Source organism: Pantoea sp. JZ29 (assembly GCF_035190385.1).
Classification (GTDB): Bacteria; Pseudomonadota; Gammaproteobacteria; order Enterobacterales; family Enterobacteriaceae; genus Pantoea; species Pantoea stewartii.
Genome location: NZ_CP045241.1, coordinates 2709108 through 2766778, shown reverse-complemented (window position 1 = coordinate 2766778; position 57671 = coordinate 2709108). Strand labels below are relative to the sequence as shown.

Here is a 57671-nt window from a genome sequence, read left to right as displayed (position 1 = left end):
CACTGTTGACCAGATTGACGGATTGCGCAATCTCGTTGGCATTGAAAATAATGCGGGTTTTATCAATGTTTACAACGGCAACTGCCTGCGTTGACAATAACGCCGTGAGTAAATACAGGCTGCTACTGAAAACTGACCACCACTTGTAACTGTGCATTAACGGTTCCTGAAGTGATAACTTGTCCGGGAATAGCCTCAAGGGAGGCAGTAAAATCGCCGCTGTAGATCTCACCGTTGTCTGATGACGTAAGTGTGGTTAAATCTTTATAGGCATACCATCCACGCGTATTGCCTGTGCCGGTACTGCTTATATCGGGCAACAGGTTGAGTGCGGCACCCGCACTGTTGTAAATTTTTATCCCTACACCAGAGGCCGAACCGCCGTTATTGTCGCCATAGTTTGTGTCGAGCAGCCAGGTTAATCCACCGCTGCTGGTGGTCAGGCCCAGCGTCTGAGCCATTGCCACGGCCCGAGGCTGATTTACCAGAAAACCCATTGCGACGTTGGCTGATGTCACAGTGGAATTCTTGATCCCGGACGTTGCCCCGGTCTCGCAGCGGAGGGTAATGGAAAAAGGTGCCTGGCTGCTGCCTCCAGCGGCTAAAACACCCACGCTGGTTAATGGCAGAGAGACGACCGCGGGGTAATCGTACACCTCGCAGGCTGCGCCGCGAACATAGGTGACTGTCTTCCACGAACTCCAGCCAACAGGCCAGTCATAGTGCCAGCCATTCCACACCGTGGAATGATCCGCACCGGGATAAAGATTATTACTTTCCAGTCCAGGACCTTTAAATGCAATATATCCGCGGGGTTGATTGTTTGTCTCAAAATAATAGTTGTCACTATTGACGTAATGTTTACCTTCATCGATTTTAAATATTTCGTAGAGCACACTGCTAAATATACTGGCCGGGATGTAGATTTTTTGCCCGTCGGTATACCAGTCGCTGGCACTAAGCTGCCGTGCTTTCCAGTAGCGGCTGTAATATTCACCCGTGGTAAGGTTGGTCAGTCTGACCGCCACATTTTTGAACTTATCAAAATAAGCGCCTTCAACCTCGCTGGTGGCATATTTACCGGCTTCTTCTCTGTCGCCATTCGTGGAATACATTTCAAAGAGTTTATCCGCATCACCCATGTCGCAGCGGTACAGAATCTGATTCGGCGTAAACGCATCCCTCATCGGGTTGTTGAGCGGATGGCCGACCGCACTGGCCAGCAACGTCCCCGAGGGCTGAAACAGCTTGCCCGAATTGATATTGATGATTGCAGGCAATGCCAGCCGCCCTGTGCACTCATCACAGGCACCTTCCCATCCCTTTGCGGTATAGCCGGCATCTTTAGCGGCCTGGGAAAGCTGGCCCTGACTCGTGACCTTTGTGCAATTCGCCAGAAGTGGAAGCGGTACCAGTAGGGTAGTGATTAACAAAAGCAGGATTCTTGTGAACACGCGCTACTCCTTATTACATAAGCCGGTAAGCTGGATCAGGTGATCGTCTTGCTTTCCGGTAATTTGATAATTCACCAGGCAGGTTTGTTGACCATCGTTATCCCAACTGACTTTAAGTGTGCCGGAGTCGTGGGGGACACGTGCATAAAGCTGACCACCCTGACCGACGACACCAATAACCGTGTTGTCGGCATCACGAACTTCAGCGCCCATAGGGGGCGTTTCCCCCGCATTACTGGTGAGCGAGATCAAGACAGCTTTGCCTTTGATGGTGGCGAAATTTATCCGTACAACAGCCCCCGCATAGGGGACCACACGTTGACTACCGCCGCTCAGTTCGGCATCGGCATTCATGTCCAGCGTGTCCAGACTGATGTTATTTTCGCGATAGGCACTGAGTGAGGGCAAAATGGCATAGCCAAAGCGATCGATGACAGCTCCCTGACCATTTCGTACCAGCGCGCCCTGTGCGCCATCGGCCTGAACCAGGGCGAATGTCTCACTGCTGTATGGGCCAAGTGTAATGCCGCCCCGGTGAAGCACCACGGTGCCGGATGCCCCCAGCCCAGCCTGACGATAGTTTTCGCCCTGACCATAGTTGGCGCGAACAGCGCCCAGACGCGTATTTTGCTGAACGTTTCCGCCGAAGTTCAGTGCCTGTCCACTATTGCCATTGCGATAATGTTCACTGCCGCCATAGACAGAATAAGAAATATCATTGTTGTCACCCGCCGATCCTGACAGGGACAGCGATGAGCTACGTGTTTGTTTTGACTGGTTATAGTAATAGGAAACAGAAGAGGTGTTGTTCCAGGCAAGAGGCATTGAGATATTAAAGGAAAAGGTGTTTTCGGTATAACGTTGCGCGCGAGTGTCGTCCTGGCGATTGAAGAGATCCAGATCGGATCGCGTTGTATTCCAGGTCGTGCGCTGACGTGCGACGTTGAAGCCGTAACTGATCTTTTTCCAGTTGTTGTTATAGCCAAGCTGCAACTGAGTGATGCGGGATTTATTGTTGTAGTAATCGGCTGTGCTGGCGCTCAGGGTAAACATACCGACGTCATCAAATGACTGCCCCAGGGTTGCGGATAACCGGTTACGCTGGTTCATCGAATCGGAGTAGTAGCTGATACCTGTGTCATTCTGCCTTCTGACGCCCAAAACGTCCTGCAGATCGCGAAAACCGCTGGTGGAATAACGGTAAGCGGCTAAAACCAGATTTGTCCCGGTTTCAAAGGTTTTGCTGTAGCTCAGTTCGGCACGCCAGCCGGTCGTTTTTTTGTTTTGCTCAACGCGTGCTTGTGAAAAAATGGTGTTCATACCTACAGCACCGACCGGTGAACCCCATACACCGCCTGCCAGCCATGCCTGATAATCTTTTGCGAGGCGTGAACCGGCCGTCGCCGTGAAGCGGTTACTGATGCCGCGCTGTAAGACACCTTCAAAAAACGTGTTTTCTACGCTGTAATACTGACGTACACGTCCCAGCGCCAGACCGTATGTCCAGTTTCCTGGACGAACAGAATCCGGTACAGAAGAGTAGGGCACCGTAAAGGTAGAACGCTTACCGTTAGCTTCGATGACCTCAACCTCAAGGTCTCCCTGACCGCTGGTGTTATACAGGTCGTCGATGACAAAAGGGCCGGGGGGAACGCTTGTCTCATAGATCACGTTATTAAGCTGACGCACGATAACGCGGGCATCGGAAGTGGCAACACCCTGAACTTCTGGTGCATAACCCCGTTTGCCCTGTGGCCACATGCGTTCATCAGAGGCGAGTTTGATACCGTTGAATGCAAGGCTACCGAAGAGGGAGTTACTGGTGTAGTTATCACCTAAAGCAAGCTGACTGTTTATCCCCTCTAAAGGCCGCTGGACCCAGCTTCTGACCTGGTTGTACTGGTAACGGCTTCCGGTTCTGCTGTTACGCAAATAGCGCATATTGCCCTGATGACGGAACTGCCATTTTTCCAGATTGGTGCCTGCCGTTATTCCGCTCCACAAATATTCATATCGGTAATTTGACGAGCGATTTTCTGACCAGGTGAAATTGGTGTTGTGGCGCAAAAATAATGCTGTAACGCCCTCATCCCATTCCGATACGGGGATGTAGCCACGCGGAGTCCGGTTCAGGCTTGCCATAGGTAATGTAAAGTGCAAACGAAGCGATGCCTGATCGAAACGCCAGCTGCCCGCTTCTGTCCAGCCGGATAAAGGCCGACAAGATGCTGTCGGTTGTCCGGTGCGCAGGGTTTTTATTTGCAATAGCGTTACGATTTCTTCAGACAGACAAGGCTCTACTCCGCCCTGGTCGTTAAATTTCCTGAAGTTTATTTTTACCCCAGATTTAATCATTTTACTATTGAGGTAAATATCAACCAGGTAATTTCCCTGCGCAATTTCATTTTGATTGAATTGTTCGAGGTTTTTCCCAAATGTCGCCCCTTGAAAAAGCGAGGAGTCAAAATAATATTCTTCGCTGCATACACCGTAAGAGAAACAGGCCGACACGGTAAAAGCTATGAGTTTCGGACTAATTAACTTCAACCGTAAAGTTTTCACTGATTTTAGCTCCCTGATCATTAACTGCCGAGACTGTAATCACCCCTGAGCCCTTAAGGCGTTTACTGTTATTGAACCAGTAAGTTTGCCGGGAAAAGGGTGAAACCATATCCGCATCTCGCTTTAAAGACTGATTACCCACTTTTAATACAACGTCTACTAATGAAGCGTGCCAGGGTTGGGGATTATCAATTTCAATACCCATACCCTTATTCGCCTGATAGAAGGATGTGACCTTTATACCTTTAAGGATATTTTTAGGCGCGCCAATGCTTTTAGGGCGATAAAACACCTTCATGCGGTTACGTAATACCACCAACATTGCATTTTGCGCGTTATCTTTGGCGATATTAGAAGGCGGAATCTGAAGTGTATTGAACCAGTAAACGGATTCACGATCCTGGGCTTGTGAGACGGCATTGTTTAATATTATCTTGGCAATTTGTCCGGCTTTAGGCTGAATGCGAAATACCGGCGGCGTTATGATAAAAGGCGTGTTTACCTGGCCATCCGGCTGGGAATCTTTATTGCCGTTATCAAACCAGCTCTGAATAACATAAGGAATAGCATCATTATTTTTAAACTGCACATCTACTGAGCGCGCCTGTTCAGGATAAATAATCCTACTGCCCATAATCGTCACGCTGGCATTAGCACAAATGGGAAGTAATAATGCCGGAACTAATGCCAGCGAAACTTTTAAAGCAAATAAGTGTTGGCGAATAAACATAGACAGGTTCTCAATTATTTATTGTGCACTCCGCTTTATGGGAGTGCACCGGGTAAGGATTACTGATAAGTCACGGCATACTGAAGTGAAGCGCTGATGGTACCCGCAGTGGCCACATCAGTAGCCAGATACTGGGCAGAATAGGTCGCTGATTTTTCGGTTTCGCCTGAGCTCAGGGTCAAATCACCGTCACCGGTATAGGTGCTGGTTAAATTAATTTCTTTACCTGCCGGATCCAGCAACTGGATTTCGACGTTTTCGGCATTGCCACTGTTTTTCAGGTTACCGGCAGCACTCACATTGTTACCCACAAACACGGTGGATACACGGGTGGAATTTGTGGACCCGGTACAGCCGCTGATGGACACGGAGAAGTCCGTCTTACCGGCAACTTTCCCGCTCGTATCTAATTCATTCACGGCCACGGTTGGCATGAGTACAAGCGGGGCGCTTTCATTACCATTCACACTTACTGAACAGGTTTCATCGCTCACTTCGCCCTGAAAGTTAATAGTGTTAGCAGAATTTGCCAGTGCCTGTCCTGATACCAGAGCCGTGCTGATTAACAGAGGTAAGATCATAGCCTTAGTATTTAACATGATTGTATTTTCCTTTTACATTATTAACTGGAGAACAACTGATTCAGGCTGGTTCCCGTCTTGCGGCGCACTGAATCTTTTATGCAATAAATCTTTTTTACGCCAAGGCGCATTTTTTCTGAAATTTCACCCAGAGATAATCCATGACTCACCAGTTCCAGAAAATTAACCTCATCGCTGGTTAACGGATTAACACCTTTTTTTTCACCTCCTTTTAAACCGTAATAACATGCGTTTATTGATTTTTTCATCTCGGTAATCCCCGTTCCCGGATAGATCACCGTATTGATGCTTTTGTCCTGTTTTTTCCAGAAGGCTGCGAGGGACGCCAGTCGGCGATCGCAAACCAGGATGATGATTAACCCCGGTGATTTTAAATAGTCCAGCCAGTTATGGTTGGTGAAAAAACGGATGTTATGTGATGAAAAATCAACAAACATGCAGCCTTTAATAAATAAACTTTCATATCGTCCCGCCACCAGGGATAAAACGCCATTCATTAAGAAGTAATTCTTTGCGGGCCAAATGGACACTTTCTGGATCGGGCAACGTTTAATTTCTTCTGTTAGCTCGCTGGCCAATTCACATCGGTATCGACAACTAAAGCAATAAATGCTTTCTCGCGTAATCCTTCGCATAAGCCGGTCCTGCTGCTCGTTTAGGAAGGTGTGATAACCATATCATCATTAAATCTTCTGATTCAATGTGTTGGCCAGATGACTCGCGTTTTATGCAGGGAATATTCCGAAGATGGGCTCTTTCATTTCTGTGTCTACAAAAACGCGATTCCTCCCACAGTTGTGCAATTTATTTTGAACTAAAGAAGCACGTGACTTGTAGCAAGTTAAGACGATTTTGTTTTCTCCAGGAATTTTCGGTTAATTCCACCGGCGCGATCAAAAAAACTATCGCACTTTAAGATAAAAATGTGGTGCGTATGACTTTTATCTCACTCTACACGTAGTTTGCTGTGATTTTAATTTTATAAAAAAGCAATATGGATATGATAAGGCTCTGTGTTTGTTGTTTTTAAAATGCTAGCTTTTTGTTGTTGTATTTAATATTTGCGCAATAATGCACGAATTAGTCAGGAATTTTTTGTCCTGTTGTGTCTACTTACAGACAGATGGCATTTATTTATTAAGCTTGACAATGTAATGATGTCTTGACTTTTTTATTATGAAGTTAAGGGTGGGATGTGAATGGAAAGTTGCATTTAGTGTATAGCTGCCTGTCAATCCAGTCCGTTAATCGGGAGAGCAACTGTTCTCCCTGTTTTGTGAAACGCAAGCGGTGTAAACACCGGAGTACCGTATCGTTTGCAGGCGCTGTTTCGATAACCTCTATCTATCACAATCAACAACGATAACAATTTGCGGGAAGGTGCGCTGGCGATGATGATGTCTGCATGACGACATATCGTATTAAAGTGGGTTACCACAATCCTAACGCGCTGACATTCAGACAACTGGATGCGCAGCTTGCCGACCACGCGTTCTATAGTGCGCGTGCCAATGATGACAGAGGCGGATTCCGTTACTTTCAGGAGTACGAATACTCTTCCGACTCGGCCGATTACTGTGCGGTCTGTTCGCTGGCTTACCATCATGCCTGTCAGGTCAAAAAATGCCCGCTGGTGCTGGTTGAGATAAAACAGTCAGAACCTGAAACCTGATCGGCCAGCGTATGCAGCTTTTTCCGACGGCGATCTGAATAGCCCCACATTCCTTCGGTACGAATATCGTCGATACTGGCTTAGACTCACCAGATACAGTATGAGGGAGTCACTATGTCATCTTCAAAACACGACAGCGCCGACTGTTGTATCATTGGCGGCGGTCCGGCAGGGTTAATGCTGGCTTATCTCCTGGCCCGCGCAGGGTTGCAGGTGGTAGTGCTGGAGAAGCACGCTGATTTTCTGCGCGACTTTCGTGGCGATACCATTCATCCCTCCACCCTTCAAATCATGCACCATCTGGGCTTACTTGATGCGCTGCTCACGCTGCCGCATCAGCGTGTCGAAAAACTGCAGGCAGAAATGGGCGGTGAAGAGGTCACGATGGCCGACTTCTCCCGCCTGCCGGTGCGTTGCCGCTTTATTGCCTTTATGCCGCAGTGGGACTTTCTGAATTTTCTGGCGGAGAAAAGCGCGCAGTTTTCAGGTTTTACACTGCTTAAATCGACCGTGTGTCGTGAGTTGATCACCGAGAATGGTCAGGTGTGCGGCGTACTGGCGGAGCAGGCAGGCCAGCCAATGGAAATTCGCGCCCGTCTGGTGGTGGGAGCGGACGGACGGGATTCCGTTATTCGTGCCCAGGCCGGGCTCAGCAGCCAGCATTTCGGGGCGCCGCGCGACGTTCTCTGGTTCCACCTCAATAAACAGCCCGACGATCCGCTGACCGGCATGGGCCATACCGGCCCGCGCAACAATTTTATCGTCATTGATCGGGGGGATTACTGGCAGTGTGGTCTTACCATTCCCAAAGGCCAGTTTGAGGCCTTACAGGCGCAGGGGCTGGATGCGCTTAAAGACACTATTGCGGCGGTTTCGCCCTTTGCCGCTTCACGTCTGGCGGAGGTCGACAGTTGGGAAAAACTCAAACTGTTGTCTATCCGGATAGACCGTCTGGATCAGTGGGCAAAACCGGGCGTGCTGTGCATTGGCGATGCGGCGCATGCTATGTCACCGATCGGCGGGGTTGGGGTTAACCTGGCGATTCAGGATGCGGTGGCGGCGGCGAACCTGTTAACACGACCACTGCGCAGGGGAACGCTGAAGTTAAGCGATCTCCATAAAGTCCAGAAACGCCGTCAGTTTCCTACCGTGGCGACCCAGTTCCTGCAAATTAAAATGAGCAGCAACAAGCCACGTGCCAGCGGGCAAAGTAAGATGCCCGCCATGATGCGTAAATTCCCGTTTCTGCGCTTCGTATTTGGCCGGCTTATTGGTTTAGGATTCAGAACGGAAAGGCCGAGGGAATGCCGTTGACAGCTCTCTGTCTGCCTGACGTGAACAGTCGGCGCTAAAGGCTGAGCCGTCGGGCCGCATGGCGGAAGATGCGCAACGTTATACCCGCGAGCCATAGCCCCAGGCTATAACAGACAGCAAGGCTGTGTCTGCTGTCTGGTGGGTTTTTGCATCCGGCGTTTTGCTGCCACGCGGTATCCGGTTTTTCCCCCTGACACGATTTGCTATGTAAAGCCCTGCGGCGCGTTTAGCGACTATTCCAGTGTACGTGCCTCAGCCGCGCGAATGCTCCCGTCCTGTCAGGCATTCATCGCTTTACGTACTGTGATGCGTAAAATATTCAACGGGTAAGAAACTTCATGCCCGGCTGGCCGAATGTCCTGATGACGCAGCAACTCTTTACGTACAGTGTCCAGCGGTATATTGCTGTCGGCACTGCGCGAAGGGCAGGGCGCCAGGGTGTGATGTGATTATTTTCGTCCGGGAGACAAAATCGTATCGGCTGAAATTCTATACTCTCACTGTCAACGCCGTACTGATTTTGCATAAATCCCGGAGGAACCCTGAATGGAAACGCCTCTTTCACCCGTAAAACACCCAAAACGCGCTCTGATCGCGGGTGCGGTAGGCAACTTTATCGAATGGTATGAATTTGCCATCTACGGTTTCCTCGCCACAATTATTGCGCACAATTTTTTTCAGCTTCAGGGCGAGTCAGCGCTGAGTGGTCTGATCCTGACCTGGGCGTCCTTTGCCATTGCGTTCTTTTTTCGCCCCCTTGGCGCCCTGGTGTTTGGCCGACTGGGCGACCGCCTGGGCCGCAAGCCTGTCCTGATTACCGTCCTGATATTGATGACGCTGGCGACCACCGCTATCGGGTTAATTCCCACCTATGCGACGGCGGGCATTCTCGCGCCCGTGCTGCTTACGGCACTGCGTATCCTGCAAGGGCTATTTGCCGGCGGCGAATATGGCGGGGCGGTGGCGCTGATGACCGAATTTGCGCCGCGCGGTCAACGTGGACGCTATGGTGCCTGGCAGTCGCTGACCGTGGCGTTTGGCCTGTTGGCCGGCGTGGGGCTGGTGGCGCTGCTGTCCTGGCTGCTCAGCCCGCAGGCGATGCTGGCATGGGGCTGGCGCATTCCGTTTTGGCTGGCGTTACCGCTGGGCCTGGTTGCGCTATGGTTGCGTCTGGCAATCACAGAAACGCCGGACTTTGTACGCCAGCAACAGCAGCGTGTCAGGGCTGCACCGCGCCAGACGATAAAAATTATTTTCCTGGCGATCGCGCGCGTCATGCTGTGGTCCTCCGCAGGCTATACCTGTCTGGTGATCATGCCCGGCTATTTGCAGTCGGCGCTACATACCGGTATGAATCAGGCGCTGCTGATTGCCGTGATCGCTAATGTGGGCTTCGCATTGACAATTATCCCGGCGGGCATCGTCAGTGATCGCGTTGGTCGGCGTCGTGTCATGGTTAGCGCCAGCGTACTCCTGCTGCTTATGGCGATGCCGCTATTGAAAATAGTGCAGGCGGATGGCGTGAGTTTGCTGCTAAAAGCGCTGGTGGTGCTGATAGCGGGGGGACTGGTTGGTTTGCTCGCCGGGCCGGGGCCTGCAATGCTGGCGGAAATGTTTCCAACAACGGTACGTTATACCGGGCTGGGCGTCGCCTATGCGTTATCCAATGCGGTGTTTTCCGGCTGTGCGGGTTTAATTATTACAGGGTTGATTAAGCAGACGGGCAATCTGGATATTCCGGCATGGTATATGATGGCAACGGCACTGGTTTCCATCCCGGCCCTGATGACACTCAATAAAGACGACCACACGCGGGAGCTGACATAAAGGAAAAACGGGAGCAAACGCCCCCGTTTTGAACTTACTTACGACCGAGCAGGAAGCCCAGTACGACGCCCACACCGGCCGCGACCGCCAGACCCGCAAACGGGTTAGATTGCATCTGATCTTTGATGCAGTCGGCGGCATCGCGTGCGGCATAGGATGCCTGGTTGGTGTAGCGGCGGGCTGCACCACGGGCGCGGTGACGCGGCGAATCGGTGACTTCACCCCATTGTTGCTCTGCGGCACCGGCGACTTCTTTTACGGCATCTTCAATTTTTCCTGACATGCTTCATCTCCTTGGTTATCACAGTCATTTAAAGCGTAGCAAACCTTCGCCACTGTGCTGCGTTTAGACGCATTAATCGTCTGTCAGGGAGGAATTGACCAGATGAAAACTCCGCCTGGTGATGGCCATCGGACTGGCGGAAGGCGCGGAGAGACGGGCATGAAGCGGACAGGGCGCGTTAACGCCACCACGCGGAGGGCCCGGCGAGGAAAATTATTACCAGCTGTTTCACCTGACGGGATGACGTGGATGGGATCGCGTGTTGGGATACCAGCTCACCAGAAAATGCCGCAGATGGTCAAAGCACCACTCGGCATCCTCGGCCTGCTGGCAGTAATACTGAATCGTAATTTTTTCATAATGGCGCTGGCGTTGCTGTAGCGGTGACCAGCCCCAGTCAAGTACACAACGGGCAAAGTTCACCAGCGTGTCGGCTGCCAGCGCGTGCTGCTGCTCTTGTTCCTTCAGATAGTCATAAAAGGCGGCTTCTAGCTGGAGTGCCTCCTTGTGAGAACAGTGAAGGAGTTCGGGCCGAAAGGCGATATCAATGAATCCGCATACCGCGTTTTCCTGCTGCTGCCAGTCGCAGGCCAGGGTCATAAACAGGCCTTCCTGCAAATTCACCTCTTCCAGTAAACGTTGCAGGTTAGGGGAGTGACGAATCACGGCGATCTCGTCCAGCCGTTCTGTCTCCAGGGTCAGGTCGATACCGCAGGGATTAACAGAGCCATCTGCATTGCGGGTAGCAGGGAACGGGAAATCAATATAACCGTTGTTATCCAGCCGTTTTTCCATGATGAGCCTGACCTGTCGCTTGACGTTTCCTGACACTATATCACGCAGTGTCAGGATTGCCCGCTTTACGGACAGGTCCAGGTAATCATGGTGTCCTGATAAGGGTTGATCAGACGAAACTGTTTATCGGACAGGCGCTGGGCGTAGTAACCTTCAGACGTCACCGCAGAGGGGACATACTGAAAGCGATCCAGCGACTGAAGCGGCCCGCTCTGCACGTTTACGCCAGCCCGACTGACGCTGAACGCGGTGACCAGATCGAATACCGTTCCCTGCGTTTGCCCCAGTGACTGACCGTAAATTGTGCTGACGTCGCCCGGACACTCCACGCCTTTCGGCGAAGAGGAACAGCCTGAGAGCAGTGCCATAAAAATGAAAAATCCTGGTCGCAACATAGCCTGCTCCTGCCCCGGTCCATAGAATGAATGATCGATTTTAGCCTGAAACGCGACAAATAACATGATCATAGCGTTTACGCGCGCCGGGTTGATTTGCCGTTTGTTCAATCGTTAAGCAGTGGGAATGTAAAAGATGACTTTCGGTGCAAATAAACGTTATTCTTGCCATCTTTGCGCGTCGCTTAAGCAAATTCAGGGATAAAAGATGAAAGAAGAAGAAGCCAGTCTAATGATTATTCGCCATGCCATCGATGCGCTGGACGCAGAGAAAAGGCAGCAGGTGATTGCCTGTGCGGCAGAAATCCGCGATGTCATGAGCAGTTTCGACAACGAACCTGCCGGTCTGGCCTTGATGCTGGTCGCGGCGGAGGTTGCGGCAGAGTAAGTTTCATCCGTCGCGCCTGGTATCCGCATGCGCGAGTGTCATCCCGCTGGCGGCAGCCAGTCACGCGTCTCTTACGGCCTGATGTGCCGTTTTTTATTGCGCGGTCGCGCTCACCGCGCGATGCTTTACCCCTGCTTACAGCGTCTTAGCGCCACCTGACATGTGGCCGCCCTTATTTTCAGTGGAGGAATCAGATGAAAGCAGCCCGTCTTGCCCTGTGCCTGATCGCCGGTTTCAGCGCATCCGCATGGAGCGAAAGTGAGTTTCAGATCCAGTGTCCCGGACGTCCCGTTATGACCGTCTCGCGGGCGCAATATGGGCTCAGCACGCTCTACTGGCCGAAACAGCATTTCCAGATTGCCGCAGGCCAGCTGCAAACCCGCACGGATAACGGCGACAAGGTCGCGATTACACGCTTTCGCAACGGCGATCAGTTGATTGTGAACAAAAGCAATCTCGACACCTTCTTTGTCTACCATGACAGCGACGATCTGATCCCGTGCCGCCGTACCACGACGCGTGAGGTCGATGCGCTGAGCCTTGAGCGCTACGATGATCGCCAGCGCAACGACTCCTGACCCGCAGCGATAAGGAAGATAAATGCAGATTACCCTGACTGACACGGTGAGCAGTAAGGATCTGGATGAAATCCGGCTGGGCCTGAATGCCTGGAACAGTCAGTTTTACGATGCTGACCTGATTAAACCCCTTGGGCTGTTCATCTGCGATGCGCAGGGCATGAAATTGGCCGGATTGACCGGCACGACCACCGGCAACTGGCTACGCATTGATTTACTCTGGGTCGCACAGGCGCTGCGTGGGCAAGGCACCGGTCGCCAGTTGGTCCTGGCGGCCGAGCAGGAAGCCCGCCAGCGCGGCTGCCGTTTTGCACAGGTGGATACCGGCAGCTTTCAGGCAAAGCCGTTTTACGAAAAGCTGGGTTACCGTGTCCGGCTGACGCTGGGCGAGTACATTATGCATCATCAGCGTCACTATCTGACGAAAACGCTATGCTGAGGGCAGCGCCTGCTGCCGCAAATCCAGCGGGTGCTGCTCAGCCTCATCAATCGCGGCCAGCCAGCAGGGCAGTGTAACCTTTTGCCAGGACAGATGACCACGCGTGGTGCTCATCAGTACCACATCGGGACGCAGGCTACGGTAAAGCTCCAGCGACGCCGCCAGTTCGGCAGGATTGCTGTCGGGTACCAACACCGTTACCCAGCGGTCATGATCACGCGTCAGCGTATCCCCGACAAATAAATAGGTCGGCCCCTGCGGCGAATGGTAGAGGTAGCTGCAGCTGCCGGGCGTATGGCCGGGCGTGGGCAACAGATGAAAATCACCGAAATGGGTTTCCTGCTGGGTAAAAGTATCGTCCGGCTCCACAAAGCGGCTGATTTGCCCGAGCGAGCGGCTGTGACAGTACAGCGCGCTGCTAAAACGCTTCTGGATTACCGCTGCGCCCGGTGCAGACTCATGCCAGTGAGTCAGATAATGGCGAATCACGCCGTTCTCATCGGCCAGCACTTCATGATCGAGCGGATTTTCCACCCGGCCAATCAGTAAATTACCGCGCGGATGGCGCAGTAAAAACCCATGCATCATGATATCGACGGCATCGTCTTCCGGAAACTCCGGCGTAGAGATCCACAAATCGTCATACAGCGGCTTCAATGTCGATCTCCTGCAACTCCAGTTATGTGCGCAATACGGGATGCCCGCTTGCCTGTAAACTGACCTGTCCCTGATGTACCGCTAAGGTCGCCCTGGCACCCAACGGCAGGGTCACGGTGTCAGGGCCGTGACCGAAATCCAGATCGCTGATAACGGGCAGACCGCTCAGATCGCGGAGGTACTGCCAGACCGTGGCGAAGTCAAACCCGTTATCGTAGTCGGACAAGGCGGTGCTGGTGAAACTGCCGGTGATAATCGCCCGTTGCTGCGCCAGAATCCCACACTGGTGGAGCTGCAGCAGCATACGTTCAATCCGGAACGGATGCTCATTCACATCCTCAATCACCAGAATGCCGTCTGTGATGGCCGGCATCCACGGCGTACCGATAAGCGAGCTGATCATCGCCAGGTTTCCTCCCCATAACGTACCGTGCCAGGTGCCGTTATCGGGCGTGTCACTTTTCCAGTTCACACTGACTGTAGGTGATGTCAGCGCCTGCCAAAAGTGCTGCAGGGTAAATTCGGATAAAACCGCAGCGCCAAAGTTGCCCGCCAGCATCGGCCCACTGAAGCTGATTACTCCGGCGTGTTGCAGTAAGGCCAGTTGAATCACGGTGAAGTCGCTGTGGCCACACAGTGCCAGCGGCTGGTCCGCTAAGCGGCGCTGTAACGCGGCATAGTTGATTGAGGGCAGCAGGCGCGTGGCACCGTAGCCGCCGCGCACTGCCAGCACAATATCAGGTAAGGTCGCCAGATCGGCCAGCGCATTGATATCGTCTAAGCGTTCCGAATCCGTACCGGCAAAACGTTGAAAACGCCGTGCGATTGCCCCCGTATTTTCAACCTGGTGCCCCGCTGCGCGCAGGCGTTCAACCCCCAGATGGGCTGCAGGCTGATTGTGGCAATAACCTGAAGGGGCGATAAGACGGATTGAACGTGACGTCATAGTAAATTCCTGAAATTAGTCAGTGACAGACGTCACGATAATGACGAAAAAGTGCCAATAAGTCATCCGACTACTGTAATTAGGATAAACGGTAATTTTGCAATTTACCCTGCCAGGTATGATAGCTTCCGCCACTTCTGCGACGAGATAAAAAATTGCTTAAAATTCGCTACTTTGTCATTTCAGCATTATTGCTGACAGGCTGTGCCAGTGAACCGCCGCATACGTATGTTAAAGAGAAGAATACACCGCTGACGCAGGCACCGCCGTCGCGTATTTCGGGCACATGGTCACTCTTTACCGAAAGCGCGGCCAGCCAGTACGGGGTGGATGAGAAACTGATTAGCGCGATTATTAATGTGGAATCCGGAGGAAATCCGGGCGTGGTCAGCCGTTCGAATGCTGTCGGGTTGATGCAAATCAAAGCGGCAACGGCCGGACGTGAAGTGTACCGTACCCAGGGGCGCCGGGGGCAACCGACCACCGCTGAGTTACGCGATCCCGCCAGGAATATTGAGATCGGCACCGCCTATATCAAAATCCTCCAGCAGTCTGCGCTGTCCGGCATCCGCGATCCACTCACGCTGCGTTATGCCACGATTGTTTCTTACGCTAACGGTGCCGGGGCATTGCTTCGCACGTTCTCGCGCGATCGTGACCGCGCGATTGCCATGATTAACGCCATGACGCCGGACGAATTCTACCAGCACGTGCAGAACAAGCATCCGGCGGCTCAGGCACCGCGTTACTTATGGAAAGTCACCACGGCCTACCGGGCTATCAGCTGAGTCGCGTTTTTTCTCCTCACCTGACAGAAGGTGAGGAGAAAACACTTAACCCACCAGCAGCCGGGCCGTCGGATAATCGACGATCAGCACATTGACATAACCGCCGCGCAGGGCTCCGCGAATCGCCTGGGCCTTCTCTTTGCCACCCGCCAGCGCCACCACCTGCGGACACTGTCTGACCTGTTCCAGCTCCATACCAATCACCGGATCTTCGTCGGCCTGCAGCACGGGCTGGCCTTGTTCGTCAAAATAATGCAGACAGATATCGCCGACCGCGCCGCGCGCTGCCAACGTGCGCAACATGGTTGCATCGTAATAGTTACCGGAGTTGCGCAACAGGGCGGACGGTTCCAGGTCGCCGATGCCGACAATCGCCAGGTCTACTTCGCCGAACTTATTCAGCACCTCGGCCACCTCCGGATTGGCCGCCAGCCGCTGACGGTCGCTCACCGAATGTTCAATCGACTGCGAAGGCAGCAGCCAGGCCGGACAGTTCAGCAGCGCGGCCAGGTTTTGCGTCAGGATAGTCGCCTGCACGTTGCCGTTCGCCCCCACGCCGCCCAGGAGCTGAATCACCCCTTTGCATGAGGCATTCAGCGGATGCAACGCATCGACCATACAGCGAATGGTGCCGCTCCAGGAAGAGATGCCGATCAGCTCATCGGGGCGCAGTCGCGTCTCCAGATAGTGAGCCGCCGCCGATCCAATCGCCTGTTTAATTTCGCTGACAGAAGCCTGTTCTGCCACATCCACTACGATGGCCTGAGGTAACTGATAGGTTTGCTCGATCGCTTTTTCCAGTTCAGGAAAAACGTTGGCGGGGGGAACCACGCTAATTTTCACCACGCCTTCTTTCACACTGCGGGTCAGGATGCGTGAAACAAACGACTGGGACAGCTTAAGTAACTGCGCAATATCGGATTGCTTCCTGCCTTCGACATAGTAGAGCGTGGCAATTTTCACCATGAGCCGCTGTTCGTCCTGCTTCGCCATCTGTTTTTCCTCTCGTGTTCTGCCCGCCATTGTTAACCACTGACGTGAAAAGCACAATCCAGGGCAATTTGTGATCGTTTTCGCTTTTTATCACTTCGTGCATAGACGCCGTCGTTCGTCGGGCGCATAGTACTTGTGAATATAAAATCATTATTGAATATATATTCATAACTGTTAAGGCTGTTGTGTTTCTGCGCGTAATAGCAGGCGATGAAAGGGTAGGTTATTGCTGTCATCACGGCGAAAGAAGGGAGAGCTGTACCCTCTCTGAATATATATTCAAGTTCGACTTAAAATTCAAAGGTGAAATATGAATCCATTTACGCTTTCTGTGGATGCGCTCGAAAAAAAGGCCCGGGCCGTACGCCGCCGCATCATCCAGCTTAACGCGGGCAGTCCGGCAGGCGGGCATACCGGTGCTGATCTGTCACAGGTTGAGATTCTGACCGCGCTCTATTTTCGCATTCTGAATTGTGCACCGGATCGAACGGAAGACGATCAACGTGATATCTATATCCAGTCAAAAGGTCATGCTGTGGGAGGATACTATTGCGTGCTGGCGGAAGCCGGCTATTTCCCGCTGGACTGGCTGCCTACCTATCAACATGCCGATTCTGCGTTGCCGGGCCATCCTGTACGGCAGAAAACCCCGGGCGTTGAACTCAACACCGGTGCGCTGGGTCACGGATTGCCCGTGGCGGTGGGCATTGCGCTGGCGGCGAAAAAGAGCCACAGCCCGCGCCGTGTGTTTGTGGTGACCGGCGACGGTGAGCTGGCAGAAGGCAGCAACTGGGAAGCCGCGCTGGTAGCCGCGCACTATGGCCTGGATAACCTCATCATCATAAACGACAAGAACAAGCTGCAACTGGCGGGTGCAACGCGTGACATTCTCAATACCGATCCACTGGCAGAAAAATGGCGCGCCTTTGGTCTGGAGGTCAGGGAATGCAACGGCAATGACATGGCCGCAGTGGTGAATACGCTGGAAAACCTGCCTGTGAACGGTAAGCCACAGGTCATTATCGCGCACACCGAAAAGGGCTTTGGCATCTCGTTTATTCAGGGACAAGCCGAATGGCACCATCGGGTGCCGAAAGGGGACGAGATTGCGCGGGCACTGGAGGAATTAAACGATGAGTAATGCACAACACCTGGCCAACGTCATGGTCGACGCGTTAACAGATGCCGTACATCGCGGCATCGATGTGGTGCCGGTCGTGGCGGATTCCACCTCCACCGCGAAGATTGCGCCCTTTATTGACGCCTTTCCCGGTCGTCTGGTTAACGTCGGTATTGCTGAACAGGCGCTGGTCAGCACAGCCGCTGGCCTGGCGCTGGGCGGCAAAATCGCCGTGACCTGTAACGCCGCGCCCTTTCTGATTTCGCGCGCCAATGAGCAGATCAAAATCGATGTCTGCTACAACAACACTAACGTGAAGCTGTTTGGACTGAATGCCGGTGCCAGCTATGGTCCGCTTGCCAGCACCCATCACAGCATCGATGACATCGCCGTCATGCGTGGATTCGGCAATATCGAAATTTATGCGCCCGCCTGTCCAGTCGAGTGCCGCCAAATTATCGATTATGCGCTTGACCACAGGGGGCCGGTTTATATCCGGCTGGACGGCAAAGCGCTGCCGTCGTTGCACGACGAAAATTACCGCTTCCGGCCCGGTCAGATTGACCGGCTGCGAGAAGGCCACGATATTGCGCTTGTTGCCATGGGCTCAACGGTACATGAAGCCGTGACCGCCGCAGAGCAACTGGAAAAGCAGGGCGTTTCTGCCGCCGTGATTTCGGTTCCGTCCATTCGCCCCTGTAATACGCAGCAGCTGCACAATCTGCTCAGCCACTTCCGCGCCGTGATTACGGTGGAAGAGCATAACATTAATGGTGGCGTAGGCAGCCTGGTGGCGGAGGTGCTGGCGGAATACGGCTTGCCGGTTAAGCTTCTGCGGCTGGGGATTGCCAACGGCGAATATGCCATAGCCGGCGATCGGGCCGCCACGCGCGCGCACCATGGCATTGATGCCAGCAGCATCGCCGCGCAGGCGTTACGCCTCTGTGCAGGAGGCTGACGATGCGGGAGTCGGTGATTCTGGCCATTGATGAAGGCACCACCAATGCCAAAGCGGTAGCCGTCGATCGAAAGGGACGCATGGTGGCGCGCGGCAGTCAGGGTTTAACGTTACAACATCCACAACCCGGCCTGGCAGAACAGGATCCCCAGGCCATATGGTCAGCCGTCAGGCAGGCCATCATCGACTGCCTGGCGCAGTGCGACGGAGCAAGCGTGGCAGGGGTGGCTATCAGTAACCAGCGCGAATCCGTACTGATCTGGCAGCGCCGCGATGGCGTGCCGTTAACGCCGCTGGTGAGCTGGCAGGATCGCCGGTCAGAATCGTTTTGCCGGGATTTACAGCAGTCGGGCAGCGCCGCGCGCATCAGCGCTCTGACGGGTCTGGCGGTCGATCCGATGTTCCCGGCCGCCAAACTGACCGGCATGCTGGCAGCCATACCGGACGGTTTCGCCCGGGCAGCGGCGGGGGAACTGTGCATCGGCACCGTGGACAGCTGGCTGACCTGGCAACTGACGGCGGGCACGACATTTGTGACCGATCATGCCAATGCCGCGCGCACGCAGCTTTACAGCCTGCACCGCAATGACTGGGACGATGAACTGCTGTCACTGTTCAGCCTGCCGCGTGCGGCGCTGCCACAGATTACCGCGTCGGCGAGCGTGGCAGGCATGATACGCGTGAGCGATATACCGGGACTCGCACCCGGCACACCGATTCTGGCGCGCATCGGCGATTCTCATGCCGCGCTTTATGCTCAGCGACGCGGCACGGCGGAAGTGGTCAAAGCCACTTACGGCACCGGATCATCGCTGATGATGTCGATGGCCACGCCGCTGCTGACCGATAACGGGCTCAGCACCACCGTTGCCTGGCACGACGGCCAGGCGCGCTTTGCCTTTGAAGGTAATATCACGCACACCGGGTCCGGGGCCGCCTGGCTGGGGACGATGCTGGGCATTCACGATCCCCGGCAACTTACGGCACTGGCTGAAGGCTGTGATGATAATCAGGGCTGCTATTTTGTTCCGGCGCTGTCGGGGCTGGGGGCACCGTGGTGGGATCTCAAGGCCAGAGGCCTGATCTGCGGCCTGACCGATGCGGCCACGCCCGCCGTACTGGCGCGGGTGGCGCTGGAATCCATCTGCTGGCAGATTGCTGACGTGTTTTTTGCCATGGAAGAGGCCTGCGGCACAGCGCTTCCGGCCTTGTGCGTTGACGGCAGCGCCACGCAAAACCCCTGGCTAATGCAGTTTCAGGCCGACGTATTGCAACGTCCGCTGCACTGCGCGCCGACCGCCGAAGCCTCTGCGCTGGGGGCGGCACTGCTGGCAGGAAAAGGGCTGGGATGGTGGCAGCAGGGCGACGATATGCTGGCCTTGCAGGGCGGGCCGATCATCATGCCGCGCACCCATCTGGCGCAGCACATGCAGGATAACTATCAGGGCTGGAAAAACGCGGTGACCCGCTGTCGCTATCAGCCACAATGAACGGAAAATGAGGGCCAGACTGTAACAGCCAGCCCTCAGTACAGCGAGGTTAACGACTGACGCGTTGCGGGACAGTCTCTTCATCGTCCGGCACCGGTTTAAGATCGACCGGCGGTAAACTTCCGCCGCTGAATTCGACCTGACGGATCGGAAAGGCAAAGCGAATATTGCGTTCTTCCAGCGCCGCCATCAGTTGCAGGTTAATCTCCTGCTGAATATCCATATAGACGTTGTAGTCGGCGCTCAGCACAAAGTAGACCACTTCAAAGGTCAGCTTCGAGTCATCGAAGGCCAGAAAATGGGCGCGGTCAAAGCGCGTCATTTCAATACCCTGAATGATGGTTTTCACCAGTTCGCTGATTTCTCGCACCTGCTCAGACGGCGTGGCGTAGCTGATACCGAATGTAAACACCAGACGACGTTGCTGCATCCGCTTGTAGTTATGAATCGTCTGCTGCAACAAAATGGTATTGGAACAGACGATCTGCTCACCGCTCAGGCTACGCAGCCGCGTGGTTTTCAGGCCTATATGCTCAATAGTGCCGGCAATATCGCCAAATACGATAAAATCGCCGTGCTCAAAAGGCTTATCAAAGCCAATCGCCAGGGAAGCAAACACATCACTCAGGACGGTCTGAATCGCCAGGGCGATGGCAATACCGCCCACGCCCAGGCTGGCTACCAGCGCCGTGATGTCGATGCCCATATTCGACAGAATCGCCAGCAGCATCATGACCCACACCACGACCCGCAACAGAATCCCCAGAATGACGGTGGTCACCGGATTGCGCACGTGAAGCGGATCGCGCAGCAGGCTTTTTAACCACAGGCGAATGCCGCAGTCGATCCACAACGCCAGTTGCACAATCAGCGCCAGGAACCAGCTGTGAGAAACCGTCGAGCGCCACGAGTCGGGCAAATCGATGAAACGCAGGGCAATCAGCAGCGAAAAAATCAGCAGCAGCAGGTGGCTGGTGCTGCGCAGTATTTCCACCAGGATGCCGGTAAAGCGAACGTGGCGGTCTTCGCTGAAGTGCGCAATGCGGTTGGACACGAAACTGATCAGGCTGCGCAGCAACCAGTAAATAACGAGGGTGGCAACGATGACGATGGCGCTGTTGATCCACAGAGTTTGATTAAAAAGAATGGACTGAAAATGACGCAAACTGAGCCAGTTTTCCATTGGGGAGTATCTCCTTGCTGGTTCCGGTTAAACGAGAAAGCAAGGAAAGCATAGCCTGGATGCGCCGCAGATGTGCGGCGCGGGAAAAGAGCGGAGGTTACTGGAAGCGTTGCGCTTTGTCGCGCGCCAGCCGCTCCAGGCTAAAAATCACCTGCTGCAACTGCCGTTCCTGATGGGGTTCGAGTGCCGTAAAACGGAAGCTCAGCCGCGGCGTAACTTTGGTTTCATTTTTACTGGTAATCATGCTGCGTTCACCAATATGCATCAACGTCGCATTGACGTTAAACTGGCCATATTCACCCAGTTCCACCTGCAGATTTTTAAAATCGTCGCCGCTTTTCAGGCCGTCCGGCATCGCGTCGTCTACCAGCACGCCGATACCGCCTAACGATAAATCCTGTAATCGCAGTCGGGCAGCCGAGCCGTCAGGCCATGTGCAGTGACACCAGAACTGCGGGTCCATCGGTGCGCTGATGCGGAAGAATTCACGCCGCTGAATTTGCCACAGCACCTCCGGTAACGTTGCCTGAAATGCAGGCAGGCCGTCGAATTCCGTTTTCTCCAGCCCAGGTAAGGCAAATTCAACCTTCGCGCCCTGGGTTTCGGCAAACACGGTAATATCGTTGCACTGCAGTGCGTAGTCGTTATCCAGATTATTACTGCCCAGATCAAAAACAATGCGGTTTTCATCCGCCGCCAGCATACGGCTGATAAACTGCCCGCGTGAGAAATTCACCAGCAAAGGTGTTTGCGCCTGAAGCAGGTCTTTCATGACGCCCAGAACCGCCAGCGTGCCACGTTTGAGATAATGTTCTTTATCGGCTTCTTTCACTTGCTGGCCCCCGATGAGCAACGCTTTATCATTTATATTTATCCTGTTACTACCCGTTCGTTATCGGCTGACAATAATAAAGCTTTAACACAATAACCACTATCATAACCTTCACGCGCAGCATTTTTAAAAATTGCGACTATACTAAGCGCGTGAACCGCTTGATTAATCAGGCGATCGCCATTGACTAACCAAAAGGAAGGAGTAACAGATGGGTATTATTTCATGGATCATCTTTGGTTTAATCGCTGGTATCCTGGCGAAGTGGATCATGCCAGGCAAAGATGGTGGTGGATTCATCATTACTATTATTCTGGGTATCGTGGGTGCCGTTGTCGGTGGGTGGATCAGTACCTTCTTCGGCTTTGGCCGTGTGGACGGGTTCAACTTCGGTAGCTTTGTCGTCGCGGTCATCGGCGCGCTGGTTGTGCTGTTTATCTACCGCAAAGTACGCAGTTAACGTACGCAGATAACCAAAAAAGGCCCGCTTCGCAGCGGGCCTTTTTTATGTTAACGCGATCTCTCGCCTGCTCGCTTTATTTCGCGCTGCTTTGCGCCTCGGGAATATCGTGGGCGCTGTTACAGGTTTTATCTTTCGGACAATATTTATCCAGCAATTTTAACGTGACCCCGTTCGTCCAGCCAAAACCGTCCTGAAGCGGATATTCACCACCGCCGCCGCCGCCAAGATTGTTGCCTTCGACCACGTATTTTTCGACCAGCTTATGCTCTTTATCGTACGTCAGCTGAACGTTACGCAGGAAACGCAGACCCACCTGCTGCGCCAGTTGCGGCTTTTTATAGTGCTCCAGCCCTTCAACGGCCACCCACTGCAGCGGTGCCCAGCCGTTGGGAGCGTCCCATTGCTGGCCGTTGTTCACTGTGGTGGTCACCAGACCGCCCGGTTTCAGCAGCTGTTTTTCCACCGCGCTGGCGGTGCTGTCAGCCTGCTTGTCACTGGCAATCTGCATATAGAGCGGAAACAGCGTAGCAGCCGTTAGCTGCGGATGAATCTTACGCGTTTTCCAGTCGTAGTCGGCGTACCAGCCCTGTTTGCTGTCCCACAGATAGCGGTTAATTGCCGCCTGACGTTTTTCAGCCCGATCGGCAAAGGCTTTAGCCTGCGCATCCTGTTTATTCAGGCGATACGCCGTCGAGAGCGTTTTTTCCAGATGGAACATCAGGCTGTTGAGATCGACCGGGGCCAGTTGCGTGGTGCGGATGGTCGAAAGGTTATGCGCATCGGTAAACCAGCGCGAGCTGAAATCCCAGCCCGATGCCGCACCGGCGCGCAGATCACGATACATCTCTGCTTTGTTGCGCTGTGGCGCTTTGTTCGCCGTTGCAATGTCGTCCATCCATGATTCGGTACGCGGCACGTCGCGTGCGTCCCAGTAGCGGTTCAGCACTGTCCCGTCGGCCAGTTTGACCACCCGCTTGCTGGCATTACCTGCGGCGACGCTGTCGCTGTCCGCCATCCAGTAATCGTACTCTTTTTGTAACTGCGGCAAATAACGCACATAGACGTTATCGCCTTCATGCGTCGCCAGCAGATCCACCATCAGGCTAAAGAATGGCGGCTGTGAGCGACTCAGATAGTAAGTGCGGTTGCCGTTGGGAATGTGGCCATAGCGATCCAGCAGCGAGGCGAAGTTGTCCACCATATCCTGCACTTTATCCCAGTGGCCGCTTTCCGCCAGGCCGAGCATGGTAAAGTAGCTGTCCCAGTAGTAAACCTCACGGAAACGCCCGCCTGGCACCACATAGGGTTTGGGCAACGGCAGCAACGAGTCATATTTTCCTGTGTTACTTGTCGTCCGCGTTAACACCGGCCACAGGCCGTTAATATGGTCACGAAGGTTCTGGCCCGCAGGCGGCACATATTTGTCACTGTCGGTGGGCAGGGTGAAATTCGCGGCGACGAAGCGCTTTAAATCAAAACCGCGCTGATTCTTCTGCATCTGCCAGTCGGCCAGAATGGAGGACGGATCATATTTAGGCACGGCATCTGCAAACGTTTTTTGGTCAGGGTAAAATTTTGCCTGTTGTACGGCATTGAACAACGGTCCTAAACGGACATCGGGCGGCTGGGGTTGACTGGTCAGTAATCGGGAATCCTCGGCTGCCCAGGTGCTGAAAACGGTCGCACTTAACAACACGCCAAGCAAAACGGGCGCATGACGTTGAGACCGTTTAGTCGTTGTTACCTCAGTGTTTCTCATCGGTGTTTCTCCTTGTCCGAAATGTGATCATGTGTCACGCATTGACCACTCTCCAACTTTAGACCTTAACCGCAATTTTCACCCTTTCGTCCGGCGGAAATGTGAAGCGGCGTAACTTATTGATGATCATAGCCTGCGAAATTTTGTGCTTTTTTTTCAGGCTGCGCTTGCCCTCAGACCACTTTTCCCCGAGGCTGAGAAAAAAAGAGGATCACTATGGACATCATCTGGTTTCATCCATCGCAACCTGCTGACGACTGGATCAGCGGATTACAGCAGCGCTTACCTCATGCACGTGTCCGTCACTGGACGACCGACGATACGTCCCCGGCAGATTATGCGCTGGTCCGTTCGCCGCCACCGGCCATGCTGCGGGGCCGCAATGACCTGAAAGGGGTATTTGCGCTGGGGGCGGGCGTAGACGAAATTTTGCGTCAGCTGCAGCAAAACCCGGACATGCTGGCAGACAGTGTTCCCCTTTATCGTCTGGAAGACACAGGCATGGCGCAACAGATGCAGGAGTACGCGGTCTGTCGGGTGCTGGGCTGGTTTCGGCGCTTTGATGATTACCAACAGCAGCAGCAGTCGGCCCAGTGGCAACCGCTGCCGTCGTATTCGCGTGACCAGTTTCATATCGGGATTTTAGGCGCGGGCGTGCTGGGGCAACAGGTGGCGAAAAGCCTGGCGGCCTGGGGATTCCCGGTGCGCGTCTGGAGCCGTTCAGCCAAGCAGATTGCCGGTGTGACCAGCTTCGCCGGGCGCGACGCGCTGGACGATTTCCTGCGTGACACTCAGGTACTGATCAATCTGCTGCCCAGCACCGCAGAAACGCGCAATCTGATTGATCAGAAACTGTTAGCCCGGTTGCCGCAGGGCGCGTTTTTCCTTAACCTCGCTCGTGGGGATCAGGTTGTGGAAGCCGATTTGCTCACCGCCCTGGATAGCGGGCAAATAAAGGGCGCCGCACTGGATGTTTTCCAGGTCGAGCCACTGCCTGCCGATCATCCGTTGTGGTTCCATCCGCGCGTCACAATTACTCCGCATAATGCGGCGGTCACCCTGAAAGAGGAAGCGATGGACTACATTGCCCGCGCGATTACTCAACTTGAAGCAGGTGAAAACCCACAGGGCTACGTCGATCGCCAACGTGGCTATTAACGATTCGGGCCGTAACCGGCCCCTACAGGAGCAGACAATGTATCCCGTCGATCTTCACATGCACACGGTTGCCAGCACCCACGCCTACAGCACGCTACATGATTATGTCGCGCAGGCTAAACTGAACGGCCTGAAACTGTTTGCCATCACCGATCACGGCCCGGATATGGCCGATGCACCGCACTACTGGCACTTTGTGAATATGCGCATCTGGCCCCGTATCATTGACGGCGTGGCGATCCTGCGCGGCATCGAGGCCAACATCAAAAACCAGCAGGGCGAAATCGACTGTTCCGGCCCGATGCTGGAATCGCTGGATCTGATTGTGGCGGGCTTCCACGAACCCGTCTATGCACCGCGCGACCTTACTCAGAATACCGAGGCGATGATTGCCGCCATGGCGGGAGGGTTAGTGCATATCATCAGCCATCCCGGTAACCCGAAATATCCCGTTGATATCCCGGCGATTACCGAAGCGGCCGCACACTACGATGTGGCGCTGGAGCTGAACAATTCCTCCTTTACCCATTCGCGTCCGGGCAGCGAACCGAACTGCCGGGCGATTGCCGAAGCCGTCGGCAAGGCGGGCGGACGCCTGGCCTTCGGCTCTGATTCCCATACGGCATTTACCTTGGGCAATTTTGAGCACTGCCTGCGTATCGCCAGAGAAGTGGATTTTCCGGAGGATCGCGTGTTAAATGTCACGCCGCGTCGCCTGCTCGATTTTCTGGCACTGCGCACGGGCAAGACGATCCCCGAGCTGGCGGACTTTTAATTTTTTTTCCTTCAAGGAATTCTGACTCATGAATGAGTTTTCCATTCTGTGCCGCATTATCGGCTCGCTGTTTAACCGCCATCCGCAGGATCCCCTGCTGGCACCGCTGTTTACGCTGATTCGCGAAGGCAAACTGGCGGCGCAGTGGCCGCTGGAGCAGGATGCGCTGTTGAAACGGTTGCAGCAGAGCAGCGATCCGCAGGCACTGACTGCCGACTATGAGGCGCTGTTTGTTGGCGAATCATGTAACGTTTCGCCCTTTGCCTCACACTGGCCGGAAGGAAAGCCGGAGTCCGAGATCCGCGCCTTTTTAACCTCGCGCGGTATGCCGCTGGGTGAAGCACCGACGGACCATTTTGGCGCGCTGTTGCTGGCGGCGTCATGGCTGGAAGATCAGTCTGCGGCAGACGAAAGCGCCGCTCAACTGGCGCTGTTTGATACGTTTCTGATGCCGTGGTGCGGCGCATTCCTGGGCAAAGTCGAGGCGCATGCCACTACCGCCTTTTACCGCACCCTGGCCGAGCTGAGCCGTGAAGCGATTCAGGCCATGTACGATGAGCTGGTGGAAAGCGCCAGCGAGCAGGGCGACGACGCCTGATTTACCACGTCGCCGGATGGCTGCCGGGTGGGCAACCGGGCGTGGCACACTTCAGGGCGGTGCCGGGCAGCCATGCGGCGGAGTGCAGACGCACGCCAATTCCCCACGGTGTAAGTTCCAGGCTGGGCTGATTGTCGCTGTGCTGCGGGATGATCCCCGAATGGGCCATGTCGCTGGCGTAACGGTGCTGCTCCAGCAGCCAGGCGGTGCGCGCCAGCGACAGGCGCATCTGGCTTCCGCTGCCTTCATGAAGGCGCTGACGCAGACCGGCCAGCACGGCCGCCGCTATCAGGTAACCCGTGGCATGATCCAGCGCCTGAACCGGCAGAGGCACCGGTGCAGTATGTTGCTTCCAGCGCATGCCCTGTTCGGCAATACCGCAACCCATCTGCACCAGACTGTCGAAACCGCGCCGGTTGCGCCAGGGGCCCTGCCAGCCCCAGGCATTCAGGCCCACGTCCACCAGGCCGGGACACAGGCTTTGCAGCGATTCCGCATCAAATCCCAGCTTTTCCAGCGCATCGGCACGGTAACCGTGCACAAGCACATCGGCCTGTTTCAGCAACCAGATAAACTGCGCACGGTCAGCGGGCTGTTTCAGGTCCAGCACGGCGCGGCGCTTGCCGCAGGCAAGCTCCTCATCCGCGCCCGGCTCCTGCCAGCCGGGTGGATCGATACGCAACACATTTGCCCCCAGGCTGGCGAGAAAGCGCGTGGCCACCGGGCCAGCGATGATGCGCGTCAGATCCAGCACCCTGATGCCCAGTAACGGACGCGCGTCGGGCAACGCCCAGTCGACCGCAGGGCCTTCGGTCATGGTCTGCCGGGCAAACAACGGTTCATGTATGACGGCCAGTCCCTGCGGATGCTGTCGCCAGGCTTCAGCACTGCGCATTTCGGCAGCGCAACCGCCAGCGTCAATCACGGCCTGCTCCAGCTCGGTAGCCTGCCACTGCGCCACTTCCCGCGCCAGCGCATCCCGATCCGGATGCTGACCCAGCACGCTCTCCATCGCCAGGCGATGGTGGGGCGCATTGGTATGCAGACGGATCCAGCCGTTGCGGCAGGCGTAATCGCCCGCGAAGGCATCCCACAGTGCGGGTGCAGGGCGGTTAAGCGGCATAAAACTGTGCTGGAACCAGCGTGAGGCAAGGCGGACATTGATCTGTGCACGGACAGGACGATTGAGTAATTCAGCGATGCCCTGCGTCGCTAATCCCAGACTGGTGGCCGCCAGTTCACTGACGGCATAGGCGGAGGAAAAGGTCGCGTGATCGGTGAAAACGGGCAGCGCGTGTGGCGCAGGGTTGCCATGCAATCCTTGCCACATCTGCTGCCAGAGTGCGTTGGCCAGATGATTCATGCTACAGGCTCCTGAAGCGGACGATTCCTGAAGCATAGCATGTGCCTTTAACGACGTCGTAAGCGCGGAAACCGGGCGTGCATGCGCAGATTACGCAGGTTGATTACCGCAATGGTAGTGCCGAGGATCACCAGCGAGGCACCAATAATTTTGAAACTGTTCAGGCTGTCGCCCAGCACCACAATGCCCATGATCACTGCCAGCACCGGTGTCAGCAGGGAGTAGGGCATAATCAGGTTAACGTTGTATTTCTTCAGTAGTGAATACCACAAGGTATAGGCGACTACCGAAGAGGCAATCGCACTGTAGAGAATGGCAAACCAGCCGCGCCAGCCCGCATGTTGCAGGGCATAAAGCTGATGTGATTCGGACATATAGCTGGCCGCGCCGACAATGGGCAACGCCAGAAACGCGATCCAGCCCGTCATGGTCAGCGGCTTAATCGGGGGCGATTTTTTCACAATCAGATTGCTCACCGCCCAGCCCGTGGCGCTGCACAGCAGGATACAGAGCACCCACCAGGCGGGGATCGTCGGGCTGCCGGACAGCACCACTACACCGCTCAGCGAAATCATAATGCCGATAAGCTGGATAAGCCGCAGCTTCTCTTTCAGGAATACCATCGCCAGCAGCATCGCAATCGGCGTGCCCAGTTGCACCACAATCGCTCCTGTTCCGGCATCGGTGTAACGCATGCCGAGAAACAGCAGCGAGAAGTGCATAAAGCCAAACGTAAAGGCCAGCAGTAACAGCCAGGGAAACTGTTGACGGTTAATCCGGCAAAACGGCACCAGGACAATCGCCACGACGAAAAACCGCATCCAGGTCAGGAACAGGGGCGGTAAATCCACTAAGCCCCATTTCACCGCCACGTTATTAAAGGCCCAGATGGACACAACCATCAGAACCGTAAAGAAATGCCGCACTGCCACAATGTCATCCTTTGAAAAAACACGTTACCCGATAATCATGGCATGAACCCGCGCGGTTAAGACAATGATTAACGTTTTTTTTATTTAGTTAACTCTAAAAATTCATAAGACTTTTACAACAGTTGCTGTCAGACTGATTTTCCGAAACGTTAACGCCTGTGAGGATCCGATTCGGTATGACTTATGCACCTGCCTTGCCGCTTGCCCTGATTCAGTTAGATGTTCCTCCTGCCAGTGTGGTCGAAAAAATCGGTGAACAACCGGTCTGGTTTATTGATGCTCTGAATTTACAGCCTGAAGATTACCTTATCGTCCGTCCGCATCTGGGTGAGCCGTTGCCGCAGTTTACGGAAATCTCCGGCGCGGTATTAAGCGGTTCGTGGGCAATGGTGACTGACCATGAGGAGTGGAGCGAACGCACCGCCGCCTGGGTTCGCGCGGGGATGGACGCGCAGTTGCCACTACTGGGCGTGTGTTACGGCCATCAGCTCATGGCGTATGCGCTGGGAGGTAAAGTCGCGGACAACCCTCATGGCTGGGAACGGGGATTACTGGCGCTGAACACGACAACCGCGGCGAAGCACGATCCCCTGCTTGCGACCCTGCCGGATCACTTCGAGGCCTGGCTTTCTCATCGTCAGTCGGTGGTGATACCGCCGCCGCAGTCGACGATTCTGGCACAGTCAGAAAAAGATCCTTGCCAGGTATTGCGCTATTCGCCGAATGCGCTGTCCATGCAGTTCCATCCCGAATTTGATCGCCAGATTATGGATGCCTGTCTGCCCGACGATGTAGACAGCGATGGCGCCGAACTGCAGGGGGCGGACTGGGCACGCAGCATTTTAACCCATTTCTGGCTGCAAACGCGCCCGGCGGTCGACAGCGCTCAGGGCGCATAGTGACGGGTGCAGCGGTAAACCCAGGCGGGCGGCACGTTTTTTAAAACCCGCTGACGTTCCCAGGTAAAGTAACGGGACAAATCGGGCTGGGTCAGGGATGTGTACTGAAACTGTACAAAGACGCCGTTGGGGCCCAGCGCGTGGAAAACCGCCTGCAAAATCGCCTCGCGCAGTTCCGGCGACAGCGACAGAAGCGGAAGGCCAGAAAAAATAGCGTCATAGCTGCCGTTCAGGTACTCCGCCGAACAGGTGCGTACCGTCATGCGTTCATCATCCAGCGCGTTAAGCTTTTGTGCCAGCGCGCTGCTGATTTCAAATACGTCCAGTGTGGCCTCAGGTGCCATCTTTGCCAGCAGGCGACGCGTCAGCACACCATCACCTGCGCCTAACTCAGCGATCCGGAATTGATGACGCCAGTCGACCGCTTCCACCATAGTGCGACACAGCACTTCGGAAGACGGCGTGATGCTGCCCATCTTGCGCGGATTGCGGATGAACTGGTGGACGAAATCTGCTTTTGCGCGCATTAACGTGAAAGCCGAAGCCAACATGCTGACCTACCTCCAGAGTGAACATATCCTCATATTGACCTCATTCGCGCCGAAAGTTTCCAGTTAACAGGCGAAGCGGTAAAAAGTCGGAATTATCTGTAGTGGCTCAGGCGGGTATTTCCTTTGCCGCGGTCACAGTTTAGGGACAACAAACCTGTCAGGCTGGCGCTGATCGAATATGTTAACAACAAGTTTCATAGTTGTTTCACATCACACAGCGTAAGGAGATCCAGCATGCGTTATGCCGCTCCAGGAGAACAGGGTTCTCTCATCACTTTGCAGAAGCACTACGGCAATTTCATCAACGGCGAGTTTGTCGCCCCGGTAAACGGTAACTATTTTACCAATACGTCCCCCGTTAACGGCTCAGCCGCGGGCGAGTTTCCCCGATCGGACAAGGCCGATGTCGATAAGGCCGTGGCGGCGGCGGCCGCCGCCGCTGACGCATGGGGCAAAACCTCACCTCAGCAACGTGCGCTGGTACTGTTAAAAATTGCTGACCGCCTGGAAGAAAATCTGGAATACATGGCGGTCAATGAAACCTGGGATAACGGTAAGCCGGTGCGGGAAACGCTGGCTGCGGATATGCCGCTGGCGGTGGATCATTTCCGTTATTTCGCCGGTTGCGTCAGGGCGCAGGAGGGCAGCGCAGCTGAAATCGACGAGTTTACCGCCGCCTATCACTTCCACGAGCCACTGGGCGTGGTGGCGCAGATTATTCCGTGGAACTTCCCGCTGCTGATGGCGGCCTGGAAGCTGGCACCGGCACTGGGTGCGGGCAACTGCGTGGTGCTTAAACCGGCAGAACAAACGCCGCTGTCGATCACGCTGTTTGTTGAACTGATTCAAGATCTGCTGCCGCCCGGTGTGGTGAACGTGGTTCACGGCTACGGAAAAGAAGCCGGTGAGGCGCTGGCCTCGCATCCCGGTATTGCCAAGGTGGCCTTTACCGGATCGACGGCGACGGGCGGACACATTCTGGAGCTGGCGGCGAAAAGCCTGATCCCGTCCACCGTTGAGCTGGGCGGTAAATCACCTAACATCTTCTTCGAAGACATTATGCAGGCCGAAGAGAGCTTCATTGAAAAAGCGGCAGAGGGCGTAGTGCTGGGCTTCCTGAATCAGGGCGAAGTCTGTACCTGCCCGTCGCGCGCGCTGGTGCAGGAATCCATCTATGAGCCCTTTATGGCGGCGGTGCTTAAACGTATCAAAACCATCAGACGCGGCGATCCGCTGGATACGGAGACCATGGTCGGTGCTCAGGCGTCACAGCAGCAGTTCGACAAAATACTCTCGTATCTGGAGATTGCCCGTCAGGAAGGGGCCGAAATCCTCACCGGCGGCGGCGTTGAAAAGCTCGACGATGCACTTGCCAGCGGCTACTACATCCAGCCGACGCTGCTGAAAGGCAACAACAGCATGCGCGTCTTCCAGGAAGAGATCTTTGGACCGGTCGTCGGCATCACTACCTTTAAAGACGAGGCAGAAGCCATCGCCATCGCCAATGATTCCATCTATGGGCTGGGCGCGGGCGTCTGGACGCGGGATATCAACCGCGCCTATCGGGTGGGCCGTGCGATCAAAGCCGGTCGCGTCTGGACTAACTGTTACCATCTCTATCCTGCCCATGCCGCCTTTGGCGGGTACAAAAAATCGGGCATTGGTCGTGAAACCCACAAGATGATGCTTGATCACTATCAGCAGACTAAAAACCTGCTGGTGAGTTACAGCATTCAGCCACTTGGCTTCTTCTGACCTGGTGCGGCGTGCCCTGTGCACGCCGCATTTTCCTCTGATTGTTGTCATATAAGCGTAATCTGCTTGTGACAGGGTGATTAGCGGCTATTATCGATCCTTCGCAGTGATCATTTCGTGCCTGTGTTGACTGGATTACCTGCTTCACTATGGATAACTGAACAGAGACGATTTATGCAAAATGCTTACGACTATCTGAACCTGATGGATGAGGTGCTCGACGGACCGGAAGAGAGCATCATCATCGTTAATCTGCCTGAACGGCACAGCGCTTTCGCGTCTTGTGCGCAACAACCTGATGCGCCTTTCTCCGCGCGCGCACCTCAACAGGCCGCCAGACCGCGTCGGGACGGCGTGTTCTGACAGGACGTTCACGTCGGGTCACGCAGGTTATGTCGGCCAGACGCCGCACTCATCCGACTTATCTGCGCCCTGATCAGGCGGTCAGGACACTATCGTCATGCTGACCGCATAACCGGATCGCCCGTTACACAGTCAATTTCCCTTATGCCTGCTCAGTCACCTGCCTGCGCCGGTGCACTCACTGGCCTGCACCTGTAACAAAGTGTGATCAAAAACGATACGAAGGTCGGACGCGAAACTTATCTTTTCGTGCCAGTTCTGGGGCAGTATCAATAAGAAAACTTAACCATTCCTAAACCAGCGGCAAAGAGTTCGCACGCGTTGATAACTTCTGCGCCATACCTGTCTTGTGGTTGTCATCAAAATTTACATATCACTTAAATAAAATTTAACTTTCCCCGCTATACATTCCTTAGGACAGTGCATGTCGGCGACTTTATCAGCAAGGAACGAGGTAGTGTATTTATGAGTAAATTAACCCGAAGAAGTTTTATGGCTTTTGCGGCGGGCGGCACCGTCGCGCTGGCGGCCGGACAGGTGCACGCGCATGACAGCATCCAGTCTTTTTCCGGCGGGGGCCGCGATCCCGGCCCGCACGATCCGATCCGCGAAGCCGAAAACCCGGATATCGTGAATCCACCGGCGACGGACAGCGGCACGTTACCGAATCTGCGCTTTTCCTTCAGTGACGCGCACGTTCGTAAAAGCAGCGGTGGATGGACCCGCCAGGTCACTCAACGTGAGCTCGGCGTCTCCACCACGATTGCGGGCGTGGATATGCGCCTCAATGCAGGGGGCATTCGTGAGCTGCACTGGCATAAAGAGGGCGAATGGGCCTACATGACCTATGGCAACGCCCGCGTCACTGCGTTTGATACCGACGGCACCTGGTTCGTGGACGATATTGGCGTGGGTGATTTGTGGTATTTCCCGCCGGGCATTCCGCACTCTATTCAGGGCCTGGGGCCGGACGGCTGTGAGTTCCTGCTGGCCTTTGACAACGGTGGATTCGATGAAGACAGCACCTTCCTGCTGTCCGACTGGTTTAAACATATTCCGCCCGAGATCCTGGCGAAAAACTTTAAGGTCCCTGTCTCAACCTTTGCGAAACTACCGTCGCCGCAGGACGAATATATCTTTGCCGCACCGGTGCCCGGCAGCCTGTCATCGGTGCAGGTGCAAGGGGCAACCAAAGCCAAACGCACCTTTACTCACCGTATGCTGGCGCAGGACCCGATCAAAGCGCCAGGCGGCACGGTCCGCATCACCGACTCTTCCACCTTTAAGGTCTCCAAAACCATTGCGGCGGCACTGGTCGAGATCGAACCCGGTGGCTTGCGTGAGCTGCACTGGCATCCAAACAACGATGAGTGGCAATACTATCTGGAAGGCGAAGGGCGCATGGGCGTGTTTGGTTCATCCGGCCAGGCCAGAACCTTTGATTACCGGGCCGGAGATGTCGGCTATGTGCCGTTCGCCATGGGGCACTATGTGGAAAACACCGGCAAGGGGCCGCTGCGGTTCCTGGAGCTGTTCAAAAGCGATTATTACGCTGACATTTCACTGAATCAATGGCTGGCCGGTACGCCGCGCGACCTGGTGAAACAACACCTGCAACTGGACGATGCGTTTATGGATGCGCTGTCGTTGCAGAAAAACCCGGTAGTGAAATAGCCAGGCGGGCGCATCCGTCTTCAGGATGCGCCGGTATCCGCACTAAAAATCCGGTTCTGCTGCGGGGCTGGCCTGATGAAAAATCATCTGCCAGCCTTGCGTTGCGTGGTACACCCAATGGGACGACCGCCATGCGGCATGGCGGCCATCGGGTCTTGCGGTACGGTAAAGCAACAGGGCGTGATGTGTACCTGTCTGTATCAGCTGAAAATCGCGGCTGACGATTGCCGGCGCATGCGCTTCAGCTTGTAAGGCCGCAATCGTCTGCACGCGATTCACCCGCACGCCCGAGCGGGTAATTTCCTGAAATTCAGGATGCAGTCGCTGCGCCAGCCAGGCTGCATCGTAACGTTTTTCCTGATGCAGACTGCATTCCAGCGCCGTCAATGCGGCAAGCAGTGTCTGATAGCGTCCTGTCTCCGTCTCACAGGGGGCGGAGTGATGTATCACTGCCACCTGAGAATCGAGCTGAATCGCGGGATAGTGCTCCTGCATGCCCGCCAGCAGTTCCGCATCGGGCCATTCCTCATCTTTGCCCAGATGCTGCGCGACGGATGACAGCGGCATCATGACAACCCGTTCAACAGTCACAATGACGCTGTCAGCAGGATCTTCGTGGTTGATATAACGCAGTGGGCCGGGCGTAATGGCCTGTTCCTGCCAGCGTATCGTATGGCGTTTGTTGCCCGCCCGCACCGCTGTCATCAGGCGAGGCACAATGTGCAGCATTTGCATCACTTCACTCCGTGAGCCCTGGATGGACATTAACCCTGGCCTGGCTGAGTATCAGGGCGCAAAGCGCGACAGCCAGATTTGGCGCAGTTCCCGGGCCTGCAACGATACTGCCGCCGTCTCACTGCCGTGGAAACCATGAAATGCGCCCGGCCAGACGTGCAACTCCACGGCAACCCCGGCGCGGATTAACCGCTGTGCATAGTCGAGGTTCTCATCCAGAAACAGATCCAGCGTACCCACGCCAATCCAGGCCGGGGGAAGCCCGCGCAGGTCTGTGGCGCGAGCGGGGGCCGCATAAGGCGAAACGGCTTCGCCACCGGGCGCTTCGCCCAGCAGCGCCGACCAGCCGATGCGGTTGTATTCCCGCGTCCAGACAAACTCGCCGGTCACGGGATTGGGGTGGGTTTCGGTGACCGTGCGGTCATCCAGCATCGGGAACATCAGATTCTGAAAGGCCAGCGTGGGGCCATTCCGATCGCGGGTGAACAGCGCCAGTGAGGCTGCCAGCCCGGCACCGGCGCTGTCGCCCATAACACCGATACGTGCCGGATCAATGCCCAGCATCGCGGCTTCATTCACCATCCAGTTCAGCACCTGATAGCTGTCTTCCAGCGATCCCGGAAATACGGTTTCCGGTGACAGCCGATAGTCCACCGAGACCACCACACAGTTATGTCGCCGTGCCGTCGCGCTGGTCAGCGACAGAGACTGCTCCGGGCTGCCAAACAGATGACCGCCGCCATGAAGATGTAATATGCCCATGCGTTTACCGGCGGCCGCAACGGGCGTGATCACACAGACTCTGACCGACGGATGGCCGGGAAACGCGATCAGGTGTTCATCAATGTTCAGCCCCTGGTCGCGGTACGACTGGACCTGCTTAAGCGCAGCATCCTGGCGCTGCTGGCGTAGCGTAATGATTGCGTCAGGCGTGAGTTCCAGCGGCGCGCTGTTAGCGAGCAGGGGACGTAGCTCGGGATCGACGAGATGCAGCGTGTTCAACTTAACCCTCTCTTCAGGTTGATGTGACAGCAACGTGTTTCTGCCAGATATGCATGGTAGCGGCTGAGATCAAAATGACCTGCTGACAGCGACTGCCAGCAGGTCACAGCAATGGCGTTCAACCGGCTTAATGACCTGTGTCTTCGCCATTAGAGGCTATCAGTTTTTTATACCAGTGATAGCTCTTTTTTAAGGTACGTTTCTGCGTGCCATTGCCCATATCGTCCTGATCCACGTAGATAAACCCATAACGTTTAGACATCTGCGCCGTACCTGCGCTCACCACGTCAATCGGTCCCCACCAGGTGTAGCCAAACAGGGGAACGCCATCTGCAATGGCCTCTTTCATTTGCGCGACGTGCTGGCGCAGGTAGTCAATGCGGTAATCGTCATCAATACTGCCATCGGCCTTGACGGTATCCACTGCGCCCAGGCCGTTTTCGGCAATAAAGAGCGGCTTTTGATAGCGATCATACAGCTGATTCAGTGCCAGTCGCAGGCCTTTGGGATCGATTTGCCAACCCCATTCACTGGTTTCCAGGTGTGGATTTCTGATGCCGCCGGTGATCAGATTGCCCTGCGCGCCGGTGAGTTTTTCAGGATGGGCGCTGACCGTGCTGGACATGTAATAGCTAAAGGAAACAAAGTCCACCGGATGTTGCCGCAGGATTTCATCGTCGCCCACGGCTTTAATCAGCTGTACGCCTTTTTCCGCCAGCATTCTTTCTGCATAAGCCGGATAGTAGCCGCGTGCCTGCACATCGCTAAAAAACAACGACACGCGCTGCATCTCTTCGCACGCCTGCACATCATCCGGATGGCAGGTGTGCGGATACAGGATTTGATAGCTGATCATACAGCCCACCTGCGCACCGGGAATAATGGCGTGGCAAGCCTTTGTCGCCAGCGCGCTGGCGACAAACTGATGATGGGCACCCTGGTATTTATCCTGTTCAATATGCGGGTGACCTTCTTCAATTACGCCAATGCTCACGTAAGGGTGATGCTTAACACAGTTGATCTCGTTGAACGTCATCCAGTATTTCACTTTCTTGCGATAGCGCATGAAAACTGTGGTGGCAAAACGCACATAGAAATCTACCAGTTGGCGATTGGGCCAGCCGCCGTAATCCGTCACCAGCGCAAGCGGCATTTCGTAATGTGACAATGACACAATCGGTTCGATCCCGTGAGCGAGCAGGGCATCCAGCACTGCATCATAAAACTTCAGGCCCGCCTCGTTGGGTTCTGCTTCATCGCCGCGTGGAAAGATGCGCGTCCAGGCAATCGACATCCTGAAGCACCTGAATCCCATCCCGGCGAACAGCGCGATATCCTCTTTAAAGTGGGTGTAAAACCCGTTGCCTTTACGTTTGGGATAATATTTTTTGCTCTCCGGATTCTGTGCTTCCGCTACCTGCGCATGGGTCATGCTTAACCACTGATCCAGCCACTGGTCTTGCGGTGTGGATGCGTCAAAGGTGTACACATCCGATACGGACAGCCCTTTACCGCCGACATGCCAGGCGCCCTCAAGCTGATTCGCGGCCGTGGCACCGCCCCACAGAAAATCTTCGGGAAAAGAGGGTGAATACGTCATGCTTTGCTCCTTAAACCGCCGCAGCGGTGAGTGTCAGAAAAGCGTCACGGCAGGCGATATGTCCCCCGGCTTTTACCGGGCGAACCTCGCCATAGCGTTCGCAGTTGGTCACGATTACAATCACGCTCGGATCGATGCCTTCGGCCTCAAGCGCGTTCAGATCGAATGTGATCAGCAGATCGCCGGTGCGGATAAACTGGCCCGGCTGAATATGGCTGGTGAAATGGCGGCCGCCGAGTTTCACGGTATCGATGCCAATGTGGATCAGGATTTCCGCGCCAGTGTCACTTTTCAGCCCCAGCGCGTGGTGGGTTTCAAAGAGCGACTCGACGCGGCCATCAATGGGGGAGCGCAACTTGCCGCCGGTCGGATAAATCGCCAGCCCTTTGCCAAAAATTTCATCGGCAAAAACCGGATCGGCTAAGGCGCTTAACGGAGTGATCTCACCGCTGACCGGCGCAAAAAGCCTTACGTGGTCCTGCGTATGATGACAGTGTGAGGAGGCTGTATTGTCCACGTTCTTCCGGGTCGCTTCCTCAAAACCCAGTATGACGGTCAGCAGGGCCGCACTGGAAAAGGCAATGACCAGACTCAGCAGTGCTGATAAGAAGGTGGGACCAACCAGGGCGGGAATGCCGGGCAGGCCGCTGAGTGCAAACGCATAGGTTTTTACGCCCATCGCCATCGCAAACGCGCCACCACAGGCACCGCCAAGCATAGCGGCGGCAAAGGGACGTTTGTAGCGAATGTTGATGCCATACATCGCAGGCTCGGTGATGCCCATGGCAGCACTGAAGCTGGTGGTAAGCGCCAGCGATTTAAGCTTTTTATCCCGGGCCCGCAGAAAGACGCCAAACGCCGCACCGGCCTGACCAAGGTTGGCCACATAGAAAAGAATTTTAAACGGGTCGAATCCCAGATGGCTGATGTTATGGATCATGACCGGCACCAGCACATAGTGCATGCCGGTAATAATAATCAGCGACAACGTCCCGCCGACCACCACGCCCGCGATAATGCCCATGTTTTCGACCAGCCAGATAATGCCCCCGGTCAGCGCGTTACCGGCAAAAATCCCTAATGGCCCGATAGCGATCAGCGTCACCGGCGTGACGATAAGCAGGCTTAAAAGCGGAACAAACATGGTTTTGAGGGCGGCAGGGATAACGCGGTCAATCAGGCGCTCCACGTAACTCAACAGCCAGATTGATAGCAGGACCGGAATGACTGTCGAAGCATAGTTCACCGTGGGAACGGGTAAACCCAGAAAACGTATCGGCTCACCTGCGGTAAAGAGGGTTTGCAGGGCAGGGTGAAAGAGTGATGCCGCCAGCGCAACAGCGACATAAGAATTGGCACCAAAGCGTTTTGCCGCACTGAACGCCAGCGCCAGCGGCAAAAAATAGAACACGCCATCACTGATCGCCAGCAGGATCTGGTAGCTCTGGTTTTGTGTCTCCAGCCAGTGAAACGCCACCATTAGCGCCAGAATGCCCTTGAGAATCCCTGCACCCGCTATGGCCGGAATAATCGGTGAGAAGATGCCGGACAACCCTTCAAGCACTGCGGAAACAGGGTTACAGCGCGAAGCAGGGCGGACAGAAGCTTCCTGAAGCGGAAGCTGACTGAGCAGCGCATCGCACAGTGGTTTGACATCATTACCGATGATGAGTTGAAACTGGTCGCCAGAAATATTAACCCCGATCACGCCATCCAGTGCTTCAAGCGCGTGACGGTCGGCTTTACTGTTATCTCTTAGTAAAAAACGCAGGCGGGTAATGCAGTGAAATAAAGACTGTACGTTATCTTTTCCGCCTATCAGGGGAATAATTTGCTGTGCGGTGTCCTGATAATTCATAAATCCCTCCAGACTGAAGTCGATATGACGTCATCCACAATGACCGGCATAAACCGGGTGGCATATTTTCTGGGGTTTGCCTGATTAAACAGTCACAAGCCGGTAAAGCAATTCAGTAATGCATTATGGAGTGTCAACATCATGCGCACTGCGCTGCACGATGTTTTCAATGTGTACCGTTAGATAGAGTTTTTCTGAGTGACTCATACTGTGGTGATAATGTTTTTTTACGAAGGTGCTGATGGCTTCTACGCACTCAAACGTTCGGGCATATCGCTGTTGTGCCAGCGTGAATAATTCCTCGTCGTCGTTATTTAATACTTCGCCATCAATGACCCGCTGCGCAAAGAATTTTAAATGGGTAATGAAGCGCTGGTAATTCAGACTGTGTTCATCGCGGGTCAGCGTAAAAAAGTATTTTACGATTTGTTGTAACTGACAGAGGAGTTGGGTGATTTTAGTGGTTTTGCCTAAGTTATCATTGAGCCCGGCATTCACGATATGCAGCGCAATACTGCAGGCTTCGCTGTCTGGTAGCACGGTGCCGGTGCGGGCCACTACCATGCCCAGTGCCTGGCGGCCAATCGCATATTCTGCGGTGTAAAAATGACGGACTTCCCATTCCAGTGGGTTGGCGAGCAGCGCGTTATTTTTATGCCGCTCCAGCGCAAAGTAGAGGTGATCGGCCAGCGTAACATACAGCCCTTCGCTTAGTTTATGCTTCAGCGTTTCATGCGCCAGGCTGACGATATCAGCGGTCAACTGGAGAATATCGATGGGAATTTCACTGACCAGATCTTTAAAGCGTGCAGAGATGCCTGAATCTTGCAGCCGAAATATCTTTTCTGCTTCGTGCAGATGAATACGGGCCCCGTTGCGTGTATTAAATCCCAGCCCCCGACCGGTTAAAATCACTTCAAGGCCGTTATCATCTACGGCACTGACCACATTATTATTCAGTATTTGTCTGACCAGCATCGCTCACTCCTGAAACACAATCGGGCAAAACATAAATACAGCGTTGAAGGGATTATCCCTCAGCCTGCATTCAGGTTTTGCCCGATAATCGGTAACAAGCGTGATGCCGGTTAATCCTGGCACCTGGAAAATTGATATTCAATATGAAATTGTGCAGTGAGTCATCTGGCGCGCTGATTTGTGATCCGCTTTACGAAAAGTAATAGATAAAGCCGTTACGTGATCGGGGGGAATGGGCGATGCCGGCGAGTTAGTGCGCTGGCAGGTGAGGGGCAGGGTATTAGGTAGCAGGCAGCTCGAGAATGAGAAGATACGTGATGGCTGTTAAAAAATGAACGTCTGCTTTGAGCGACAAGCGGACATTGATAATCGTACTGCAGCAGTTGAAAAATGCTAACGTAACCATGTGTTAGTCGTCAGGGTGCAGGTTAGCTCAGGTGACTAAGGGACACAGCCTAATGGCTGCGTCGATTTTTCATTTTCAGCTAATGTGGGTTTATGAAAATGATATGCAGGTCGAAGGAAATAAATACAGGTTCATTTGCAGGTATTGTGGGTTTAGGAGCGGCGCTGGTTGCAGTTAGCTTGGGATGAAAATGAGCGGTAAATGCAGGTTTGAGCATTTATAAACGCAGGTCACGGCAAGAAAATGGTCGCTACCTTTCGCTGGAGAAACGGATTTCCATTATCCATGCTCCATACCATTATGTAGAAGCAGGATTTCGGGCGATTAAGTGGCTCGGCAACACCGGCAGCCATAATCTGCAGACGATATGGAGGGGGCCTGCATCATACTTGACGACTACCTGCTGCGAATTTATCAGCGCCCGGTCGATCACAGCGCGAGGATCACGTAGCTTATCCAAAATCATGACCCTAAATTTAATAAGTATCCCTGAGAACCCTTGTCATCCCTTTTCCGCTCTCACCGGGTCCACAGCCTGGATTTTTTATGTCTTTTTGATCACATAGTGGATTGAGGGTATTCTCCACAACCATCTAAATTTAAAAACAGCTTTTCAGTCAATGCTTTTGGAATACTCATTCCATTAGACTCCATGATTGAATCTGACGTGATGCCCTGTGAATTTTCCTGAGCGAGCGATTACCACCTGCCTAAGCATCACCAACGAATAACCAGGACATCTCAAGTGAAGGACTCACCACGAGAATCAGACGTCTTAGAGCATTAACGGATGCAAAAGGTATACAGTAGCCAGCCTCTTGCGGGATTATATTAAGCTTTTAGTTCAACCTTAATGACAGTGGGTTTTTTTAATACGTTAAGTTTATAAATAAGGTAAAGTATCCCTATTGAACCCGCTATTACCTCCATGCTTATATTCTCATCAAAAAGGAAAAATGCAGCCAAAAGAGTTATGGGAAGGCGTAAGTAGTTGACTGAGCCTGCATGTAACTTATAAGTGGTTCTCATAGATAAAATAGAAAAAAAACTTCCAGCCAATGCAATTATTGCGTTTATTGATAAAGCAAGATAGTGTGAAAATAGCTCAGTGACATTCAATCCTGAAAGTAGTACATATGTTAAACAGATTGAAAACCCTAAGAAATTATATATTGCCATATAAGACAAAGGGTTGTTTTTGTTCTTTTGATTAAATGCTGAGAAAGTAAATGCTTGCATTGCTATAGTAATGATAAAAATAATGTTGGCTTTATTGGCAATTTCCGGGTTGTTTCCAAACAGTAAAAAACTTATTGCAAAAATCAAAGAAAATAAAATCCATTCACTGTAACTGTTTCTCTCCCTGAAGAAAATTGTTGCAAAGACAGCTATAAAAACAGGCCTTAACTGACTTGCAATAGCAAAGCCTGAAATTGTTCCCGTTACTATCGATATAACGCCTACTACAGAATTCAGAATATTAATCGTTGAGAAAATCAAAGTGCTTTTATTGATAGATTTTATTAATGGTATAAAGAAAATTAAAGGAGCACCATAAAAAAATCTTACCAAAGATATTATTGAAGCGTTAACATCCTTTAGGAATAGTTTAGTTATTATATCGGAAGTAATGTACAAAACCATCGATATGCCTGATAGAATTACTGCATTAGTTTTTGTATTAACCATTAATAAATAATCACTTTTTTCAGGGAGTTTTTATAACCTTCTGGCATGTTCAACTCGCCAATTTGAGAAGTTGAAAACAATCCAATCTCTTTATGCTCATGGCTAACTTTCATGATACCAACCTCGGGGTTTGAGATATGCATCAAATATGTAACGATCAAAACGTCAACTTCATTCACATGATAGACCCAGGTATCGACAATACGCTCAATAGACGAGTTGATCTGAGTTTCCTCCGCTATCTCCCGGATTACGCAGGCTTCCGGCGTTTCTCCGGCTTCAAGCTTGCCTCCTGGCAATTCCCATTCATCTCTTTCATTTTTTAATAGTAATACTTTGTTTTTTAGAAAGACTATTCCTTTTATAGAAACAGGAAAATGCGTCGCTAAGTGATCACTCATTGATTTATTCCTTCGCTAATTGAGAAACCTGGTTCATACCAATTACCGGTATTTACGAGCAAACGGAGCATACTGCGTTCTCCAACAAAACTCGTCCGTCCATGTAACCATCTTTCATTATCAATAACCAAGGCGTTTAACTCCGGTAAAATAAAGGAGTGTTCAATGTCGCGACAAGCCTCGATAACTTTTCTGACCTTCTCAAAGTTTTGATAAGAATAATATCCGTTTCCATCACAACGAAATCTTAACCCGTATTTACCATTATCTCTTTTATAAAGTAGAGAGCCTTTATAAGTTAGCTCAGCATCGCTATAGATAGCCTGCCCGGGCGATGTGAGAAAATCTAACGTACTGCGGTCATCGTGTTTATATAATAATTCGATTAAGTGTTTTCCATCAACCAGGCGACTATATCCTCCAAGAGGAGAATTTCGCTCAGCGAATAACATCATTAATGTGGGAGGCTTCTCTAAGCAACTCCTGTCCGTATGAAATTCTAAAGAACCATTGGTAAAGCCAGAAAACCCTCTGCCTGCATTTTTGGCGTCTGTATGCGCTATTTTAGTAATACCGCTTGATAAAGAATCGCGATGCCTATAAACGTCACCCAATGAATTGGAGGTTTTTTTGAAGTCATCTATAGTCTCTAGTTCGTTGATGATACATAGTCCATTCTTCTCGAGATTTTTTTTGATTTGATATTCATTTTTAGCCGATACAGGAGTGAAAATATTGTTCAAATTAACCTCCATTTAATTTTTCATTTAAGATAACCTATTTTTTCACAAATTTACGTTAATTTTTCATTACACTCCGTAATGCTTATAAATAACTCACGATATATAATTGACTTGCTAACATTAGGCTGTGTCTCTCAGTCACCTGAGCTATAGTAGCTACCTGTTTCCACAAAACATTGACCCATGGCTCGCTACGACCTTCCCGATGAAGCATGGGCTATCATCCAGCCCTTATTATCTGCTGAACCAGCAACGCCACGGGACGGACACCCATGGGCTAAAAACATCGTATGATCATCAACGGTATGTTCTGAAGGCTGTGTTCAGGCGTACTATGGCGCGATTTGCCTGAGCGATATGGCCCATGGAAGATCGTTTATAACCGTTTTAATCGATGGTCTAAAACAGGTGTGATTAACATGGTTTTCAATAGATTAGCATGTCCACTCCTTGCACAATTCAGCCCATCCGCACATAACCATAACCAATACCATTCCACTAAACTCTACTCCGCAAACCTCGCCCGCAGCCACCGAATAAACGTGGTCACAGCCTTAGGAACCTGCGCACTATGCGGACGTACTACCCATAAGCTTTCGGCAAATGCGTCTACCGTTCGCCATGCGGGCAGAACCTGCGTTAGTGTCCCTGCAGCCAGCGCGGCTCGCGCACTAAAATCAGGAAGCAGGGCGATACCGAGTCCCTGTAATGCCGCATCGCGGACGGATTCGCTGTTATTAGTCGCAAAGTTTCCCTGTCCCTTCACCATTACGGTTTCCTCTCCGCCCGTCACTTTATGGAAATGCCATCGCGGCGGTTCCTGTCCGCGCAGATAGTACAGACAGTTATGCCGCTCCAGGTCGTCGGGCTTTTGCGGGGTCCCGTATTGCGCCAGGTAAGCGGGGGAGGCAACCAGAACCGCATGCGTGTCGCACAACTTCAGCGCAATGTGGGTTTCCGGAAGTGTCTGGCTGTGACGGATGGCCAAATCAAAACCTTCACGAGTCAGTGATACCAGACGGTCGTTGACATCCAGTTGAATAGTGACCTGCGGGTACTCCCGGACAAAATCGCCAATGACCGGGACGAGCTGCTGGCGCGCAAAGGCTACCGGCGCACTGACACGCACCAGGCCTCTCACCGGGCCGGTTTCGTCACGAATGCGTAAAAAGGATTGCTCAATCTGCGCAAAAGGATCGCGCAAGTTATCCACCAGTTTTTCGCCCGCCGATGTCAGACGGACGCTGCGGGTAGTGCGCTGCACCAGTGCTGTGCCGGCCATATTCTCCAGCTCTTTGATTTTCTGACTCATGGCTGCCTTGCTGACCTCCAGCCGATCAGCCGCGCGGGTAAAACTTCCCGATTCAGCGAGTACCGTCAGCCAGTACAAATGCACCCACAGTTCATCCGTGCGGAATGCTTTCATCGGGATTGTTCAAAATAGCGAATAATCATTTCAGCCCTGTCTCTTTTTCTTTTCAACAGCAGTCGTCAACATAGCGCGACATCATACACTTACGATTTAGACCAACCGAGGGTTTATTTATGCCATTGCTGACATTCGACATCATTGAGGGACGTTCTGCTACGGAAATCAGAACAATGCTGGACGCTGCACATCGGGCTGTGCTCACCGCGTTTAACGTTCCCGAACGTGACCGTTATCAGGTTGTTCACGAAAATAAAAATTACCAGATGGTGTTCCAGGATACCGGGCTGGGGTTTGAACGCAGCGACCGTCTGGTGATGGTCCGGGTGTTTACCAGCCCGAGAAGTGAAGAGCAAAAAACGCGTTTCATGGCGGAACTGGCACGGGAGTTGGCAGAACACTGTGGGGTGGATGGGAAAGATCTGATGATCAGCTTTATTACCAATGCGCCGGGTGACTGGAGCTTTGCGGATGGTGAAGCACAGTATCTGACCGGAAAGCTGTAATTACCGCGTTTCCTCTCGGTTGTCAGTCACAGCGTTTTGAGAGGAAAGATAACATCCTCACCACGCCCCAAAGCGTGTTATCCGTGGTACCCGATACCACGCCGGGGCATTATGAAAGACAGCGTCGAAGTAAACGGCCTTGCTTCCCGTTGACTGACATTAAACGATATCTCTCCATGGATTCCCCGGCGGATATTAGTCTTTTCCTATGACTCGCCCCGGCACCGGGGCCGATTTCACCCGGATTCGTTGAAATAACGCGGTTGCCATTACTTTTTTATCTGACTATAGCCTGCCGTTATACCCCGCCACCAAACAAGCATTCGTCACCTTTCAACACGCATGAAATAGTGGTTTCAGAACCTTACCTTTGTCTGAAACGAGAACTCTCATGCTAATCCCACAACCCTATTTACTTTTTCTTGGTGATGTTACCGATCCCCTCGCGGCAAAAACGGCGCGCGGTATTCATATCTGGCGACCGGAACAGTGCGTTGGCGAAATTAAACTGCCGGGCTGTACGGTCAGCCTGGGGCTGAATGAACTTGATATCGCCAGCGCCAAAGCGCGCGGCGCGAAAACGCTGGTGCTGGGCACCGCCAACGCAGGGGGTTATCTGCCCGAACACTGGCTGGATACGGTGAAAAGTGCCATCAAAGCCGGCATGAACGTGGCCAGTGGATTACATCATCGTCTGGTGGATGAGCCCGAGCTTGTCACGCTGGCAGAGACGTTTGGTGTTGCGCTTTTCGATTTACGTCATATGCGTCCGAAGCTGAGTGTCGGTAGCGGTAAGAAGCGTTCAGGCAAGCGGATACTCACGGTGGGGACCGACTGCTCAGTGGGCAAGATGTACACCTCACTGGCGCTGGAAGCGGCAATGCGTGCGCGCGGAATGAAAGCGGATTTTCGTGCCACGGGACAGACCGGGATTCTGGTTGCAGGGGAAGGCATTGCTGTGGATGCGGTAATCGCGGACTTTATTGCCGGTGCGGCGGAAGCCCTGTCTCCTGCCAACGATGATGATCACTGGGATATCGTGGAAGGGCAGGGATCGTTGTTCCATCCCTCTTACGCGGGCGTCAGTATGGGGCTTATGCACGGTGCGCAACCGCACTGGCTGGTGATGTGCCATGAAATGGGCCGTCCGCATATGCGCCATTTGCCGCATCAACCGATGGTCAGCCTGAAAGACTGCGTGGAAGCCAATCTGCGCGCCGCCCACGTGACCAGTGAGTCCGTTCAACTGGCTGGCTTTGCGATTAACACCTCAAACTACACGGAAGAAGACGCGCGCGCCTATTGTGCTGAAATCCGTGCCGAATTCGGTTTACCGGCAACCGATCCGGTGCGTTTTGGTATCGATGACATCGCCGCGCTGCTTCAGGAGCGGGGCTGAGATGAGACAGGTGCAGATCAACGTGGTGGAACTACCGCTGGCGCGACCGTTTGCTATCTCGCGCGGTGTGCGTACCGCCGTGACGGTTATCCGTGTCACGCTTGAGCAAAACGGCTTTATTGGGCAGGGCGAATGTACACCAACGGCGCGCTACGATGAAACGCCAGACAGCGTTCAGGCCCAGCTTGAGGCGGTACGTGCTGACGTGGAAGCAGGCCTGAGCCGCGATGATCTGCAACACCGTTTGCCCGCCGGTTCCGCGCGCAATGTGCTGGACTGCGCACTGTGGCGACTTGACGCCGCACGGGCCAGTCAAACGCTCTGGCAACAGAGTGCATGCCCGCCGCCACGCTCGGTCGTGACGGCGGAAACCCTCAGCCTCGATACGCTGGAAAACATGGCGCTGGCGGCGGCAGATGCCGTCTCGCGGGGTGCCATCCTGCTCAAAATCAAGCTCGACCGCGATGAGGTTCTGGAAAAAGTGGCGGCGATTCGTGCCGCGGCCCCGCGTGCGACGCTCATTATCGATGCCAATGAAGCCTGGTCGGGAATGGATCTGGAAAGCCTGCTGGTGGCGCTTCAGGCCTTTAACATCGCGATGGTCGAGCAACCGCTTCCCGCTGGTCAGGATCATGACCTGCAACGCTTCCGTCATCCTGTTCCCGTCTGTGCGGACGAGAGTTGCCACACGCGAGAGGACATTGCCAGCCTGCGTCATCGCTACGAGATGATCAACATCAAGCTGGATAAGTGCGGAGGTCTGACGGAAGCGCTGGCGATGGTCGATGAAGCGCACAAGCAGAACATGCGCATCATGGTCGGCTGCATGCTGGGTACATCCCTGGCGATGGAAGCGGCATTGCCCGTGGCGGTGCACGCAGAGCACGTCGATTTAGATGGCCCGATCTGGCTGGCGGCCGACAGCTCTCCTTTTTTGAATTACTCCGATGGCCGTATCTGGCTGTAACGCGACGAGGCATTGATGACGGACACACGACTCACTTCTTCTGCCACACGTGCTGACGGTGCATCACCGGTGCTTGCTGTTCAGGACCTTAGCGTCTCATTTCGTGGACGCAGTGGTGAGAATCAGGCGCTGAAAGGCATCAGTTTCGCCATTTATCCAGGCGAAATTGTCGCCGTGGTGGGCGAGAGCGGCTCAGGTAAATCAGTCACGTCGCTGGCCGTGATGGGCTTGCTGGCGAGCAGCGGCCGTATCGATCGCGGCAGCATGCAGTTTCGCGATCGCCGCGGAGAAGTTCATGCGTTAGAAACGCTGGATGACAGTCAGCGCCGCACGTTGCGTGGCCGTGAAATGGCGATGATCTTTCAGGAGCCGATGACCTCACTGAATCCGGTGCTGCGTATCGATGATCAACTCACCGAAGCGTTACGCGACCATCATCAGTGCGACAAGAAACAGGCTCATGCGCGCGTACGTGAACTGCTGCGACAGGTACGTATTGCCGATGTCGATCGCGTCATGAAAAGCTATCCGCACGCGCTGTCCGGCGGGATGCGCCAGCGCGTGATGATTGCTCAGGCGCTGGCCTGTGATCCGCAACTCCTGATTGCCGACGAACCCACGACGGCGCTGGACGTCACCGTACAGGCGCGCATTTTACATATCCTGCGTGAGCTGCAACGCGAGAAGAACATGGCGGTGTTGTTTATCACCCATGATATGGGCGTTGTGGCGGAAATTGCGGATCGTGTTGTGGTCATGCTGCGTGGCGAAGTGGTCGAGCAGGGCACCGTGTCAGAGATTTTTGCCGCCCCGCAGCATGCATATACCAAAGCGTTGCTGGCAGCCGTGCCAAAACTGGGCGATATGCGCGAATACGCGTGGCCGCAACGCTTTCCCCTGTTGGGTGCACAACAGGCGGCGCAACACGAACAGCTGACGGCGCGCTACGACAGCGAACCGCTACTCGATGTACGTGGGCTAAAAGTGTATTACCCCATCCGCAGCGGCATCTTCTCGACCCATACGCATCATGTGCATGCGGTTGAGCAGATTGATTTCAGTCTGTGGCCGGGTGAAACCCTGGCCATCGTGGGTGAAAGCGGCTGCGGTAAATCGACCACCGGGCGTGCGCTGATGCGCCTGATCGCCAGTGAGGCGGAAAGCATCCACTTTGAAGGAAAGGAAATCTCTCATCTGAAAGAGACGGCATTCCAGCCGCTGCGCCGTGAAATTCAGATGGTGTTTCAGGACCCCTATGCGTCACTGAATCCACGTCTGACGGTGGGGTTTACCATTGCCGAGCCGTTGCTGTTGCATGGCATGGTGGACTCACTGGAACAGGCTTCTCCACACATCGATGCGCTGCTGACAAGCGTTGGGTTGTTGCCGGAGCACGCGCGCCGTTATCCGCACGAATTTTCGGGCGGTCAGCGCCAGCGTATTGCCATTGCCCGCGCGATGGCCCTGAAACCGAAAGTGATTATTGCTGATGAAGCCGTATCGGCCCTTGACGTTTCAATTCAGGCGCAGGTGGTGAATCTGATGATGGATCTCCAGCAGCAAACGGGCGTAGCCTGGATATTCATCTCTCATGATATGGCGGTCGTCGAGCGCATTGCCAACCGCGTGGCGGTGATGTACCTCGGCCAGATTGTCGAGCTCGGACCGCGCCAGTCGGTCTTTAATCAACCGCAACATCCTTATACCCAACGTCTGCTGGCCTCCGTGCCGGTGGCAGATCCCGAGAACCGTCAGCCTCGCCGTTTTGATGACAGCGAAATTTCTTCGCCGTTGCGAAAGGTGGGCGAAACGGTCACGAAACCCCGTTATCGGCAGGTTGCACCGCAACACTGGGTCGCTGACGGCATTGCATTGCGATAATCCTTAACGACCAGGAGATTTTATGAAAACGCTGTTCCGCCGTACTTCACTCGCCCTCGCCTTAACGACGACACTGGTCATGACCGCGCAGGCACAGGATCTGCGCATTTCAATGTATGCCGATATTACGGGGCTCGATCCGCACGATACCTCGGATAATGTCAGCTACTCGGTGCAGAGCGGTATCTTTGAGCGCCTGTTTCAGTTTGATCCCCAGATGAAGCTGGAGCCCTGGCTGGCGACCGGTTACACCTCCAACGACAGTGCGACGGAATTTACGCTGACGCTGCGTAAAGGCGTTACCTTTCAGGACGGTACGCCTTTTGATGCGGAAGCAGTCAAAGCGAACCTTGATCGTCTGGCAGACCAGAAAAAAGGGCTGAAGCGCAACAGCCTGTACAAAATGATCGATAAGGTGACGGTGCTGGCACCCGATCAGGTGAAAATCTCACTCAATCAGTCATTTGGTGCTTTTATTAATACGCTGGCGCACCCTTCGGCGGTGATGTGGAGCCCGTCGGTTCTGAAACAGTATCCGGACGAGGCCCAGTTGCGGCTGCATCCGGTGGGGACCGGGCCATTTAAATTCGTAAACTGGACTCCGGGCAAAGCGGTCACGCTGGCGAAGTATGACGGTTACTGGCGGCAGGGCTGGCCCAAAGTCGATCAGGTGATTTTCTCACCCAGCCCGGAAGATGAGACACGGGTTGCCGCGTTGAAATCGGGTCAGGTGGATGCCATTTGGCCTTTGCCTTCGGATCTGATCGCGGCGGTGAAGCAGGACAGCAACCTCGCGATTCAGCGCGATCCGAGCATCTATCTCTATTACATGGCGATCAATACGCAGCATAAACCTCTGGCCGATGTCCGCGTGCGCCAGGCAATCAACTATGCGATTGACCGTAATCTGTGGTTGAAGGTGGCCTTTGCCGGTTTGGGTAAACCGGCTACCTCCGCGATGCCGGAAGGGGTGCAGTTCTATGAGAAGCAGAGCGATCCCGATTACCACTATGCGCCGGATAAGGCCAAAGCGTTGCTGAAAGCGGCGGGCTACCCGAATGGGCTGGATCTCAAGCTCTGGGTCACCAATGCGACCGCCAGCGTGCGCGCCGCCCAGGTGCTGAAGGCGCAACTGGCCACGGTGGGTATTCGCGCCACGGTGACACCGATGGATTCCGGAACGCGCAACGCGAAGCTGTGGGGCGTTCAGGACCCGAAAAAAGCCGAATTTGACCTCTATTATGGCGGCTGGTCGACGTCTACAGGCGATGCCGACTGGGCTCTGCGTCCGCTGTTCGCCACCGAATCATGGGTACCTACCTCGTACAATGTCTCCTATTTCAGCAATCCTGACGTCGACAAGGCGATTGCTGCCGGGCTGGCGACGGCCGATCCGGCAAAACGTGGTATCGCCTATGCACAAGCGCAAAAGCTGTTGTGGAAAGAGGCCCCCGTGGCGTTCCTTGGCACGCCAGACAATCTGGTAGGCAAACGCAGCACCCTGAGCGGCGTTTCGATGCTGCCTGATGGCAATCTGTTGTTTACTCAGGCGTCGTTTAAATAAGTCGCGGATGTCCCTCACGTGTCCTTGCCGGTTGCGGCGGCACGTGAGGCTCCCCGTCTCACCTTTATTTCAGGGAATGGCATGTTTGCATACATCATTCGCCGATTGCTGGAGATGATCCCGGTTTTGCTGGTGGTCTCGCTGCTGGTTTTCGGTTTCATCAAGCTGCTGCCGGGCGATCCGGCGCGCATTTATGCCGGACCGGATGCACCGATTGAAGCGGTCGAAGCGGCACGTCAGCACCTCGGGCTCAACGACTCGTTGCCGCAGCAGTATGTTAACTGGATAGACAACCTGTTACATGGCGATCTTGGCACCACGTACCGCACCCAGCAACCGGTGCTGCAGGTGATTAAGCAGGGCTTCCTGCCCACACTGTGGCTCGCCTTAGCCGGTTTCGCCTGGTCTGTGCTTCTCGGCCTGATGCTTGGCGTACTCGCGGCCCTGAAACGAGGGAAATGGCAAGACTGGACACTAATGAGCGTGGCGGTGGGCGGTATCTCGATGCCAGCGTTCTGGCTGGGGCTGCTGCTAATCCAGTTCGTTGCGATGCCTTTTGGCCTGTTCTCGGTCAGCGGCTTTAACAAGGCCAGCGATATTGTCCTGCCCGCCATCACACTGGGATCGTCCGTTGCGGCGGTCATGGCACGCTTTACCCGCTCGGCCTTCCTTGAGGTGGCACAGGAAGATTACGTGCGCACCGCGAAAGCGAAAGGGCTGCGTAACCGTCTGGTGACGTGGAAACACGTGATGCGTAATGCGCTCATCCCGGTGATCACCATGCTGGGGTTGCAGTTTGGTTTTCTGCTGGGCGGTTCGATTGTCGTGGAAAGCGTCTTCAACTGGCCAGGGTTAGGCTGGCTGTTAATTGAGTCGATCAAAGCGCAGGATCAGCCGGTCATTCAGGCGCTGGTGATGCTGTTTGTATTTGAGTTTATCGTCATTAATCTGCTGGTGGATCTGCTTTACGCGGTCGTCAATCCGGCAATTCGTCTGCGACAGGAGCCGAGATGAGTCATCAATCGCTGACTGACAACCCGCCTCAGGTCATTCGCTCGCCGTGGCGCGATTTCCTGCATGCTTTTGTGCGCAATCCTCTGGCGCTGGTTTCAGGCGGATTTGTCCTGCTGTTGATTCTGGTGGCGATCTTTGCGCCCTGGCTGGCTCCCTGGGATCCGATGGCACCCGACTGGATGGCGTTATCCTCGCCCCCTTGGGCAGCACACTGGATGGGCACCGATGAACTGGGGCGCGACCTGCTCAGTCGTATTATCTATGGGGCGCGTATTTCGCTGTATGTCGGCGTGCTGTCCGTGACGCTCGGCATGATTGTCGGCGTCGTGCTGGGGTTGCTGGCGGGCTATTACGGTGGCTGGGTCGATATGCTGATCATGCGCGGTGCTGATGTGTTATTCGCGTTTCCCGGCATGCTGCTGGCCATTGCGGTGGTGGCGCTTCTGGGAACGGGCCTGAACAATGTCATCATCGCCGTCGCGGTGTTCAGCGTGCCCGTCTTTGCCCGGATTGTGCGCGCCTCCACGCTGTCATTGAGACAGGCTGCCTATGTGGAAGCCGTGCGCTGTGCCGGTGCACCCGACCAAACCATTATCCTGCGCCATATTCTGCCGGGCACGCTTTCCAGCGTCATTGTTTATTTTACGATGCGCATTGGCACCAGTATTCTCACAGCGGCAGGCTTAAGCTTTATTGGCCTCGGACCGGAGCCGGATGTGCCTGAATGGGGCAATATTCTGGCCATGAGCCGGAGCATGATGATGGCGGGCGCGTGGCACATGAGCGTGTTTCCGGGGCTGGCGATTTTTATCACGGTGCTGGCGTTTAACCTGCTCGGCGACGCGCTGCGTGACACGCTCGACCCGAAACTCAAGGGCTGACGATGGACTTTCAACAATGGCAGTGCGAACTGCTGCTGGATCGCTGGCGTAACGAACGTCAGTTGGGGCAGCCGCGTAGCGCATGCGGCCCCACTAATCGCATCAGCGATGTGGCTGGTGTGCGCGTCGGCCACGTCACGCTGGCTGAGGGAGGGCGGCAGACTGGCGTCACCGCTATCGTTCCGCCGGGTGATAACCTGTTTCTCACGCCGCTGCCGTGCGGAGCTGAAGTTCTGAATGGCTTTGCGAAACCGGTCGGACTGACACAGGTCGAGGAGCTGGGTGTGTTACACACGCCGATTCTGCTCAGTAACACGCTGGCGGTGGGCACGCTGTTTACCGCGCTGGTACGGGACGCCATCCGTCGTAACCCGGAACTCGGGCGGACGCTACCGACGGTGAACCCGCTGGCCCTAGAGTGCAACGACGGCTGGCTCAATGATATTCAGGCGCTGGCCATCAGTGAGGCGATGGCGCAGGAAGCATTGCATACAGCCGCAGCGGACTTTTCCCGCGGCAGCGTTGGCGCAGGACGCGGGATGAGTTGTTTTAATCTGAAGGGCGGGATCGGCACGGCCTCGCGTGTTATTCCGTCGCTCAATGCCACGCTGGGAGTATTGGTGCTGGCGAATTTTGGCACGCTCAGCGCGCTCACGCTTGACGGTGTGCGACTCGGTGAAGTGATTGCACCACTGCTGGCAGGAGAGGCACCGCAGCGTGATGCCGGTTCTGTCATCATCGTGATGGCGACGGATGCGCCGCTGGATGCGCGTCAGTTGAAGCGTATCGCGAAGCGTGCCGGTGCCGGCCTCGGGCGGCTGGGCAGCTACTGGGGCCACGGCTCGGGCGATATCGCCGTAGCGTTTTCAACGCAACCGCTGCCGCAACCGCCGCAGGACGCCATGCTGGAGCCGCTGCTTGCCGCCGCGGCAGATGCCACCGAACAGGCTGTACTCGATGCCTTGTTGAACGCAGAGCCTGTTACCGGCTTTCGGGGTCACCATCGCCCCTCACTGACTCAGATTCTGGACAGGTTAACCACATGAAAATTTTTATTTCTGCCGATATTGAAGGTATCGCGGGCGTTATGCGTCCGGAGCAATGCACACCCGGCAACCCGGAATATCAGTTGGCCCGTGGTCTGATGGAACAGGAAGTGAATGCCGCGATTGAGGGGGCGTTCGCGGGAGGCGCAACGGAGGTGGTCGTTGCAGACAGCCATGCGCAAATGACCAACCTGCGGGCGGAAAATCTTGATCCCCGCGCCCGGCTGGTGCAGGGCAAACCGCGCGGCTTGTCGATGGTTGAAGGCATAGAACAGCAGACGTTCGACGGATTATTTCTGGTGGGCTATCACAGCGCAGCAGGCGAACCCGGCGTACTGGCGCACACCATTAATGGCCGTGCATTCTGGCGTATCCATATCAATGGCCTGGTGATGGGCGAAACCGATATTTACGCCGCTGCCGCCGCTGAGCAGGGCACGCCACTGTGGCTGGTCACGGGCGACGATCAGCTGCAGAGCTGGATAGCAGAGTATTACCCAACGGTTGACTACGTTTGTGTCAAACGCGCCATTTCCCATACCTGCGCAGAATCCATTAGTCCCAAAGCGGCACAACGTGCCATAGGCAGTGCTGCACGCGCCGCGCTTGAGCATCAGCGCGATACGCGCACGACCCGGTTGACCGCGCCTTATCATATGCAGCTTCATGCCAGTAAACCCGTGTTGGCCGATCTGTTCAGCCTGATCCCCGGCGTCACGCGCATCGATGCGGTTACCGTGGGATATCAGGCAGAGCGGATGGAGACGTTGATCAGCTTGCTCAGTGCATTTTCTTACCTGGCGAGTACCCAGTCGTAGCACAGGGACAGCCATGAGGTCAGGGGCGGGTAACCTTCGCCCCTGCAGCTTCCTTTTTTCAGAAACATCGCCGCCGGGCGCGATCGTGCGCACTGACCGATAATCCGCCACCAGGCACCGTCGATCCACATGAGATAACCCGGCCGTCTCCCCGCTGCACCATGGCAGGGCGAACGCCTGGCTTTACCCTTTTCAATGATTCAGCCAGTGAGGGGAAATGGACCGATACCGGCGCGATTTGCACCTGTTTCCCCTTGCATAAGCCCGGCGCCGCCTTATTTCAGCGCAAGGCGGTAGCGGGTCCCTTCGCCTCCCTCTGTTTTACGGTACAATTTTTGCAGCAGGGGTTGTCCTGTCTTTACCCGCCCGGATCGTATCGGCAGTAAGGAATAACGACAGAGGCAGGACAGATTCAGGCGCTGGCCGTTTCTTTGCCCGTACCGCGGGTGAGATGACAGATGGTTCAGGTTTTCCATTTTGATTCAGGCGTTGGCGGTGCTGTAAGTGAAGCGCTGAAAAGGGTGCATCACAGCGGCCTGCGGGTAGCTGAATCCACACAGGGTAAATAATGATGCGGCTCCGTCACATAGAAGTCTTTCAGGCCATCGTACAGACCGGCAGCATCAGCGCAGCCGCGCGCCTGCTCAACGTATCGCAGCCCAATATCAGCCGCGTGCTGAATCATGCAGAACAGCAACTGGGCTTTGCGCTGTTTGAGCGGCGTATCCAGGGCATGAGCGTCACGGCAGAAGGGCGACGGCTGCTGCCAGAGGTGGAAGATCTCTACCAACGCTTACAATCCATCACCCAGCTCACTGAACAACTGCGACGCGGCGAAGGGCAAATCGTCCGTGTCGGTGCGGCTCACGCTTTCGGTCAAATGGTGTTGGCACCGGCATTGGTCACCTGGCGACAACAGGTGCCCTCGGTCAGCGTTGAGCTGGTCACGGAACACTTTAGTACCTTATGCCAAATGATCCTGGATGATCAGCTTGATTTCGCCCTGGTCTTTGGTCAGCAGGTGGATGCAGCGCTGCTGGCGGAACCGCTGTTTCAGTCGTCAATGGTGGCGCTGCTACCGCCAAATCATCCCCAGCATGAGCCCGTTACGCTGGCATGGTTATGCGCGAATAACCTGCTGATGATGCAGACCCAGGATCCGCTTGGGCGCGTCCTGCACCGCGCGCTACGCGATAAAAAGCTGAATCCGGCGGTGTCGTTATCGATTAAAACCTACTCGGTGATTGCGGATATGGTACTGGCAGGCGGCGGTGTGGGCGTGGTGGATCTGTTCACGGCTTGCCGCTATGCCGAACAGCTAAAATTACTCCCCGTCGCACAGCCGTTGCCGTTTGAAGTGATGCTGATCAGCCGTCGCGATCAACCCCAGTCCCAGTCCACGCTGCAACTTAAGCAGGTCATTCGCAACAGGCTGTGGGACATCGCTCGCCAGTGCGAAGCGCAGTTTATTTGTGACTGAGCAAATAAACGATGGTAGGAGCTGCGTTCAGGCCTTTTCGCCGCGCCTGAACGGCCTTGTTCGTGCTTTTCAGATGCGCGTTGTGGCTGGCCTGACGACAGGTTGCGCCGTTTTTCCTGCACCGGTTTACGTCATTCCTGATCGGGTAAGGCGACAGAGGGCTTTATGATGGTGCTGTTTAGCCAACCCGTAGCGATTCTGACCCTTCCTTGCAGTTGCCTTCAGATGTCATAAATCTGGCATACAGTTATCCAGTTGCGTTAAGACAACGTCAGCACAACGAAAAAACATTACGTCGTAAAACGCGCTCAACCGAGTGATAGTGATATATGGACGATTTAGAATTAACCCTGGCAAAAATGGCACAGCAACTGAATCAGCACGCTTTGCCCTGGATGGTGATCGGGGGAGCGGCCATGGTGCTTTACGGCCTTGAAAAGGGGCCGGTGAACGATATCGATATTGTCCTGCCTTCGCATGCCGCGGCTTTTCTGAGCAAGAAATACGCCTGGCCCAACTATGCTGATGAGACGTCTTTACGGTTCGGCTCCGACTTTTTGCTGCGACCTGAGACTGGTCCGGTGCCGGTTGAACTCCTCGGTGGCTTCCACATTTTGACAGAACAAGGCTGGACAGCTCTCTCAGTAGGCGAAACCTTTACCGTGAGTATCAGATCGCAGCAGGTGTTTTTACCCGTGAAAGCACAACTTGCGGCCATTCTTCGCCTTTGTGGTCGTGAGAAGGACCTCAAGCGTATGATGCGCCTGAGTGGCACTTACGTTTCGTAAGGTAAGGATGCTTCCTGACTGAAGGGCTTTCACATTTCCTCAGGCACTGAGTGTACAAATCAAATGAACAGTTTTATTGCTTCGATGATTGCGGCTTTACGCTGACTGCCTGTTTCCTGCTGCAGAATGCTGTAGAGCTTATCAATTAACGTTTTCCGCGTGATTGAATCGGCTTCATAAAACAGGGCTT

At 54.3% G+C, this 57671-nt stretch carries 57 protein-coding genes and 1 pseudogene (2 of these 58 cut by a window edge); 30 read left to right on the top strand and 28 right to left on the bottom strand.

Annotated features, from left to right (window positions below; all coding sequences use genetic code 11):
• The 6 genes in view from GC090_RS12860 to GC090_RS12835 are tightly spaced (at most 59 nt apart) and all read right to left on the bottom strand, a layout consistent with a single transcriptional unit that may run on beyond the window.
• Window positions 1-157, bottom strand: the start of a protein-coding gene (locus GC090_RS12860) for a fimbrial assembly chaperone (RefSeq protein ID WP_039341034.1). 572 nt of this gene lie to the left of the window's left edge; 157 of the gene's 729 nt are visible here — the first part of the coding sequence; it begins with the start codon at window positions 155-157; its stop codon lies off the left edge, out of view.
• A complete protein-coding gene (stbD, locus tag GC090_RS12855; RefSeq protein ID WP_050504706.1) occupies window positions 123-1454 on the bottom strand; it encodes a fimbrial usher protein StbD in 1332 nt (443 codons plus the stop codon). The genes GC090_RS12860 and stbD overlap by 35 nt, the downstream gene beginning before the upstream one ends.
• Window positions 1455-1457: 3 nt before the next feature.
• Window positions 1458-4037, bottom strand: a complete 2580-nt coding sequence (locus GC090_RS12850; RefSeq protein ID WP_185199802.1) for a fimbrial outer membrane usher protein — start codon at window positions 4035-4037, stop codon at window positions 1458-1460.
• Complete coding sequence (locus GC090_RS12845) at window positions 3988-4746, bottom strand: fimbria/pilus periplasmic chaperone (protein ID WP_110267821.1); 759 nt, start codon at window positions 4744-4746, stop codon at window positions 3988-3990. The genes GC090_RS12850 and GC090_RS12845 overlap by 50 nt, the downstream gene beginning before the upstream one ends.
• Before the next feature lie 59 nt (window positions 4747-4805).
• Entirely contained in the window at window positions 4806-5345 is a 540-nt protein-coding gene (locus tag GC090_RS12840; RefSeq protein WP_039341028.1) for a fimbrial protein, read from the bottom strand.
• 23 nt (window positions 5346-5368) lie between these two features.
• Complete coding sequence (locus GC090_RS12835; RefSeq protein ID WP_226374480.1) at window positions 5369-5845, bottom strand: helix-turn-helix domain-containing protein; 477 nt, start codon at window positions 5843-5845, stop codon at window positions 5369-5371.
• Between the two features lie 908 nt (window positions 5846-6753).
• Here GC090_RS12835 and GC090_RS12830 point away from each other — a divergent pair.
• The 3 genes from GC090_RS12830 to GC090_RS12820 all read left to right on the top strand — a co-directional run bounded on the left by GC090_RS12830 (window position 6754) and on the right by GC090_RS12820 (window position 10161).
• Window positions 6754-7020 carry a hypothetical protein gene (locus GC090_RS12830; RefSeq protein ID WP_033737525.1) on the top strand — a complete coding sequence of 89 codons (267 nt, stop codon included), beginning with the start codon at window positions 6754-6756 and terminating at the stop codon, window positions 7018-7020.
• 114 nt (window positions 7021-7134) lie between these two features.
• Window positions 7135-8334 carry an FAD-dependent oxidoreductase gene (locus GC090_RS12825; protein ID WP_162287051.1) on the top strand — a complete coding sequence of 400 codons (1200 nt, stop codon included), beginning with the start codon at window positions 7135-7137 and terminating at the stop codon, window positions 8332-8334.
• A gap of 546 nt (window positions 8335-8880) precedes the next feature.
• On the top strand, window positions 8881-10161 hold the full coding sequence (locus GC090_RS12820; RefSeq protein ID WP_289366592.1) for an MFS transporter: 1281 nt from the start codon (window positions 8881-8883) through the stop codon (window positions 10159-10161).
• Window positions 10162-10195: 34 nt separating this feature from the next.
• Here GC090_RS12820 and GC090_RS12815 read toward each other — a convergent pair whose 3' ends face one another.
• From GC090_RS12815 to GC090_RS12805, 3 genes are all read right to left on the bottom strand, one after another.
• On the bottom strand, window positions 10196-10444 hold the full coding sequence (locus GC090_RS12815) for a glycine zipper domain-containing protein (protein ID WP_006119721.1): 249 nt from the start codon (window positions 10442-10444) through the stop codon (window positions 10196-10198).
• 228 nt (window positions 10445-10672) lie between these two features.
• Window positions 10673-11239 carry a hypothetical protein gene (locus tag GC090_RS12810; protein WP_058708482.1) on the bottom strand — a complete coding sequence of 189 codons (567 nt, stop codon included), beginning with the start codon at window positions 11237-11239 and terminating at the stop codon, window positions 10673-10675.
• 65 nt (window positions 11240-11304) lie between these two features.
• A complete protein-coding gene (locus GC090_RS12805) occupies window positions 11305-11634 on the bottom strand; it encodes a hypothetical protein (protein ID WP_324020003.1) in 330 nt (109 codons plus the stop codon).
• Between the two features lie 208 nt (window positions 11635-11842).
• On the opposite strand from GC090_RS12805, the gene GC090_RS12800 reads away from it, so the two are divergent.
• The 3 genes from GC090_RS12800 (at window position 11843) to GC090_RS12790 (ending at window position 13039) form a co-directional block, all read left to right on the top strand.
• Window positions 11843-12022 (top strand): hypothetical protein, encoded by a 180-nt coding sequence (locus tag GC090_RS12800; protein ID WP_006119718.1) that lies wholly within the window; start codon window positions 11843-11845, stop codon window positions 12020-12022.
• Window positions 12023-12216: 194 nt separating this feature from the next.
• Entirely contained in the window at window positions 12217-12600 is a 384-nt protein-coding gene (locus tag GC090_RS12795; protein ID WP_033737521.1) for a hypothetical protein, read from the top strand.
• A 22-nt stretch (window positions 12601-12622) separates the two neighbouring features.
• A complete protein-coding gene (locus GC090_RS12790; protein ID WP_164483145.1) occupies window positions 12623-13039 on the top strand; it encodes a GNAT family N-acetyltransferase in 417 nt (138 codons plus the stop codon).
• Here the strand turns inward: GC090_RS12790 and GC090_RS12785 are convergent.
• Window positions 13031-13696 carry an MBL fold metallo-hydrolase gene (locus GC090_RS12785; RefSeq protein WP_033737520.1) on the bottom strand — a complete coding sequence of 222 codons (666 nt, stop codon included), beginning with the start codon at window positions 13694-13696 and terminating at the stop codon, window positions 13031-13033. The genes GC090_RS12790 and GC090_RS12785 overlap by 9 nt on opposite strands.
• A gap of 22 nt (window positions 13697-13718) precedes the next feature.
• The gene (ldcA, locus tag GC090_RS12780; protein WP_205959443.1) at window positions 13719-14642 is read right to left on the bottom strand and encodes a muramoyltetrapeptide carboxypeptidase; all 924 of its coding nucleotides are present in this window, start codon (window positions 14640-14642) and stop codon (window positions 13719-13721) included.
• Window positions 14643-14797: 155 nt separating this feature from the next.
• On the opposite strand from ldcA, the gene emtA reads away from it, so the two are divergent.
• A complete protein-coding gene (gene emtA, locus GC090_RS12775; protein WP_006119712.1) occupies window positions 14798-15430 on the top strand; it encodes a membrane-bound lytic murein transglycosylase EmtA in 633 nt (210 codons plus the stop codon).
• Window positions 15431-15475: 45 nt separating this feature from the next.
• Here the strand turns inward: emtA and GC090_RS12770 are convergent, their stop codons facing one another.
• On the bottom strand, window positions 15476-16423 hold the full coding sequence (locus GC090_RS12770; RefSeq protein ID WP_033737518.1) for a sugar-binding transcriptional regulator: 948 nt from the start codon (window positions 16421-16423) through the stop codon (window positions 15476-15478).
• 310 nt (window positions 16424-16733) lie between these two features.
• Here GC090_RS12770 and GC090_RS12765 point away from each other — a divergent pair, with 310 nt between their 5' ends.
• From GC090_RS12765 to GC090_RS12755, 3 genes are read left to right on the top strand one after another with little or no spacing between them, the layout of a single operon-like run.
• A complete protein-coding gene (locus GC090_RS12765) occupies window positions 16734-17564 on the top strand; it encodes a transketolase (RefSeq protein WP_006119710.1) in 831 nt (276 codons plus the stop codon).
• A complete protein-coding gene (locus GC090_RS12760; protein ID WP_006119709.1) occupies window positions 17557-18501 on the top strand; it encodes a transketolase family protein in 945 nt (314 codons plus the stop codon). Before GC090_RS12765 ends, GC090_RS12760 begins: the two co-directional genes overlap by 8 nt.
• A 2-nt stretch (window positions 18502-18503) precedes the next feature.
• Complete coding sequence (locus GC090_RS12755) at window positions 18504-19991, top strand: FGGY family carbohydrate kinase (RefSeq protein WP_324019999.1); 1488 nt, start codon at window positions 18504-18506, stop codon at window positions 19989-19991.
• Between the two features lie 49 nt (window positions 19992-20040).
• Here GC090_RS12755 and GC090_RS12750 read toward each other — a convergent pair whose 3' ends face one another.
• Window positions 20041-21174: a mechanosensitive ion channel family protein gene (locus GC090_RS12750; RefSeq protein ID WP_033737515.1), complete on the bottom strand. Its 1134-nt coding sequence runs from the start codon at window positions 21172-21174 to the stop codon at window positions 20041-20043.
• 97 nt (window positions 21175-21271) lie between these two features.
• On the bottom strand, window positions 21272-22006 hold the full coding sequence (locus GC090_RS12745; RefSeq protein WP_006119706.1) for a flagellar brake protein: 735 nt from the start codon (window positions 22004-22006) through the stop codon (window positions 21272-21274).
• A gap of 211 nt (window positions 22007-22217) precedes the next feature.
• Between GC090_RS12745 and GC090_RS12740 the strand changes: the two genes are divergently transcribed.
• Window positions 22218-22466 (top strand): GlsB/YeaQ/YmgE family stress response membrane protein, encoded by a 249-nt coding sequence (locus GC090_RS12740; protein ID WP_033737514.1) that lies wholly within the window; start codon window positions 22218-22220, stop codon window positions 22464-22466.
• Between the two features lie 76 nt (window positions 22467-22542).
• On the opposite strand, the gene treA is transcribed toward GC090_RS12740, so the two are convergent.
• A complete protein-coding gene (gene treA, locus GC090_RS12735; RefSeq protein WP_039340997.1) occupies window positions 22543-24228 on the bottom strand; it encodes an alpha,alpha-trehalase TreA in 1686 nt (561 codons plus the stop codon).
• A 216-nt stretch (window positions 24229-24444) separates the two neighbouring features.
• Between treA and ghrA the strand changes: the two genes are divergently transcribed.
• The 3 genes from ghrA to GC090_RS12720 are packed head-to-tail and all read left to right on the top strand — an operon-like array spanning window position 24445 to window position 26759.
• Window positions 24445-25386: a glyoxylate/hydroxypyruvate reductase GhrA gene (ghrA, locus tag GC090_RS12730; RefSeq protein WP_058701366.1), complete on the top strand. Its 942-nt coding sequence runs from the start codon at window positions 24445-24447 to the stop codon at window positions 25384-25386.
• Between the two features lie 37 nt (window positions 25387-25423).
• On the top strand, window positions 25424-26161 hold the full coding sequence (locus GC090_RS12725) for a phosphatase (protein WP_006119703.1): 738 nt from the start codon (window positions 25424-25426) through the stop codon (window positions 26159-26161).
• 28 nt (window positions 26162-26189) lie between these two features.
• A complete protein-coding gene (locus GC090_RS12720) occupies window positions 26190-26759 on the top strand; it encodes a TorD/DmsD family molecular chaperone (protein ID WP_006119701.1) in 570 nt (189 codons plus the stop codon).
• Between the two features lies 1 nt (window position 26760).
• Here the strand turns inward: GC090_RS12720 and GC090_RS12715 are convergent, their stop codons facing one another.
• A complete protein-coding gene (locus tag GC090_RS12715; protein ID WP_324019993.1) occupies window positions 26761-28122 on the bottom strand; it encodes a CoA transferase in 1362 nt (453 codons plus the stop codon).
• Window positions 28123-28169: 47 nt separating this feature from the next.
• Window positions 28170-29054 carry a DMT family transporter gene (locus GC090_RS12710; protein WP_006119699.1) on the bottom strand — a complete coding sequence of 295 codons (885 nt, stop codon included), beginning with the start codon at window positions 29052-29054 and terminating at the stop codon, window positions 28170-28172.
• Between the two features lie 176 nt (window positions 29055-29230).
• On the opposite strand from GC090_RS12710, the gene GC090_RS12705 reads away from it, so the two are divergent.
• The gene (locus tag GC090_RS12705) at window positions 29231-29953 is read left to right on the top strand and encodes a glutamine amidotransferase (RefSeq protein WP_058701362.1); all 723 of its coding nucleotides are present in this window, start codon (window positions 29231-29233) and stop codon (window positions 29951-29953) included.
• Here the strand turns inward: GC090_RS12705 and GC090_RS12700 are convergent.
• Window positions 29941-30504: a class I SAM-dependent methyltransferase gene (locus GC090_RS12700; protein ID WP_058708473.1), complete on the bottom strand. Its 564-nt coding sequence runs from the start codon at window positions 30502-30504 to the stop codon at window positions 29941-29943. The genes GC090_RS12705 and GC090_RS12700 overlap by 13 nt on opposite strands.
• 234 nt (window positions 30505-30738) lie before the next feature.
• Between GC090_RS12700 and GC090_RS12695 the strand changes: the two genes are divergently transcribed.
• From GC090_RS12695 to GC090_RS12685, 3 genes are all read left to right on the top strand, one after another.
• The gene (locus GC090_RS12695) at window positions 30739-32259 is read left to right on the top strand and encodes an acetaldehyde dehydrogenase ExaC (RefSeq protein WP_006119696.1); all 1521 of its coding nucleotides are present in this window, start codon (window positions 30739-30741) and stop codon (window positions 32257-32259) included.
• Between the two features lie 174 nt (window positions 32260-32433).
• Window positions 32434-32622, top strand: a complete 189-nt coding sequence (locus tag GC090_RS12690) for a hypothetical protein (protein WP_164483151.1) — start codon at window positions 32434-32436, stop codon at window positions 32620-32622.
• 465 nt (window positions 32623-33087) lie between these two features.
• Window positions 33088-34296 carry a cupin domain-containing protein gene (locus GC090_RS12685; protein ID WP_033737503.1) on the top strand — a complete coding sequence of 403 codons (1209 nt, stop codon included), beginning with the start codon at window positions 33088-33090 and terminating at the stop codon, window positions 34294-34296.
• Between the two features lie 42 nt (window positions 34297-34338).
• Here the strand turns inward: GC090_RS12685 and GC090_RS12680 are convergent, their stop codons facing one another.
• The 8 genes from GC090_RS12680 to GC090_RS12645 all read right to left on the bottom strand — a co-directional run bounded on the left by GC090_RS12680 (window position 34339) and on the right by GC090_RS12645 (window position 43708).
• On the bottom strand, window positions 34339-35031 hold the full coding sequence (locus tag GC090_RS12680) for a DUF4440 domain-containing protein (RefSeq protein WP_324019989.1): 693 nt from the start codon (window positions 35029-35031) through the stop codon (window positions 34339-34341).
• Window positions 35032-35082: 51 nt separating this feature from the next.
• Window positions 35083-36033 (bottom strand): alpha/beta hydrolase, encoded by a 951-nt coding sequence (locus GC090_RS12675; RefSeq protein ID WP_058701358.1) that lies wholly within the window; start codon window positions 36031-36033, stop codon window positions 35083-35085.
• A 127-nt stretch (window positions 36034-36160) separates the two neighbouring features.
• Entirely contained in the window at window positions 36161-37633 is a 1473-nt protein-coding gene (locus GC090_RS12670; RefSeq protein ID WP_324019988.1) for a glycoside hydrolase family 1 protein, read from the bottom strand.
• 10 nt (window positions 37634-37643) lie between these two features.
• A complete protein-coding gene (locus GC090_RS12665) occupies window positions 37644-39491 on the bottom strand; it encodes a beta-glucoside-specific PTS transporter subunit IIABC (protein WP_324019987.1) in 1848 nt (615 codons plus the stop codon).
• A gap of 123 nt (window positions 39492-39614) precedes the next feature.
• Complete coding sequence (gene licT / locus GC090_RS12660; RefSeq protein ID WP_110267659.1) at window positions 39615-40469, bottom strand: BglG family transcription antiterminator LicT; 855 nt, start codon at window positions 40467-40469, stop codon at window positions 39615-39617.
• A gap of 1237 nt (window positions 40470-41706) precedes the next feature.
• Window positions 41707-42519 carry a DMT family transporter gene (locus tag GC090_RS12655; protein ID WP_039340956.1) on the bottom strand — a complete coding sequence of 271 codons (813 nt, stop codon included), beginning with the start codon at window positions 42517-42519 and terminating at the stop codon, window positions 41707-41709.
• 44 nt (window positions 42520-42563) lie between these two features.
• The gene (locus tag GC090_RS12650) at window positions 42564-42965 is read right to left on the bottom strand and encodes an NUDIX hydrolase (RefSeq protein WP_039340954.1); all 402 of its coding nucleotides are present in this window, start codon (window positions 42963-42965) and stop codon (window positions 42564-42566) included.
• Window positions 42962-43708 carry a TauD/TfdA family dioxygenase gene (locus GC090_RS12645; RefSeq protein ID WP_160289420.1) on the bottom strand — a complete coding sequence of 249 codons (747 nt, stop codon included), beginning with the start codon at window positions 43706-43708 and terminating at the stop codon, window positions 42962-42964. The genes GC090_RS12650 and GC090_RS12645 overlap by 4 nt, the downstream gene beginning before the upstream one ends.
• Window positions 43709-43891: 183 nt before the next feature.
• Between GC090_RS12645 and GC090_RS12640 the strand changes: the two are divergent.
• Window positions 43892-44145 (top strand): annotated as a pseudogene (locus GC090_RS12640) (transposase); the annotation flags it as partial.
• 68 nt (window positions 44146-44213) lie between these two features.
• On the opposite strand, the gene GC090_RS12635 reads toward GC090_RS12640, so the two are convergent.
• Window positions 44214-45134, bottom strand: coding sequence for a LysR substrate-binding domain-containing protein (locus GC090_RS12635; RefSeq protein WP_324019985.1), 921 nt, complete (start codon window positions 45132-45134; stop codon window positions 44214-44216).
• A 119-nt stretch (window positions 45135-45253) separates the two neighbouring features.
• Here GC090_RS12635 and GC090_RS12630 point away from each other — a divergent pair, with 119 nt between their 5' ends.
• From GC090_RS12630 to GC090_RS12580, 11 genes are all read left to right on the top strand, one after another.
• On the top strand, window positions 45254-45643 hold the full coding sequence (locus tag GC090_RS12630; RefSeq protein ID WP_324019984.1) for a tautomerase family protein: 390 nt from the start codon (window positions 45254-45256) through the stop codon (window positions 45641-45643).
• Window positions 45644-46034: 391 nt separating this feature from the next.
• Window positions 46035-47042, top strand: coding sequence for an N-acetyltransferase DgcN (gene dgcN / locus GC090_RS12625; RefSeq protein ID WP_324019983.1), 1008 nt, complete (start codon window positions 46035-46037; stop codon window positions 47040-47042).
• A gap of 1 nt (window position 47043) precedes the next feature.
• A complete protein-coding gene (gene dgcA / locus GC090_RS12620; RefSeq protein WP_324019982.1) occupies window positions 47044-48009 on the top strand; it encodes an N-acetyl-D-Glu racemase DgcA in 966 nt (321 codons plus the stop codon).
• A 15-nt stretch (window positions 48010-48024) separates the two neighbouring features.
• Window positions 48025-49890, top strand: coding sequence for an ABC transporter ATP-binding protein (locus GC090_RS12615; RefSeq protein ID WP_324019980.1), 1866 nt, complete (start codon window positions 48025-48027; stop codon window positions 49888-49890).
• A gap of 22 nt (window positions 49891-49912) precedes the next feature.
• Window positions 49913-51454, top strand: coding sequence for a glutathione ABC transporter substrate-binding protein (locus tag GC090_RS12610; RefSeq protein ID WP_324019978.1), 1542 nt, complete (start codon window positions 49913-49915; stop codon window positions 51452-51454).
• An 81-nt stretch (window positions 51455-51535) separates the two neighbouring features.
• Window positions 51536-52468 carry an ABC transporter permease subunit gene (locus GC090_RS12605; RefSeq protein ID WP_039340937.1) on the top strand — a complete coding sequence of 311 codons (933 nt, stop codon included), beginning with the start codon at window positions 51536-51538 and terminating at the stop codon, window positions 52466-52468.
• Window positions 52465-53349: an ABC transporter permease subunit gene (locus tag GC090_RS12600; protein ID WP_324019976.1), complete on the top strand. Its 885-nt coding sequence runs from the start codon at window positions 52465-52467 to the stop codon at window positions 53347-53349. The genes GC090_RS12605 and GC090_RS12600 overlap by 4 nt, the downstream gene beginning before the upstream one ends.
• Before the next feature lie 2 nt (window positions 53350-53351).
• Window positions 53352-54395, top strand: coding sequence for a DmpA family aminopeptidase (locus tag GC090_RS12595; protein WP_324019975.1), 1044 nt, complete (start codon window positions 53352-53354; stop codon window positions 54393-54395).
• Window positions 54392-55213, top strand: a complete 822-nt coding sequence (locus tag GC090_RS12590; protein ID WP_324019974.1) for a M55 family metallopeptidase — start codon at window positions 54392-54394, stop codon at window positions 55211-55213. The genes GC090_RS12595 and GC090_RS12590 overlap by 4 nt, the downstream gene beginning before the upstream one ends.
• A 571-nt stretch (window positions 55214-55784) precedes the next feature.
• A complete protein-coding gene (locus GC090_RS12585; protein ID WP_172912623.1) occupies window positions 55785-56693 on the top strand; it encodes a LysR family transcriptional regulator in 909 nt (302 codons plus the stop codon).
• Between the two features lie 329 nt (window positions 56694-57022).
• Window positions 57023-57481, top strand: coding sequence for a hypothetical protein (locus GC090_RS12580; RefSeq protein ID WP_324019972.1), 459 nt, complete (start codon window positions 57023-57025; stop codon window positions 57479-57481).
• A 59-nt stretch (window positions 57482-57540) separates the two neighbouring features.
• Here GC090_RS12580 and GC090_RS12575 read toward each other — a convergent pair whose 3' ends face one another.
• On the bottom strand, window positions 57541-57671 hold the 3' portion of the coding sequence (locus tag GC090_RS12575; protein WP_133745147.1) for a hypothetical protein. 52 nt of this gene lie beyond the right edge of the window; 131 of the gene's 183 nt are visible here — the last part of the coding sequence; its start codon lies off the right edge, out of view; its stop codon occupies window positions 57541-57543.

Bases quoted from the DNA above. Each gene is read 5' to 3' on its own strand.
- GC090_RS12850 (WP_185199802.1), bottom strand. From the start codon at position 4,037: ATGATCAGGGAGCTAAAATCAGTGAAAACTTTACGGTTGAAGTTAATT.
- GC090_RS12845 (WP_110267821.1), bottom strand. From the start codon at position 4,746: ATGTTTATTCGCCAACACTTATTTGCTTTAAAAGTTTCGCTGGCATTA.
- GC090_RS12840 (WP_039341028.1), bottom strand. From the start codon at position 5,345: ATGTTAAATACTAAGGCTATGATCTTACCTCTGTTAATCAGCACGGCT.
- GC090_RS12835 (WP_226374480.1), bottom strand. From the start codon at position 5,845: ATGAATGGCGTTTTATCCCTGGTGGCGGGACGATATGAAAGTTTATTT.
- GC090_RS12830 (WP_033737525.1), top strand. From the start codon at position 6,754: ATGACGACATATCGTATTAAAGTGGGTTACCACAATCCTAACGCGCTG.
- GC090_RS12825 (WP_162287051.1), top strand. From the start codon at position 7,135: ATGTCATCTTCAAAACACGACAGCGCCGACTGTTGTATCATTGGCGGC.
- GC090_RS12820 (WP_289366592.1), top strand. From the start codon at position 8,881: ATGGAAACGCCTCTTTCACCCGTAAAACACCCAAAACGCGCTCTGATC.
- GC090_RS12815 (WP_006119721.1), bottom strand. From the start codon at position 10,444: ATGTCAGGAAAAATTGAAGATGCCGTAAAAGAAGTCGCCGGTGCCGCA.
- GC090_RS12810 (WP_058708482.1), bottom strand. From the start codon at position 11,239: ATGGAAAAACGGCTGGATAACAACGGTTATATTGATTTCCCGTTCCCT.
- GC090_RS12805 (WP_324020003.1), bottom strand. From the start codon at position 11,634: ATGTTGCGACCAGGATTTTTCATTTTTATGGCACTGCTCTCAGGCTGT.
- GC090_RS12800 (WP_006119718.1), top strand. From the start codon at position 11,843: ATGAAAGAAGAAGAAGCCAGTCTAATGATTATTCGCCATGCCATCGAT.
- GC090_RS12795 (WP_033737521.1), top strand. From the start codon at position 12,217: ATGAAAGCAGCCCGTCTTGCCCTGTGCCTGATCGCCGGTTTCAGCGCA.
- GC090_RS12790 (WP_164483145.1), top strand. From the start codon at position 12,623: ATGCAGATTACCCTGACTGACACGGTGAGCAGTAAGGATCTGGATGAA.
- ldcA (WP_205959443.1), bottom strand. From the start codon at position 14,642: ATGACGTCACGTTCAATCCGTCTTATCGCCCCTTCAGGTTATTGCCAC.
- GC090_RS12770 (WP_033737518.1), bottom strand. From the start codon at position 16,423: ATGGCGAAGCAGGACGAACAGCGGCTCATGGTGAAAATTGCCACGCTC.
- GC090_RS12765 (WP_006119710.1), top strand. From the start codon at position 16,734: ATGAATCCATTTACGCTTTCTGTGGATGCGCTCGAAAAAAAGGCCCGG.
- GC090_RS12760 (WP_006119709.1), top strand. From the start codon at position 17,557: ATGAGTAATGCACAACACCTGGCCAACGTCATGGTCGACGCGTTAACA.
- GC090_RS12755 (WP_324019999.1), top strand. From the start codon at position 18,504: ATGCGGGAGTCGGTGATTCTGGCCATTGATGAAGGCACCACCAATGCC.
- GC090_RS12750 (WP_033737515.1), bottom strand. From the start codon at position 21,174: ATGGAAAACTGGCTCAGTTTGCGTCATTTTCAGTCCATTCTTTTTAAT.
- GC090_RS12740 (WP_033737514.1), top strand. From the start codon at position 22,218: ATGGGTATTATTTCATGGATCATCTTTGGTTTAATCGCTGGTATCCTG.
- treA (WP_039340997.1), bottom strand. From the start codon at position 24,228: ATGAGAAACACTGAGGTAACAACGACTAAACGGTCTCAACGTCATGCG.
- ghrA (WP_058701366.1), top strand. From the start codon at position 24,445: ATGGACATCATCTGGTTTCATCCATCGCAACCTGCTGACGACTGGATC.
- GC090_RS12725 (WP_006119703.1), top strand. From the start codon at position 25,424: ATGTATCCCGTCGATCTTCACATGCACACGGTTGCCAGCACCCACGCC.
- GC090_RS12720 (WP_006119701.1), top strand. From the start codon at position 26,190: ATGAATGAGTTTTCCATTCTGTGCCGCATTATCGGCTCGCTGTTTAAC.
- GC090_RS12715 (WP_324019993.1), bottom strand. From the start codon at position 28,122: ATGAATCATCTGGCCAACGCACTCTGGCAGCAGATGTGGCAAGGATTG.
- GC090_RS12705 (WP_058701362.1), top strand. From the start codon at position 29,231: ATGACTTATGCACCTGCCTTGCCGCTTGCCCTGATTCAGTTAGATGTT.
- GC090_RS12700 (WP_058708473.1), bottom strand. From the start codon at position 30,504: ATGTTGGCTTCGGCTTTCACGTTAATGCGCGCAAAAGCAGATTTCGTC.
- GC090_RS12695 (WP_006119696.1), top strand. From the start codon at position 30,739: ATGCGTTATGCCGCTCCAGGAGAACAGGGTTCTCTCATCACTTTGCAG.
- GC090_RS12690 (WP_164483151.1), top strand. From the start codon at position 32,434: ATGCAAAATGCTTACGACTATCTGAACCTGATGGATGAGGTGCTCGAC.
- GC090_RS12685 (WP_033737503.1), top strand. From the start codon at position 33,088: ATGAGTAAATTAACCCGAAGAAGTTTTATGGCTTTTGCGGCGGGCGGC.
- GC090_RS12680 (WP_324019989.1), bottom strand. From the start codon at position 35,031: ATGCAAATGCTGCACATTGTGCCTCGCCTGATGACAGCGGTGCGGGCG.
- GC090_RS12670 (WP_324019988.1), bottom strand. From the start codon at position 37,633: ATGACGTATTCACCCTCTTTTCCCGAAGATTTTCTGTGGGGCGGTGCC.
- GC090_RS12665 (WP_324019987.1), bottom strand. From the start codon at position 39,491: ATGAATTATCAGGACACCGCACAGCAAATTATTCCCCTGATAGGCGGA.
- licT (WP_110267659.1), bottom strand. From the start codon at position 40,469: ATGCTGGTCAGACAAATACTGAATAATAATGTGGTCAGTGCCGTAGAT.
- GC090_RS12655 (WP_039340956.1), bottom strand. From the start codon at position 42,519: ATGGTTTTGTACATTACTTCCGATATAATAACTAAACTATTCCTAAAG.
- GC090_RS12650 (WP_039340954.1), bottom strand. From the start codon at position 42,965: ATGAGTGATCACTTAGCGACGCATTTTCCTGTTTCTATAAAAGGAATA.
- GC090_RS12635 (WP_324019985.1), bottom strand. From the start codon at position 45,134: ATGAAAGCATTCCGCACGGATGAACTGTGGGTGCATTTGTACTGGCTG.
- GC090_RS12630 (WP_324019984.1), top strand. From the start codon at position 45,254: ATGCCATTGCTGACATTCGACATCATTGAGGGACGTTCTGCTACGGAA.
- dgcN (WP_324019983.1), top strand. From the start codon at position 46,035: ATGCTAATCCCACAACCCTATTTACTTTTTCTTGGTGATGTTACCGAT.
- dgcA (WP_324019982.1), top strand. From the start codon at position 47,044: ATGAGACAGGTGCAGATCAACGTGGTGGAACTACCGCTGGCGCGACCG.
- GC090_RS12615 (WP_324019980.1), top strand. From the start codon at position 48,025: ATGACGGACACACGACTCACTTCTTCTGCCACACGTGCTGACGGTGCA.
- GC090_RS12610 (WP_324019978.1), top strand. From the start codon at position 49,913: ATGAAAACGCTGTTCCGCCGTACTTCACTCGCCCTCGCCTTAACGACG.
- GC090_RS12605 (WP_039340937.1), top strand. From the start codon at position 51,536: ATGTTTGCATACATCATTCGCCGATTGCTGGAGATGATCCCGGTTTTG.
- GC090_RS12600 (WP_324019976.1), top strand. From the start codon at position 52,465: ATGAGTCATCAATCGCTGACTGACAACCCGCCTCAGGTCATTCGCTCG.
- GC090_RS12595 (WP_324019975.1), top strand. From the start codon at position 53,352: ATGGACTTTCAACAATGGCAGTGCGAACTGCTGCTGGATCGCTGGCGT.
- GC090_RS12590 (WP_324019974.1), top strand. From the start codon at position 54,392: ATGAAAATTTTTATTTCTGCCGATATTGAAGGTATCGCGGGCGTTATG.
- GC090_RS12585 (WP_172912623.1), top strand. From the start codon at position 55,785: ATGCGGCTCCGTCACATAGAAGTCTTTCAGGCCATCGTACAGACCGGC.
- GC090_RS12580 (WP_324019972.1), top strand. From the start codon at position 57,023: ATGGACGATTTAGAATTAACCCTGGCAAAAATGGCACAGCAACTGAAT.